Origin of the sequence: Enterococcus sp. C57 (assembly GCF_040887305.1) — a bacterium.
Classification (GTDB): domain Bacteria; phylum Bacillota; class Bacilli; order Lactobacillales; family Enterococcaceae; genus Enterococcus_B; species Enterococcus_B hirae.
In genome coordinates, this window is record NZ_JBFOFP010000004.1 from 288358 (window position 1) to 346028 (window position 57671).

51 protein-coding genes and 1 other annotated feature (2 of these 52 only partly in view) are annotated in these 57671 nt (G+C 36.5%); of the genes, 34 read left to right on the forward strand and 17 right to left on the reverse strand.

Annotation, left to right across the window (positions count from 1 at the left end):
• Positions 1-756, reverse strand: partial view of an NAD(P)H-hydrate dehydratase gene (locus AB5M32_RS06965; protein WP_063626472.1) — the 5' portion only. It extends 93 nt beyond the left edge of the window; 756 of the gene's 849 nt are visible here — the first part of the coding sequence; the start codon lies at positions 754-756; its stop codon lies off the left edge, out of view.
• Between the two features lie 147 nt (positions 757-903).
• Between AB5M32_RS06965 and pepV the strand changes: the two genes are divergently transcribed.
• The gene (pepV, locus tag AB5M32_RS06970) at positions 904-2322 is read left to right on the forward strand and encodes a dipeptidase PepV (RefSeq protein WP_063626473.1); all 1419 of its coding nucleotides are present in this window, start codon (positions 904-906) and stop codon (positions 2320-2322) included.
• A gap of 1251 nt (positions 2323-3573) precedes the next feature.
• Here the strand turns inward: pepV and AB5M32_RS06975 are convergent.
• A complete protein-coding gene (locus AB5M32_RS06975; protein WP_368015525.1) occupies positions 3574-3738 on the reverse strand; it encodes a YqaE/Pmp3 family membrane protein in 165 nt (54 codons plus the stop codon).
• Between the two features lie 1626 nt (positions 3739-5364).
• On the opposite strand from AB5M32_RS06975, the gene AB5M32_RS06980 reads away from it, so the two are divergent.
• From AB5M32_RS06980 to AB5M32_RS07000, 5 genes are all read left to right on the forward strand, one after another.
• Positions 5365-6333, forward strand: a complete 969-nt coding sequence (locus AB5M32_RS06980) for a hypothetical protein (RefSeq protein ID WP_368024375.1) — start codon at positions 5365-5367, stop codon at positions 6331-6333.
• A gap of 6 nt (positions 6334-6339) precedes the next feature.
• Positions 6340-6636 (forward strand): hypothetical protein, encoded by a 297-nt coding sequence (locus AB5M32_RS06985; protein ID WP_368024376.1) that lies wholly within the window; start codon positions 6340-6342, stop codon positions 6634-6636.
• A 388-nt stretch (positions 6637-7024) separates the two neighbouring features.
• Positions 7025-7249: a hypothetical protein gene (locus AB5M32_RS06990; protein ID WP_178286910.1), complete on the forward strand. Its 225-nt coding sequence runs from the start codon at positions 7025-7027 to the stop codon at positions 7247-7249.
• Positions 7197-7613 (forward strand): hypothetical protein, encoded by a 417-nt coding sequence (locus AB5M32_RS06995; protein ID WP_256736195.1) that lies wholly within the window; start codon positions 7197-7199, stop codon positions 7611-7613. Before AB5M32_RS06990 ends, AB5M32_RS06995 begins: the two co-directional genes overlap by 53 nt.
• Complete coding sequence (locus AB5M32_RS07000) at positions 7597-7806, forward strand: hypothetical protein (RefSeq protein ID WP_256736194.1); 210 nt, start codon at positions 7597-7599, stop codon at positions 7804-7806. The genes AB5M32_RS06995 and AB5M32_RS07000 overlap by 17 nt, the downstream gene beginning before the upstream one ends.
• Positions 7807-8511: 705 nt before the next feature.
• Here the strand turns inward: AB5M32_RS07000 and AB5M32_RS07005 are convergent.
• Positions 8512-8832 (reverse strand): putative heavy metal-binding protein, encoded by a 321-nt coding sequence (locus AB5M32_RS07005; RefSeq protein ID WP_010720273.1) that lies wholly within the window; start codon positions 8830-8832, stop codon positions 8512-8514.
• Between the two features lie 203 nt (positions 8833-9035).
• Here AB5M32_RS07005 and dhaM point away from each other — a divergent pair, with 203 nt between their 5' ends.
• The 10 genes from dhaM (at position 9036) to nhaC (ending at position 21792) form a co-directional block, all read left to right on the forward strand.
• Entirely contained in the window at positions 9036-9431 is a 396-nt protein-coding gene (dhaM, locus tag AB5M32_RS07010; RefSeq protein WP_178286909.1) for a dihydroxyacetone kinase phosphoryl donor subunit DhaM, read from the forward strand.
• A gap of 1 nt (position 9432) precedes the next feature.
• Positions 9433-10416 carry a dihydroxyacetone kinase subunit DhaK gene (gene dhaK, locus AB5M32_RS07015; RefSeq protein ID WP_010720271.1) on the forward strand — a complete coding sequence of 328 codons (984 nt, stop codon included), beginning with the start codon at positions 9433-9435 and terminating at the stop codon, positions 10414-10416.
• 14 nt (positions 10417-10430) lie between these two features.
• The gene (dhaL, locus tag AB5M32_RS07020) at positions 10431-11033 is read left to right on the forward strand and encodes a dihydroxyacetone kinase subunit DhaL (protein ID WP_010720270.1); all 603 of its coding nucleotides are present in this window, start codon (positions 10431-10433) and stop codon (positions 11031-11033) included.
• 224 nt (positions 11034-11257) lie between these two features.
• Positions 11258-12349 (forward strand): hypothetical protein, encoded by a 1092-nt coding sequence (locus AB5M32_RS07025; RefSeq protein WP_178286907.1) that lies wholly within the window; start codon positions 11258-11260, stop codon positions 12347-12349.
• Between the two features lie 107 nt (positions 12350-12456).
• Positions 12457-13287: a hypothetical protein gene (locus tag AB5M32_RS07030; protein ID WP_256736192.1), complete on the forward strand. Its 831-nt coding sequence runs from the start codon at positions 12457-12459 to the stop codon at positions 13285-13287.
• Between the two features lie 121 nt (positions 13288-13408).
• Positions 13409-14065 (forward strand): HI_0552 family protein, encoded by a 657-nt coding sequence (locus AB5M32_RS07035; RefSeq protein ID WP_063626479.1) that lies wholly within the window; start codon positions 13409-13411, stop codon positions 14063-14065.
• 375 nt (positions 14066-14440) lie between these two features.
• Positions 14441-14646 (forward strand) — a binding site (T-box leader).
• Between the two features lie 94 nt (positions 14647-14740).
• On the forward strand, positions 14741-15997 hold the full coding sequence (gene tyrS, locus AB5M32_RS07040) for a tyrosine--tRNA ligase (protein WP_010736915.1): 1257 nt from the start codon (positions 14741-14743) through the stop codon (positions 15995-15997).
• A 289-nt stretch (positions 15998-16286) separates the two neighbouring features.
• Entirely contained in the window at positions 16287-18161 is a 1875-nt protein-coding gene (tdc, locus tag AB5M32_RS07045; protein ID WP_010736916.1) for a tyrosine decarboxylase, read from the forward strand.
• Positions 18162-18674: 513 nt separating this feature from the next.
• Positions 18675-20093, forward strand: coding sequence for a tyrosine-tyramine antiporter (gene tyrP / locus AB5M32_RS07050; protein ID WP_178286906.1), 1419 nt, complete (start codon positions 18675-18677; stop codon positions 20091-20093).
• A 322-nt stretch (positions 20094-20415) separates the two neighbouring features.
• Positions 20416-21792, forward strand: a complete 1377-nt coding sequence (nhaC, locus tag AB5M32_RS07055; RefSeq protein ID WP_010720262.1) for a Na+/H+ antiporter NhaC — start codon at positions 20416-20418, stop codon at positions 21790-21792.
• 182 nt (positions 21793-21974) lie between these two features.
• On the opposite strand, the gene AB5M32_RS07060 is transcribed toward nhaC, so the two are convergent.
• The 4 genes from AB5M32_RS07060 to AB5M32_RS07075 are packed head-to-tail and all read right to left on the reverse strand — an operon-like array spanning position 21975 to position 26971.
• Positions 21975-22985, reverse strand: coding sequence for a LacI family DNA-binding transcriptional regulator (locus AB5M32_RS07060; protein ID WP_178286905.1), 1011 nt, complete (start codon positions 22983-22985; stop codon positions 21975-21977).
• A gap of 18 nt (positions 22986-23003) precedes the next feature.
• On the reverse strand, positions 23004-24026 hold the full coding sequence (locus AB5M32_RS07065; protein ID WP_161645472.1) for an aldose epimerase family protein: 1023 nt from the start codon (positions 24024-24026) through the stop codon (positions 23004-23006).
• Positions 24019-24684: a beta-phosphoglucomutase gene (pgmB, locus tag AB5M32_RS07070; protein WP_034699286.1), complete on the reverse strand. Its 666-nt coding sequence runs from the start codon at positions 24682-24684 to the stop codon at positions 24019-24021. The genes AB5M32_RS07065 and pgmB overlap by 8 nt, the downstream gene beginning before the upstream one ends.
• Entirely contained in the window at positions 24677-26971 is a 2295-nt protein-coding gene (locus tag AB5M32_RS07075) for a glycoside hydrolase family 65 protein (RefSeq protein ID WP_178286904.1), read from the reverse strand. Before AB5M32_RS07075 ends, pgmB begins: the two co-directional genes overlap by 8 nt.
• Positions 26972-27277: 306 nt before the next feature.
• Between AB5M32_RS07075 and AB5M32_RS07080 the strand changes: the two genes are divergently transcribed.
• A complete protein-coding gene (locus AB5M32_RS07080) occupies positions 27278-29455 on the forward strand; it encodes a PTS transporter subunit IIBC (protein WP_178286903.1) in 2178 nt (725 codons plus the stop codon).
• A 254-nt stretch (positions 29456-29709) separates the two neighbouring features.
• Entirely contained in the window at positions 29710-30543 is an 834-nt protein-coding gene (locus AB5M32_RS07085; RefSeq protein WP_063626486.1) for an endonuclease/exonuclease/phosphatase family protein, read from the forward strand.
• Between the two features lie 117 nt (positions 30544-30660).
• On the opposite strand, the gene AB5M32_RS07090 is transcribed toward AB5M32_RS07085, so the two are convergent.
• From AB5M32_RS07090 to AB5M32_RS07100, 3 genes are all read right to left on the reverse strand, one after another.
• A complete protein-coding gene (locus AB5M32_RS07090; protein ID WP_178286902.1) occupies positions 30661-31395 on the reverse strand; it encodes a hypothetical protein in 735 nt (244 codons plus the stop codon).
• A gap of 219 nt (positions 31396-31614) precedes the next feature.
• Positions 31615-33285 carry a hypothetical protein gene (locus AB5M32_RS07095; protein ID WP_178286901.1) on the reverse strand — a complete coding sequence of 557 codons (1671 nt, stop codon included), beginning with the start codon at positions 33283-33285 and terminating at the stop codon, positions 31615-31617.
• A gap of 241 nt (positions 33286-33526) precedes the next feature.
• Positions 33527-34057: a phenolic acid decarboxylase gene (locus AB5M32_RS07100; RefSeq protein ID WP_368024377.1), complete on the reverse strand. Its 531-nt coding sequence runs from the start codon at positions 34055-34057 to the stop codon at positions 33527-33529.
• A 103-nt stretch (positions 34058-34160) separates the two neighbouring features.
• Here AB5M32_RS07100 and AB5M32_RS07105 point away from each other — a divergent pair, with 103 nt between their 5' ends.
• Positions 34161-34706, forward strand: a complete 546-nt coding sequence (locus AB5M32_RS07105; protein ID WP_063626489.1) for a PadR family transcriptional regulator — start codon at positions 34161-34163, stop codon at positions 34704-34706.
• Between the two features lie 184 nt (positions 34707-34890).
• On the opposite strand, the gene AB5M32_RS07110 is transcribed toward AB5M32_RS07105, so the two are convergent.
• Positions 34891-35370: a MerR family transcriptional regulator gene (locus AB5M32_RS07110; protein WP_010720251.1), complete on the reverse strand. Its 480-nt coding sequence runs from the start codon at positions 35368-35370 to the stop codon at positions 34891-34893.
• A 137-nt stretch (positions 35371-35507) separates the two neighbouring features.
• Here AB5M32_RS07110 and AB5M32_RS07115 point away from each other — a divergent pair, with 137 nt between their 5' ends.
• The 3 genes from AB5M32_RS07115 (at position 35508) to AB5M32_RS07125 (ending at position 38098) form a co-directional block, all read left to right on the forward strand.
• Positions 35508-36980, forward strand: a complete 1473-nt coding sequence (locus AB5M32_RS07115; protein ID WP_010736928.1) for an MDR family MFS transporter — start codon at positions 35508-35510, stop codon at positions 36978-36980.
• On the forward strand, positions 36977-37690 hold the full coding sequence (locus tag AB5M32_RS07120) for a DUF4811 domain-containing protein (protein WP_178286900.1): 714 nt from the start codon (positions 36977-36979) through the stop codon (positions 37688-37690). The genes AB5M32_RS07115 and AB5M32_RS07120 overlap by 4 nt, the downstream gene beginning before the upstream one ends.
• A 120-nt stretch (positions 37691-37810) precedes the next feature.
• Positions 37811-38098, forward strand: coding sequence for a DUF1905 domain-containing protein (locus tag AB5M32_RS07125; RefSeq protein ID WP_034699260.1), 288 nt, complete (start codon positions 37811-37813; stop codon positions 38096-38098).
• A gap of 73 nt (positions 38099-38171) precedes the next feature.
• Here AB5M32_RS07125 and AB5M32_RS07130 read toward each other — a convergent pair whose 3' ends face one another.
• From AB5M32_RS07130 to AB5M32_RS07140, 3 genes are all read right to left on the reverse strand, one after another.
• Positions 38172-39233: a hypothetical protein gene (locus tag AB5M32_RS07130; protein ID WP_178286899.1), complete on the reverse strand. Its 1062-nt coding sequence runs from the start codon at positions 39231-39233 to the stop codon at positions 38172-38174.
• A gap of 11 nt (positions 39234-39244) precedes the next feature.
• On the reverse strand, positions 39245-39820 hold the full coding sequence (locus AB5M32_RS07135) for an RNA polymerase sigma factor (protein WP_237558507.1): 576 nt from the start codon (positions 39818-39820) through the stop codon (positions 39245-39247).
• Between the two features lie 471 nt (positions 39821-40291).
• On the reverse strand, positions 40292-42628 hold the full coding sequence (locus tag AB5M32_RS07140) for an ATP-binding cassette domain-containing protein (RefSeq protein WP_368024378.1): 2337 nt from the start codon (positions 42626-42628) through the stop codon (positions 40292-40294).
• A gap of 141 nt (positions 42629-42769) precedes the next feature.
• Between AB5M32_RS07140 and AB5M32_RS07145 the strand changes: the two genes are divergently transcribed.
• The 10 genes from AB5M32_RS07145 to AB5M32_RS07190 all read left to right on the forward strand — a co-directional run bounded on the left by AB5M32_RS07145 (position 42770) and on the right by AB5M32_RS07190 (position 52028).
• Complete coding sequence (locus AB5M32_RS07145; protein WP_010720244.1) at positions 42770-43444, forward strand: response regulator transcription factor; 675 nt, start codon at positions 42770-42772, stop codon at positions 43442-43444.
• Positions 43441-44466: a HAMP domain-containing sensor histidine kinase gene (locus AB5M32_RS07150; RefSeq protein ID WP_010736934.1), complete on the forward strand. Its 1026-nt coding sequence runs from the start codon at positions 43441-43443 to the stop codon at positions 44464-44466. Before AB5M32_RS07145 ends, AB5M32_RS07150 begins: the two co-directional genes overlap by 4 nt.
• Positions 44467-44804: 338 nt before the next feature.
• Positions 44805-45122, forward strand: a complete 318-nt coding sequence (locus AB5M32_RS07155) for a PadR family transcriptional regulator (protein WP_010736935.1) — start codon at positions 44805-44807, stop codon at positions 45120-45122.
• Entirely contained in the window at positions 45115-45729 is a 615-nt protein-coding gene (locus AB5M32_RS07160; protein WP_010720241.1) for a DUF1700 domain-containing protein, read from the forward strand. The genes AB5M32_RS07155 and AB5M32_RS07160 overlap by 8 nt, the downstream gene beginning before the upstream one ends.
• Positions 45730-45746: 17 nt before the next feature.
• Positions 45747-46580, forward strand: a complete 834-nt coding sequence (locus AB5M32_RS07165; protein WP_010736937.1) for a DUF4097 family beta strand repeat-containing protein — start codon at positions 45747-45749, stop codon at positions 46578-46580.
• Between the two features lie 407 nt (positions 46581-46987).
• A complete protein-coding gene (locus tag AB5M32_RS07170) occupies positions 46988-47482 on the forward strand; it encodes a DUF5348 domain-containing protein (protein ID WP_010720238.1) in 495 nt (164 codons plus the stop codon).
• 26 nt (positions 47483-47508) lie between these two features.
• Positions 47509-48378, forward strand: a complete 870-nt coding sequence (locus tag AB5M32_RS07175) for an SPFH domain-containing protein (RefSeq protein WP_178286897.1) — start codon at positions 47509-47511, stop codon at positions 48376-48378.
• Between the two features lie 681 nt (positions 48379-49059).
• Complete coding sequence (locus AB5M32_RS07180) at positions 49060-49446, forward strand: YxeA family protein (RefSeq protein ID WP_178286896.1); 387 nt, start codon at positions 49060-49062, stop codon at positions 49444-49446.
• A 6-nt stretch (positions 49447-49452) separates the two neighbouring features.
• Entirely contained in the window at positions 49453-50205 is a 753-nt protein-coding gene (locus AB5M32_RS07185; RefSeq protein ID WP_010720235.1) for an ABC transporter ATP-binding protein, read from the forward strand.
• Between the two features lie 14 nt (positions 50206-50219).
• Positions 50220-52028 (forward strand): FtsX-like permease family protein, encoded by a 1809-nt coding sequence (locus tag AB5M32_RS07190; protein WP_178286895.1) that lies wholly within the window; start codon positions 50220-50222, stop codon positions 52026-52028.
• Positions 52029-52402: 374 nt separating this feature from the next.
• Here the strand turns inward: AB5M32_RS07190 and AB5M32_RS07195 are convergent, their stop codons facing one another.
• The 3 genes from AB5M32_RS07195 to AB5M32_RS07205 all read right to left on the reverse strand — a co-directional run bounded on the left by AB5M32_RS07195 (position 52403) and on the right by AB5M32_RS07205 (position 56546).
• Entirely contained in the window at positions 52403-54508 is a 2106-nt protein-coding gene (locus AB5M32_RS07195; protein ID WP_178286894.1) for a glucosaminidase domain-containing protein, read from the reverse strand.
• Between the two features lie 322 nt (positions 54509-54830).
• Positions 54831-55856, reverse strand: a complete 1026-nt coding sequence (locus AB5M32_RS07200; protein WP_178286893.1) for a ribose utilization transcriptional repressor RbsR — start codon at positions 55854-55856, stop codon at positions 54831-54833.
• Positions 55857-55940: 84 nt separating this feature from the next.
• Positions 55941-56546: a cysteine hydrolase gene (locus tag AB5M32_RS07205; RefSeq protein ID WP_207431859.1), complete on the reverse strand. Its 606-nt coding sequence runs from the start codon at positions 56544-56546 to the stop codon at positions 55941-55943.
• 163 nt (positions 56547-56709) lie between these two features.
• Between AB5M32_RS07205 and AB5M32_RS07210 the strand changes: the two genes are divergently transcribed.
• Complete coding sequence (locus AB5M32_RS07210; protein ID WP_010720230.1) at positions 56710-57411, forward strand: ABC transporter ATP-binding protein; 702 nt, start codon at positions 56710-56712, stop codon at positions 57409-57411.
• Between the two features lie 9 nt (positions 57412-57420).
• A protein-coding gene (locus AB5M32_RS07215; RefSeq protein ID WP_207431860.1) for an ABC transporter permease crosses the window boundary here: on the forward strand, positions 57421-57671 show its 5' end (the start). Its footprint extends 2461 nt past the window's final position; the window shows 251 of its 2712 coding nt (coding positions 1-251); the start codon lies at positions 57421-57423; its stop codon lies beyond the right edge, outside the window.

Sequence of the window (57671 nt, forward strand, 5' to 3'; positions counted from 1 at the left end):
TTTTTTTGCCAGTTGATCTCCAATAAAACTATGCAGGTAGACAGCTGCTGCGATCGTTTCATCGTTTTTAGGAAATTGTGCCAAGAATCCAGTGATCATACCAGCTAATGTATCACCAGTACCTCCAGTGGCCATTGCGGCAGAGCCCGTGGTATTTTGATAACATTCTTGTTGCCCGTAGATCGTGGTTCGATGACTTTTTAAAACAATCGTTGCGCCTAATTTGGCTTGCTGCTTGCGGTTGTTCTCAGGTGTTTGTTCCTCGATCTTAAGTGAGCTTACTCTTTGCCATTCCATTTGATGAGGAGTCATAACAGTTTGCTCGGGAAAATGGAGGGTTAGATTTTCTTTAGCGAATAATGTTAATGCTGAACCGTCCATCACTAACCACTGATGGCTTTTTTGATGTGCTAAAGTGAATGCTAATAATTCTAAACTCAATGAGGAGTCCCCTAATCCTGGACCAATCAATAGAACGTCTGCCGTGTCCATCACTGCTAACAGTTGTTCTTTTTCTTGCCAGTCGATGCACATGGCTTCAGGTAAATGCGTGTGAAGTGGTGCTTGATTCCACTGGTCCGTAGCAACAGTCGTTAATCCTGCGCCACTGTGTACAGCCGCTAGTGCACTCATGATGATCGCACCACCAAATTGATGGTTACCGCCAATCAAGACAGTACGACCGAATGTTCCTTTATGTGACTTTTCTGGGCGTGGTTGAATTACTTTTTGTAATAAATCGCTATCTATTAACAATTTTTCCGCCTCCTTTCTTGTATTATAACTGAGTATTTTTAAATAAAATACCGTTTGGATAAGGAACCACAAATTTTTTTGCACGTTTTTTTGGCAGGATTTATGGTATGATGGACAGGTAGACTTAATGAGTGGAGGATTGATTTTATGACAATCGATTGGCAAAAAGAAGTAGAAGCACGTAAAGAAGAACTACTTGAAGATTTAAAAAATCTTTTACGTGTGAACAGTGAACGGGATGATTTAAAAGTAACTCCTGATGCACCTTTTGGACCTGGACCTCGAGATGCGCTAAAACATATGTTGGCTTATGGCGAACGTGATGGGTTTGTCGTAAAAAATGTTGACAACTATGCAGGACATATTGATCTTGGTGAAGGCGATGAAACTTTAGGGATTTTTGGTCATATGGACGTAGTACCAGCAGGGGATGGTTGGGATACAGATCCTTATGAACCAGTAATCAAAGATGGGAAAATCTTTGCTCGTGGTTCTAGTGATGATAAAGGACCGAGCATGGCTGCTTACTATGCCATGAAGATCATCAAAGATCTTGACTTGGAATTATCCAAAAAAGTTCGTTTTGTAGTTGGTAGCGATGAAGAAAGTGGTTGGGCAGACATGGCTTACTACTTTGAACATGAAGAAGAACCTGACTTTGGATTTTCTCCAGATGCAGAATTTCCAATCATCAATGGTGAAAAAGGAAATGTTTCTTTCGCACTACGTTTCCAAGGAGATAACGCAGGAGATTATGTCTTGAAGACATTTACTTCAGGTTTACGTGAAAACATGGTGCCTGGAACAGCAACAGCGACTCTTGAAGTACCAAATGTAGAAGCTGCGATCCAAATGGAAGAAGCTTTTTATCGTTTTGTTGAAGCAAACCCAGTAAGTGGTTCGATCGAAGCGGATAATACCTATGTGAAAATCGAATTGATCGGAAAGGGCGCACATGGTGCAAGTCCTCAATCAGGGATCAATGCCGGTTCATTCTTAGCATTATTCTTAGACGATTATGAATTTATCGGTTCTGCTAAACAATTCATCCATGTAGCAGCAGCCTATGTCCATGAAGATTTTTATGGAGAAAAATTAGGGGTTGCCCATGAAGACGAAAAAATGGGTAAATTAACCATGAACGCTGGATTGTTTGCCTTTAAAGAAAATGGGTCAGAAGAAGATAACTATATCAACATGAACTTCCGTTTTCCAAAAGGGGTTACCGTTGACGGCTTAGAAAATGACATTGCAACAACGATGAAAGCAGAAGGAGCAACAGTTACTCGTGGCGCACGCGTCATGGAACCTCACTATGTACCAATGGAAGATCCATTGGTAGCAACTTTATTGCAAGTTTATGAAGACCATACAGGCGAAAAAGGCTATGAACAAATCATTGGTGGCGGAACCTATGGCCGACTATTGAAACGTGGTGTAGCTTACGGCGCAATGTTCCCAGGCTATACAGATACAATGCACCAAGCCAACGAATTTATGAGTCTGGATGACCTTTTCAGAGCAACTGCCATTTATGCAGATGCTATCTACCGTTTGGCGAAGTAATAGTGAACGAAACTCATGCTGATTCAGCGACTATCCTTGTTCTAAAAGATAATTTTTGAAAAGGATCGTTGGAAAAGTGAATGAAAAAGATGTTCTAACATGATATGGATGTGATTTTTTGCTTGATGAGGCGAAAAATCACATCCTTTTTACTTGCTAAATAATATTCTAAATATTCAACATCGAAGATTGTTCCAAAAAACAAACGAGTGATATTTTTTATGAAGGAAAAAATAATATTTGTAGTTAATGATGAGGAGATAAAGACAAAAAACAGTTATTGGTTCAGCGATTCTCATCAATAAAGAAAGTCGCTAGGAATAAATATCATTAGCATAGAACAAAAAATCTGTTATTTAGAAATTTTTGGCTAAAAAAACTCTACATTTGTGTTACATTCAGATTATTAATCAAATAAGAGAAGGGGATCTAATGACAGAAATAGCAGAAGGTAGAGGATTTACAAAAGCAGTGATTGATAAGCAAAAAAAAATAGTAGAGAACGCCTATAAAACAATGGATAGTCACGCTACCTATCCTCACGGAGAAAATTATAAAAACGCAACTCGTATTCATGAGAAAGAAGAGGAAAAGTTAGCAACGATGCTAAGACGCCCAATTAAAGCAACAGATATGGAATATAGTCGTGAAGAATTGAAGGCGCAAAAAAAATTGGTAGCACAGCTCTTCTCAACTTATGATGCTTATTCCATCCATCCTCATAATGATAAAGCAAGAAAAGCAGAGAATGACTACTTAAAAGCAAAGTGGGATTTACATATTATGAAAGAAACAAATAGAGAAATTCAAGATAAAAGAGAACGTGCAAAAATAAAACATTCTCCTAATCATGCAGAAGCGAGGATACCAGAAAGTAAGCAAGAAACTCAATCAATAGTCCAAGAAGGTAGATTATCAGTAGATGAAGAACGAGAATTTTTTAAACAAAAAGATTCTTCTCTTTATGAGACAGTAGAAACTGAAGTTATCGACAAATTAAGCCCGTTAGAAAGTAAAAAGGAAGAAGTACATACAAAGTTATCTAAACTAGACGAAGAAATTAAAAATATCTTAAATAGTATAAGAGAACGTGATGAAGCCAAAGAAAATTTTTTGGATAGCTATTTTGAAAAGTTATCTCTACAATCAGATGCTAAAAAAATAGACTCGAAAATTAAAGCGATTGATCAGTCGTTCTTTAGAAAAATCATTAATTTTTTTACTAAGGAACAGGCTGAATTGCGAACAGAGTTAGATACAAAAAAAGCTACAATTAATACTATGATTTCTAAAATAGAAGAAGCACAAACAGGTTACACAAGAAATGAGAATATCCTTAATGAAGTTTTCTCTAGTAATGAAATATTTGAGGGGTGGAAAGAAAAGTGTGCAAATATAGGATCCACTTTGAATGATTTAAATCAGAATTATGAAATAGTAAAGGAAAATATACCAAAAAAGGTAAATAGGGAAGCTTTAACGAAAAAAATAGAAAATTTACAGAAGAATTTAGAAGAAGTTAAAGGTACCGTGGGAGGTATAACACAAAATCTGCAAAAAATAGACGAATACCGTAAGCAAGAACAAAGTAAAGATCAACAAGGATTTATTCGTCTGATAAGCAAAGCGATAGATCAAACAGTAATCGAAACAGTAAATCAAACAAATGAAAGAAGGGAACAAAATGCTAAAAGCAAACATTTGAATGAAAGAGAAAATATTTTTACCAATCAACTTTCGGCTGAATTGGGAAATAAAAATGTACGTATTGAAGAATTAAATGCACCTGGTTTGTATCAATATTTAGTCCATAAAAGCACCGAATTAGATATGAAAGTTCAAAATATCTTTTCCAGTGACTTTAAACAATTATATGACTTAACGATACAAGAGCGTGATAAGGCAAGTCATTCTGTGAAAAAAATTATCCAAGAAATTGCGAAGATACATAAGGATTGGGAAAAATCAACGAAAAAAATGACTAATAGCGATCAGCCGAGAGTAAAACGATTTCTTAGTCGATTTACTAAAAAACATATAAAAGCTAGAGAAAAGTACACTGCCAAAAAAAGCGGGTTATCGACAACTTTTGAGAATAAAATAAAGGAACTCATTGAGCGAAAAAGGATTGAAACAGAAAAGAATGAGCAGGCTGAGAGAATTTTTATCAAGGCAAGAAAGGAAGTTGATCATGTTAACAATGGATTGGCAGATTTAAAAAGCCAGTTGAAACAGCTGAAAAATAAGTATCCAACAGGAGAAGAACAACCAAAGATTAATGATGAACTAGCTGCTCAAATAAAGAAAAGTTTAAAATTTATTAAGGAGCAACAACCAAAGATAAAAGAACAATTGGGTTTTTGGGTGATGCTGGAACTTAAAGATAAGGAACCTTCAGAAAAAGTGGATCAGTCACCGAAAAAATCTGTTGATTATCAAAAGTATAGAATATTGGTAACGAATGCTTGGAATAAGGAGTTGTTAAAAAATAACAAAAATCGCAACCAGCAATCTCAACAAGTACATAACCAAACGAATCAATCAATTGGCAGAGAAGTACATACATTATAGAGAATAAAATTTTGTACTCTCTAATATGTGGCGGTATCTTGCTTGATGTTTTACTAAGATATGATATACGTATCAAGTGATACAAGAGATTACTGAAGAAAAAAGTGGTCTGTTATTGAAGGAGCATCTTTTGAATCTGTAAATAAGAAAAATATAGGATTGGCATTAAAATCAAGAATGGAAAAGCAAAAATTGCTTTTGATCTTCTTGATTTTTTTGTTTGCTTTCGGAGGTGAAGTCAACGATTGGTAAATGCTGACGAGTAAGTACAGATAGAGGATCCTAAATGCTACTTGTTTCAAAAAACGTTAGTTTGATCTCTCAGAATTTTTAATGGTGCGATGAAGTGTCTTTTTATTCTAGAAGAATGAAACTATTTTAAAAATTTCCAAACAAAGAAATTATTAAAAAATAAAGTTTTTATTGTCATGTTACGCTTAATTTATCAATATACGAAGGAGTGAAATAAGAATGGGAAGGCCAGTTTTTCAGGAAGGAATAACTCAGCAATCAGCTGCAGAAGTAGCCGCAGAAGCTGAAAAGAAAAAAGCGATGGATAAAGCTATAAAAGAAATTGACCGACAACAAAATAAAGTTAATGGTGCATGGCAGGTATTGGATTATATGGAAACATATCAACCTTTTTCAGATAAGACTGTTGTTGCAAAGGCTGAACATGTAGCCGCAGAAAATAAACACGCTGAAATGGTGGATGAATTTTTAAAAGAATATAAAGTGATGCCTTCCAAACCAAAGAAACAGGAAATAAAACAGGAAATAAAACCAAAAAGTGAAATTGACGATAGTAAGCGAGATCCAGAAGTCGAGGAGTTCGGTCCTAACGCACGGAAGCAAAAGGAGGAAATAGATCAACAAATCAAGGAATCAGAGACTAGAGTAAAAAATATTATAAAAGACTTGTTTCCAAATAGGGATGTTATTAAGGAACTAAAAGAAATAAAAAAAGAAACAGAAGAAGACATAAAAGAAGAAATCGAAGAAGAAGTAGAAGAAGAAATCGAAGAAATAAAAGAAATAAAAGAAGGAATAAAAAAAGAAATAAAAAAAGAAAGAAAGAATCAGCTTAGTAAATTGAAGACATCTTCCTTAGAACCCGTAAATAACAATCTAGTAGATAGCTTAAGTAGTAAAGTTGGTGAGAAACCGTCATTCTTTAAACGCTTGCTTAATTTTTTTACTGGAAAAAAAGAGCAACCAAGGAACCCCATACAGCAAACAACCTTGAAAACTAAGGATTGGGAAGCAGAATTTGAGAAACGCTTTGAGGCAAAACTTGAGGAACGCTTTCAGGAAAAACTTGGGGAACGTTTTCCAGAAGAACTTAAGGCACGCTTTCCGAAAGATCTTAAGGAACGTTTTAAGACAATAGAATCTACAGATGAAATTGCAAAACAAGTAAAAAAAGGCTTAGAAAAATAAATAAAAATGTTCAAAAAAGAGTTAGATAAAGTAGAAAGGGAAAAAGTAAAAGCAGTTAAACCTTATGCAATGAAAGTATATGCTGAAATCATTAGTAAGGTGACAACGCTAAAGGATGGAATAGAACCTCTACAACTTGAAGCCCGAAAACTAATTAACGACAACTCGAAGAAACCTCAAAAAATCCGTAAAAAGATTAATCAAGCACAACAAAAGACAGCTACTATATACTTGGATCAATCGGACTCACTAAACACGCAAAATGGTCAGAAGCGTAATAGTAAAAAACATTCAAGGGCATAGTAACTTAGCAAGGCATCGTCAAAAATTCTCAAACAAAAAAATTATTAGTAAATAACTTGAATAAACTCATAATACGCTTGTATTACATATGTTAGTACGAAAAACAGAGGAGTGGAATGAAATATAGAAAGTCACGATAAAAAAGTTACTCAAGTACCATCAACCGCACGGTACAGCGATCAGGAGTTAGAAACTCTAAAGGGAAATTTTGAAGAGGCAAAACAAGTTTACAGATGAGAAAACTATACCGTATTAAAAAGCTTTTGAAGGTTCACAAAAACAATACAATAATGCATTAGAGAACAATAAAAGAATTAAAGAAAAAGTTTCTAAAGACATAAAAAAAGTAAACAATATAAAATCAGCATAGCAAAAAACTCTGGAGAGAATGGCTGCAGCATCAGAACAACTCGATAGTCCTCTAATTGATGATTTAGAGAAAAAGGTAAATAATTTTGAATCCCAATTTAAAGATAAGATTAGCCAAATAGAGCAAAAGCTATCGCCTGTTCAAAAAGGCGATCAACAAATAGCTGAAATAGGTGAGGTAGATACATATATTGGGAAAGGCAAATACGAGATTAAAAAAACTCGATACGGATCTCGTTACTAAGAACCAAGCCGTCACTTATTTCAACAATTCTTTTGTACGGAAGTTGTTTAACGTATTTACAGGAGAAAAAACTAAATTAACACAGGATGTAAAAACAGTTACTGAGGATATTAAAAATACGAATAATCAACTGATTAAAGATATTAATCAGAAGGGTAACTTAGAAAAAATGGTCACTGGGAATTTAGATAAGAATATAGCTGTCTGTGATCAGGTGAAAAGTGAAATTAACGTTCCTAAAGCGAAACTTAGTGAACTGTCAGCAGAGTATGACGTTGTTGAAGATAAGACAAAGGGACTACGAGATGTTAGTAAACACAGAGAGAACAACTTGAAAATTAAACGTCATGGAGCAAAAGGTTGAGGACTTAGAAAGAAATGTACAAGATTGGAAAGGAAAATATGAAAAATTTAAAGAAGAGCTTCCAGTGAGAAAGCAAGAGATACAGCAACTTAAAGAGAATGCTCAACAGCAAGCAGAAAAGCTCAGCAACCGAGGTGATAAACAAGATAAAATGCAAAATAGCAATAAAACGAATCGAACTTCAAGAGGATAATCGGATGGTGAAATGCCAGCAATCATAGATAGTAGAATAGAAAATAATCCATTGATGAAAAGAGCAACGTACATAAATAATTAGATAGCAGTATCTTACTTGGATAATCAATTAAATTTAGGGAAGAATAGCATAGGTGTTTCCTAAAAATTAACGTTTTTACGTATATTTTTTAGGAAACACCTTATTTTATATCAATCTTTTTTTTTAATCGGCGTATTGGTAGAACAGGTTCGGAATATTTTTTAAGTGAGAGTTCTATCTTAGTCTCTTCTAGTATCTCTAAAAACGAATAAACGGCGTTCAAGAAGCAACTCCTCAACAATAAGCGATGATTTTCTAAAATATGAGGAGCTATTTTAAAAAATCCTCTCTTATTTGCTCGGAGCTAAACGCTTCTTTCACAGCCTCTTGCTAAACGGTGTTCAAACATCAGCTCCTTGAAATAAGCCTGAATTTTTCAAAACATGAGGAGCTGTTTCAAAAAATTCTTTCTTATTGTCATCAGAGCTACCCGATGTTTTGACGACCTCTGATTCACGGTGAGACAAAAGCAGCATCTTCGGAAAATTTACCAAAAATTTAAAGAGCACCAAGTAGGTAACAATCAACATCAAAAACGAGTTTTTGTGTTTCTTGTCAATTTTCGGAAATTCCTTCTTATTTCTTGATGCTAAACACTTTTGTCTCAACCTCATGTCTGAACTAGTTTATTGTCACCGCTGTCCCACTACAGGTGACCATTAGCATTCCGTTATCGCTCCCCAATACTTCATAATCCATTTTCATCCCAATGACTGCATCTGCACCTAATGATCGAGCACGCTCTTGCATTTCTGCTAAGGCCTCTTCACGTGCAGCAAGCAATTCATCCTCGTAGCTTTTTGAACGTCCGCCAAAAACATTGCGAAATCCTGCCCCGATATCTTTTAATACATTGATTCCAGTAATGACTTCACCAAAAACAATGCCTTTATATGCTGTTACTTCTTTATTTTCCACGTTGTTTGTTGTTGTAATGATCATTTGATCACTCCTTTCTTTAAAAATAGTATATCAAAATTTATTTCTTAAGTCGCAATTGGAATTAGCTAGTCAATTACAGCGCATCATTTCCAAAAAATGGACATTCTATTATATACTGGAACTATGCAAAAGAATGTAGTTGATGATCAAAAGAATGAAAGCGCAAACTTGGTGTGACCACAAAAGGAAGAAGGAGAAATGGCATGAAAAAAAGTATCTTACTTGTTTCCCATAGTCAACAGTTAACGGATGGACTCAAAGAAATGATTGAACAGATGCAACAATCAGAAGATGTGTTACTTTTTTCCTTAGGAGGGGTAGAGGGAAGAATTGGTTCTGATCCGATGAAAATCATCGATGCAATCAACCAATCAGCTGATTCCGATATGTATTTTGTGTTTGCGGATATCGGGAGTGCGGTTTTGAACGCTGAAATGGCGAAGGAAATGTTGGATGAAGACCAACAAAAGAAATACTACCTTGTGGATGCGCCACTTGTTGAAGGGGCTTTTGCTGGAGCGATCACAGCAGGTATCACGGATGATCCTCAACAAATACTAACGGAAGCACAGAATGCGGGAAAGAAAGGGTGGACGTGAAATGAAAAAAATCATGAATAATCCTAGTACGATCGTAGAAGAAATGTTGTCTGGTTTAGTGATAAGTTATCCAGAAATGATTCACCAAGTAGCTGATTCTCGAGTAGTAGCAAAAAATGATCAAGTAGAACAAGTTGGCTTGGTTTCTGGGGGAGGAAGTGGTCATGAACCAGCGCATGCAGGTTTTGTTGGTGCTGGGATGTTGAGTGCTGCAGTTTTAGGAGATGTTTTTACTTCGCCGACACCTGATCAGATTCAGATAGCTATCAAAGAAGCGGATCAAGGAAAAGGCGTTTTATTGATCATCAAGAATTATACAGGAGATGTACTCAATTTTGACATGGCTAAAGAAATGGCGGCTATGGAAGGGATTGAAGTAGAAAGTGTTGTAGTGGATGATGACATTGCGGTGGAAAATAGCACATATACTGCTGGCAAACGTGGAGTAGCTGGAACAGTTCTTGTGCATAAAATCTTAGGGGATGCCGCTAGGAAAGGTGCATCCTTGCAAGAATTGAAGGAACTAGGAGATAGACTAGTTCCAGCGATCAAGACGATTGGTGTGGCATTGCGTGCGGCCACGGTTCCTGAAGTAGGAAAGCCAGGATTTGAATTAGCCGAAGATGAGATCGAATACGGAGTAGGGATCCATGGCGAGCCTGGTTATCGTAGAGAAAAGTTGCAACCTGCTAAAGTATTAGCTGAAGAATTAGTAACAAAAATTTTAGCTGACTACCCAGAGAAACCAAAAGAAGTTGGAGTGCTAGTTAATGGGATGGGTGGCACGCCATTGATGGAACTCTTTGTTTTTATGAATGATGTCCAATCATTACTCGATCAAGAAGCAGTCAAAGTGACATTTCATAAAGTCGGTGATTTTATGACTTCTTTAGACATGCAAGGATTATCTCTGACGATGATTGACCTAACAACTAAGAAATGGCAGGAAGCATTGGAAAGTGAAGTTCACACAATTTCGTGGTAGAAGGTGGGAGAATGATGGAACTAACGGTTAAAGAAATTCAAGCGTGGTTAACGGATTTTACAGAGAAAATCGATGAAAATAAAAGTTATCTGAGTGAGCTCGACACGCCGATCGGTGATGGCGATCATGGCAATAATATGGGGCGAGGGATGACGGCTTATCAAGAAGCGTTTCAAAAAGAACAACCGAAAACGATCAGTGACACGTTCAAGGTTCTTTCGATGGCAATGATCTCAAAAGTTGGAGGTGCTTCTGGACCATTATATGGTTCTGCCTTTATGAATATGATGAAGGCTACAAAAGACATTGATGTGATTACATCACAAGAACAATTAGGGAAAATCATTGAAGAAGGAAAAAATGGGATTCAAGCTAGGGGGAAAGCAGAAGCAGAAGAGAAAACGATGCTAGATGTCTGGTTACCTGTTACTGAAGCCTTGAAGAATAATCGATTAACAGAAGAAGTGATTGAAGAAGCGAAGGAACATACAAAAGATTTAGTAGCCAAAAAAGGACGTGCCTCTTATCTAGGGGAAAGAGCCATTGGTCATATTGATCCAGGTGCAGCTTCTAGTGCTATTTTCTTTGAAACTTTATTAACAAATATTGAATCATAAATAACGAAATATTTATATAGCTGACTTTTTAACCAGTAAAAATGGGAACAAAAGTCAGTTTTTTTCTATTCCAGAACACTTATGAGAATCTGCTTTCAAATCAAAAAAACAAAGGATAAACAATTTTAAAACAAAAATTTCCAAACTGAGAAAATGTCGGAGAAATAACAGTTGTCGCGCGTGTTATCCTTAACACACTAAAGTAATGAAGGAGATAAGCAGATATGGGGGATTTAAATAACAAAAATAAAAATGCGACAGTATCTAGTTTAGAAATGGAACAGGAAGAGAAATTTAAGAAATATAAAAAGGAAAGTATAGCAGCGTATGTCACTAACGACAAAGCTAAAATTGCGTCAATTGAACAAAACAAACAAAACCTGTTGAAAAAACACGGAAAATCAGATCTACGTCTAATGAGCGAATATTCTTTTGGTTCATATAAGGAATCATTAGTTGTTCCTAAAAAAGAAGTACAAAAGTGTTTTGAACTAAATAAAGACATGAGTTCAGTAATTAGTATGCAAAACAAGTTAGAACGTGATGAAGACAAAATGAAAATAAAAATTCAGTCGTTGGAAGAAGAGATAGGCGTAGAATTGACTAGCTACACTAGTGAAAAAAACAACATTGATAACAAATTGAATCGGTTAAATGCAATACCAGTACTAATCAAGGAGAAGACTGATGAAATCGATAAGATCAAAGCTTCACCGTTTAGAAGATTTTTAAGTTATTTTACAGGTGAAATAGGAGCATTGGAAAAAGAGAAGCGTTCATTGGAAGATGAACAAAAGCTTATAAAAGGTAAACTGGAGTCTGATCTAACATCACTTTATGGGAAAGGCTATAATTTGAGTGGAGAGGTTGATAGTGAAAAGATAAAGAAGAAATGGATAAATAAAATAACGAAAGAATATTCTGATTTGAATATGAATGAACAATTTAGTATGGTGAAGAAAGGTTTTATAGATTTAAATAATAGAGTATCAGCCAGTCTATTTCCGTACGTGGCACCGCTATTAGGCGAACTTGCTCGCTCAATTTATACGACCGAAAAAAATTTCTTAGAGACACAGCAGAGATTTGAAAATATCAAGAATTATCGCCCACAAGTACTAAATGCGGAGTTACATGAATATCAGAATAAAGTACAAGCCGAAATGAAAAGAAATGATGAACAAAAAACAAATGGTCCACGTGAATTATATACTCTGATAGAAGGGGTTACGCAGCCACAAAGCCAACCAGGGAAACAGCAAAGCCAACCAGGGAAACAACAAAGATCAACGCCTGAACACGATTCACGTAATTAGTAATATGTTTGGAAAGTTTCGTTTGTCCAAATGCGTTTCGTCTAAGTTTAGGCACAACGCATTCGTTTTCGAAATATCTCGATTATTAAATGGTAAGGAGTAAAAAAATGCCAAGACTACCAAAAGCAGAAGAGCTCAAAACAAAAAAGCAACTTTTTAAGCTTGTTGAAAAAAATGTATTATCAAAAAAAAACATCAAGATTTACCAATTAACTGTGGTAAATGGAAATAAAAAAAAGAGAATAGAGCTGAAAATTCCCATGCTATTGGATAAGGAATTTTTACATACATATAAAACGATCCTAGAGTTAGATAAGCAAAGACAAAAGCAGTATGCTCGAGTTTCTTATTTGAAAAAAGAACGGATGAATCGATTAAATTATTTAAATCATGCAAAAAAATTAGACGTAGAACCACGAGATCAGGAAAATATGAAGGTTCATTTGACTCAACGAATCGATAAATTGCAGGATAGTATGAACAAAAACGAAGAAAAATTAGCAAAAGGTGTGAATTGGTTACAAAAATATATGTTGAAAAAAGAAATTGACGCTCAAAAAGCTGAGTTAGCATTAGGGAAAAAACTTCTAGGAACAAAAAGTCTTGAAAAGTTAAAGAAAGATGCGAGCAAGGAAAGAAAGCAGTTTGGAAAGTTGAATGTTCAACTGGAAAACACTACTCAGAGTCAATCACCACTTCTGGTTGCCAAAATGATGCCTTTGATTAATAGTTTTAAAGGATTGGTAAAACAAGATATAGAATATACAGATAAGCTGATCGCCTCTCTGGAAAAGCATATGGAATTAGAACAAGGGAATGGACAGCGACAAAAAGCTCAATTAAAAGACAAAGTACAGGAAACTACAACAAAGCAGAATCCAGTTAATAGACAACCAATTACACAAGCAAAACAAGATCTAACTGATAAAGGAAGATGATTATCGAGTATTTTCACCGAAATAATTCCATGCTCACTCTTTTCTTGCTATTTTTATTGTTTCTCTCATTGATAGTCTTTACAATGTAGGATAGGGAAATCGTTAAGAAAGAAGTGGCGGAATGGATTTATTAACTAGTGATTATGAATTATTTGATCGTTCGATGTATACCTTTAAGCAGCTAAAAGAAAGTTATACTACTGAAGAATTAGTACAGCTTAAGGTGAGGTATCAAACACACTGGCAAAAGTGGAAAAAAATGAATGAACAAGTGGCAAAAGCAACCCCCTTGCAATGGCAGATGAGAAAACCAAAAATCGAAAGTTGGACGAATGGTTGGAATCTCAGAAGCCATTTTTGGTGTGCGTACCGTAGTGAAGGACGCCAACAGGAAAATGCTTGTTTAGCTACTTTGCTAAATAAAAAACAATTCCAAATCTATTTGATGTTTCAACACTATAAAAGTGAAGAACGCCAAGGAAGTATTTCGTCCTTCAATCATCTACTAACGGTTTTAGAGGAATGGAGTAAGCACATTCCAGTTGAAGAGTATTATATTTGGCCACAACCAGAACATGAACTGGTGGATCACCTGCCGTTAGCCACCTATTTGACGGATAAGCAAAAACAAATCGAATTAAAAAAAGCAATGGAGGATAAAACCTTCCAACTTGGTAAGCTTTATTTTTATCCGAATGAATTAAAAGATGCTGAAAAGTTGATTCTAGATGGTATGCAGGAATTGATGCCTTTATACCTTCGATTGAATGGGAAATAATAACATTCAGTAGGGTGAGAGAAAGGGGTATCTGATCGCTTAGATGATCGAAAACGTTAAAATAATAAAGTAAAAGAAGTAAATTTGTCGTTGATAAATACTAGTTTATAAAATTTTCTTAAGCTTCAAAAAGTTTTAAAATTTTCATTTGATGGTCAAATGAGCGCCATTGAATGGATCATTCATCTTAGAAAAAACGGATGAAATAAAGGGATCAATGAGTTATTTTAGGTAATTGGATGCAAATAATTTAAAAAAAAGAATGTTCGGATTTTACTGTTTTATTCCATTGTTGAAGAAGTATAGAAAGAAATTTTTATCTTTTTTATTGACAAAGAAAAAATAGCGTTCTATGATAGACACATATTAACTTGATAACAGGCAATGATCAAAACGCAGTAGTTATTAAAGCCAATGTTTCAGAGAGCTAGTGGTTGCTGAGAACTAGTACAAGCTTTAAGACGAATTACATTTTAGGAGCCTTTGGCATTGATTTGTCACGTGACAGCGTTAAATGTTTGAGTGATATGTTTTGAATGAAACATATAAAATGGGTGGTACCGCGAGATTTCGTCCCTTGGTTAGTTAACCAAGGGATTTTTTTTATTGATTTTAATTAGTATGAATGATAGCAGGTTCCTGCTTTCACAATAAAATGATACGGAGGGATTTAACATGAATATTATCGACGAATTAACTTGGCGTGATGCCATTAACCAACAAACGAATGAAGAAAGACTTCGTGAACTTGTTGACGAAAAGAGTATTTCACTATATTGCGGAGTTGACCCAACTGGGGATTCTATGCACATCGGACATTTGATTCCATTTATGATGATGAAAAGATTTCAATTGGCAGGACATCATCCATACATTCTGATTGGTGGCGGAACAGGTACAATTGGAGACCCAAGTGGTCGTAAGACAGAACGTGTCTTACAAACAATGGAACAAGTCCAACATAATGTTGATGCTTTATCTAACCAAATGAGAAAATTATTTGGGAAAGATGCAAACATCACGTTTGTGAATAACTATGATTGGTTATCAAAAATCTCATTACTTGAATTTTTACGTGATTACGGTAAAAACTTCAATATTAACACGATGTTAGCGAAAGATATCGTAGCAAGTCGTTTGGAAGTCGGTATCTCATTTACAGAATTTACTTACCAAATCTTGCAATCAATTGACTTTTTACACTTACACAAAACATATGATGTTCAACTACAAATCGGTGGTGCTGATCAATGGGGGAACATCACAGCTGGATTAGACTTAATCCGTAAATTAGAAGGACCAGAAGCAGAAGCATTCGGTTTAACGATCCCATTGATGTTAAAAGCGGATGGGACAAAATTTGGTAAAACTGCCGGTGGCGCTATCTGGTTAGATCCTGAGAAAACATCACCATTTGAGTTCTACCAATTCTGGTTGAACCAAGATGACCGAGATGTTGTGAAATACTTGAAATTCTTTACTTTCTTATCACAAGAAGAAATTGAAGATTTGGCGAAAAAAGTTGAAACTGAACCTGAAAAACGTGAAGCACAACGACGTTTAGCAGAAGAAGTGACGAGATTCGTTCATAGTGAAGAAGACTTGAAAGAAGCACAAAAAATAACAGAAGCATTGTTCTCTGGAAACATCAAAGAATTAAATGCAGCTGAGATCGCTCAAGGATTTGGTAAAATGCCAAACGTTGAAATTTCAAGTAAACCTGAAAATATCGTGGAATTATTGGTTTCCACAAAAATTGAACCATCAAAACGTCAAGCGCGTGAAGATGTTTCAAACGGAGCTATAAGTATTAACGGTGACCGTGTTACCGATTTAAATTTTGTCATAGATCCATCGAAGGAATTTGATGGTAAGTTTGTGGTTATTCGAAAGGGTAAGAAAAATTACTTTTTGGCCAAAGTAGTTGATTAGAATTTAGTAATTTTTTGGCTTGAAAATGGTCAACTCTATTACAAGATTCCAATTTTGAAACCCAACCTAAAAGGGTGACGTGGGATCTCGTTAATACAATCTTTACGAGGGAATTTACTTTTGTAAATTCCCTCGTTTTTTTTAATTTTTTTAAATGTGTAAACAATTTACACAATTGACAATTATTATAAAATGATTAAAAAACCACTTGTGATTTAGTTTACAGAAATAAAAAACAGGTGTAATGTAGGGCTCGACAAAATTTAAATATTTTTTAGGAGGGTTTCACATGGAATCATTGTCAAATGAATTAAACCTAAATGCACTATTTATCGGAGACAAAGCGGAGAACGGCCAACTCTATAAAGATTTGTTGAACGATTTAGTAGATGAACATTTAGGCTGGCGACAAAACTACATGCCACAAGACATGCCAGTTATTACACCAGAAGAACAAAGTAGTGCAAGTTTTGAGCACACAGTCAATAAAACAAAAGATGTTTTATCTGAAATCTCAGCTCGTATGCGTACTCACTCAGTACCATGGCATACAGCTGGACGTTATTGGGGTCATATGAACTCTGAAACATTAATGCCATCTTTACTAGCATATAATTTCGCAATGCTATGGAATGGTAACAACGTTGCTTACGAATCTTCTCCAGCAACAAGTCAAATGGAAGAAGAAGTAGGACTAGAGTTTGCGAAATTAATGGGCTATAAAGATGGCTGGGGACACATCGTTGCTGATGGTTCTTTAGCTAACTTAGAAGGTCTTTGGTATGCACGTAACATCAAATCACTTCCACTTGCAATGAAAGAAGTTGCACCTGAATTAGTCTCAGGAAAAAGTGACTGGGAATTGATGAACATGTCTACAAAAGAAATCATGGACTTGTTAGATAGTGTTCCAGAAAAAATTGATGACATCAAAGCACATTCTGCACGTAGCGGAAAACATTTACAACAATTAGGAAAATGGTTAGTACCACAAACGAAACATTACTCATGGCTAAAAGCAGCTGATATCATCGGTATCGGGTTAGATCAAGTAATCCCTGTACCAGTTGATCACAACTATCGAATGGATATCAACGAACTTGAAAAAATCGTTCGTCAACTAGCAGCTGAAAAAACACCAATCTTGGGTGTAGTCGGTGTTGTTGGTTCGACAGAAGAAGGAGCCATTGACGGTATCGATAAAATCGTTGCATTACGTCGAGTATTAGAAAAAGATGGTATTTACTTCTACTTGCATGTTGATGCTGCTTACGGCGGTTATGGTCGTTCCATTTTCTTAGACGAAGAAAATAACTTTATTCCATTTGAAGAATTAAAAGATGTGCATGCAAAACATCATGTATTTACAGAAAACAAAGATTATATCTTAGAAGATGTACACCGTGCCTTCAAAGCAATTGAAGAAGCAGAATCTGTAACAATTGATCCACATAAAATGGGTTATGTTCCTTACTCAGCTGGTGGGATCGTCATCAAAGACGTACGTATGCGCGACGTTATTTCTTACTTTGCTACTTACGTGTTTGAAAAAGGCGCAGATATCCCAGCATTACTTGGTGCATACATTTTAGAAGGTTCAAAAGCAGGGGCAACTGCTGCTAGTGTTTGGGCTGCACATCATGTCTTACCACTTAATGTAACTGGTTATGGTAAATTGATGGGAGCTTCAATCGAAGGAGCACATCGTTTCTATAACTTCTTACAAGATTTATCATTTAAAGTTGGCGATAAAGAAATCGAAGTACATCCATTAACTTACCCAGATTTCAATATGGTTGACTATGTATTTAAAGAAAAAGGCAACGACGATCTAGTTGCAATGAACAAATTGAATCATGACGTTTATGACTACTCTTCATACGTTAAAGGTAGCATCTATGGTAATGAATTCTTGACATCACACACTGACTTTGCTATTCCAGATTATGGCAACAGCCCATTACAATTTGTGAACCAATTAGGTTTCTCAGATGAAGAATGGAACCGTGCAGGAAAAGTAACTGTTTTACGTGCAAGTGTAATGACACCATACATGAATAAAGCAGAAAACTTCGAAGAATATGCTGGAAAAATCAAAGCAGCTCTTCAAGAAAAATTAGAAAAAATCTACGCAAATCAATTACTAGCAAGCGAAGAAAAATAATAAAATAAAAAACATTCTGAGTATAAGAAGTAGAAGTCACTTTTATTGTATGCTATAAAACCGAATAAACGGTGGTAGCTCAATCGAAAAATACAGTTGAAGGATCTTTAAAATACAAAAAGTTATTTTTTAGATTCTTCTGCTGGTTTTTCTGAGCTCAGCACTTCTGTTATCTGCTCAGGTGTTTTTTGTTTTACAGGTTGTCTTTGAAGCGATACAAGTAATCCGTTCAAAACAGCCGAGGTTGTAATGAAATAGCTTGCGCTCTTTTAGGTATTTGATATGAATGAAGAGAAAGATCGAAAAGCTTCAATACAAATACAGCGAATGGAACACAAGACTATTTCAGATTTTTCTTTTTTAGCAAATAATAACTAATAAAATCCAGTCACTAAGCATCGTTTTTATACTAAAAAAGTTGTGGGGAACAACCTCTTGGCTTTTGTCTTGCGACTTGGGATTACTTTGAAGACAACGTTTTTTTATTCAAAAAAAACAAGGAGCGTGTCAACAGTGAGTAAATCACAAGTAAGTAAAATGGGTCTTGGGACCTTTGTCGGTCTGACGATGGCTTTGTGTGCGACAGTTCGGAGTATTCCGACTTTAGCAGCCGTTGGTTGGACATTGATTTTTTATTCAATTTTTGCCGTACTGTTTTTTGCCGGTCCTATTTCGATGGTTTCTGGTGAGCTTTCTACGATGCTTCCACAAGAAGGTGGACCACAATTATGGGTCAAAACTGCCTTAGGAAGTAAATGGGGATTTGTTGTTGCCTGGTTGCTTTGGGTTCAAATGTTCCCAGGGATGGTTATGGTTGCATCAACATTAGGTCCATTATTAGGAAATACATTCGGGAACGTAGAATTAGGCAATAATCATTTATTTGTATTAGGTTGTATTTTAGTTATTTATTGGATCATTACAATTTTGAACTTGAAATTTGATATGGCCAAAGTTGGTGGGAACATCGGCGTTTGGTTAGGTGTGTATATCCCAGTGGTTATCATGTTTGTCCTTGGTTTATTCGCCGCATTCAAAGTGGGTCTAGTATCTAATGGTTACTTAGGAGATTTTTCTTGGTCAAAAGCTTTCCCAGATTTACAACATAGTGAATCATTGAAATATCTTGCAGGTATCACATTTATTTTTGTTGGTATCGAAATGAGTTCTGTTTACATGCCTCGTTTAAAAGATGCAACGAAAAACTACACTAAAGGGGTCTTTATTGCGTTGATTGGTCTTGTTTTATTGAACGTGATCAATGCAATGTTAGTTGCCAATGTTGTACCAAATGGAAAAATGGAATTAGCAAACATTACGCAACCAATCTTGATTTATTGCCAAATCCTTGGCTTACCAACAATTATTGGGAACATCTTCAGCTTTATGGTGTTTATCGGTGTGTTACTTCAATTATCTGCATGGGTAACTGGACCATCTAAAACGATTATCCAAGTAGCACGTGAAGGTTTCTTACCACCTAAATTTGGATTCCATAAAGAAAATGAATATGGTGTTTCTCGTAATGTCGTATTAACTCAATCAATCGTTATTTCATTATTCGCTTTACTTTATGGCGTAATGGATGACGTCAGTGCTGTATTCTTAACATTAACAAATGCTACAACTGTTATTTATTGTATCGTCTATATTTTGATTGCTGTTTCATTGATCAAAATGAGAAAAAGCCATCCAGATTTAGAACGTCCTTATCGAATTGGTAAAAAAGGAAATGGAATGGCTTGGGTAGTTAGCTGCATGTTGATTTTCTCTATCATTGCAGTAGTTGTATCCACTTTAGGAACATCTACCTTGACGGATGCATTATTGGTAGCAATTATTGCAATTGTTATGTTTGTCATTCCTTTGATCATCAATCGTTTTAAAAATGATTCTTGGGGAAGCGAAGTAGAAAAGAGTTTAAAAGAATAGAATAAATAAGAAGCAAGTAAAAAATGTAAATAGGGAAGGGGGCTATGACAAAAAACTTGTCACAGTCCCTTATTCCTAACAAACGGTGTTCCAGAAGTAGCTCATGTCTGTTACAGCATGGTTTGCCAAATGTATGCTTTTTAATCAGGGAACCTTTGCGAAAATAACGCTAATCATAAGGTTCAGCGGATTTGAGAAAATAATCGTCATTAGCATCGTCTATCCGCTAAAACAAAAAAATGATGCTATGACCAGTTGTCCTACCAAAAGAACGCTTTTTTTAGGTAGGGCTTTTTTTGTAAAAAAAATAGGAGAAGATACGATGAATAAAAAAATATCTGTGAAAGAAAGTATGGCAGTTTTATTCATATTGTTGGCGATATTAGGAATACTGATTATTGGATTTCAATTGTCTCCGCATATTCCTATACTAATCGCTTTCATGTGTTTGTTATTTTACGGACGATTTAGAGGTTTCTCATGGGATGAGATTCATGATGGGATTGTCAAAGGAATTACTCCAGGGATCATCCCAATTTTGATTTTTCTGTTGATTGGTGTTTTGGTAGCTTCGTGGATTTTATCTGGAACAATTCCAACGATCATGGTTTATGGTTTCCAATTGATCTCGGTTCGCTTTTTCTTACCGACTGCTTTTCTTGTTTGTGCAATCGTCGGGATTACGGTGGGAAGCTCATTTACAACGATTTCGACGATCGGTATTGCTTTTTTAGGAATCGGTCATATTTTAGGTTTTAGTGATGCGATGACGACAGGAGCAGTTGTTTCGGGGGCTTTTTTAGGAAATAATTGTTCGCCGTTATCTGATACTACGAACCTGGCGGCAGGGATCGGAGAAGTAAATTTATTTGAGCATATCGCTCAAATGCGTTACACTGATTTGCCGGCATTTTTAATTGCTATGTTATTTTATGTTTTTCTTGGGAATGGAAGTCACACAGCGGATCTACATGCGATCACGGATATGATCCAAAACATGAAAGCAGGTTTCTGGATCTCTCCATGGACGTTGATCCCATTAGTGATCTTGTTTGGTGGAGCGATTAAAAAAATTCCAGCGATTCCAACACTACTAGTTGGTTCAACTGCTGCGATTGTTCTTTCCTTCATCAATCAACCACATTTAACGATGTCAAAAGTAGCTAATATTTTAATGAACGGCTATGTTGCCCATACAGCAGACCCTAAAATCAATGAATTGCTTTCAAGAGGGGGAATTGTTAGTATGCTTGGTTCAGCAAGCTTGATTCTTCTAGCTTTAGCTTTGGGTGGCTTGTTGATCAAATATACGATTGTGGAAACGATTGTTCAGGAATTGCGAGAAAAAATGGATCGGCCTTCTCGCTTGGTTGGCTTTACAGCATTAAGCTGTATCGGGATCAATTTGATCGTAGGCGAACAGTACTTGTCGATCATTTTACCAGGCGAAACCTTTAAGCGATCGTTTGATCGTGCGGGCGTTAATAAAAAGTATCTTACCAGAACTTTGGCAGATGCTGGAGCAACCGTTAATTCACTCGTTCCGTGGGGAGTTAGTGGTACCTTTATTATGGGCACGATGAAAGTCAGTGCATTACAATATCTACCATTTACTTTCTTCTCGATCTTAGCACCGATTTTTACGATTTTGAGTGGTTTCTGGCTTAATCAAAAGATGAAAAAACGTACCAGTGAATAGTCTAGGCACCATCAAGGTTTGAGAACGAGAATCGAAATAGCTTTTTATACTCAGTTTCTTTTTCATGAAAAAGTTATTTGAAGAGTGTAGATTCTTAAAAAATGAACCTGTATAGTAAAAAAACAACTGAAGACACTACAAATAGTTTATTTGTGTGTTCAACAGTTGTTTTATTTTTTTTCTTATAAACGAGGAACGACGGTTTCTCGTTTGACGAGTTGATGAGGAATGACTAAACGAACACCGCTGCTGATTTCATCGTGGATCAATTCGTATAATTTTTGCATCGCAACCCTTCCTAATTCAGAAATATCGATATCGATACTGGTTAAATAAGGGTGAGTCAATGTAGCGAAAATAGAGTTATTGAAGCTGATGATCGATAGGGTATCAGGAATTCGATAGCCATACATCTGTGCTAGTTGCATCGTTCGTAAGGCAAAAATATCGTCAATGACTACAAGCGCTGTTGCTTGGGACTTTTTCAAAATGGCATCAAAAGCTAAATAATCTTCGGGTTGTTCGATCACTACACTAGGATGAACTGTAAGTCCAGCTAGCATCAAGGCTTTTTGGTAGCCAAAATAACGTTCGAAGTAAAGGCTCTCGTGGGTTGTATTGGTTACGAAAAGAATGTTTTCATGACCGTTTTGAATCAAGAAATCCGTGGCTTGTTTACCTAATAATTGGTTATCATTATCGACATAAATGATTTCATTCTCATGTCGGTAAGGCTGACCAATTAAAGTGAAAGGAATCTCATTCGTATAGAGATAATCTATGACAGGATCTTCACTGTCGGAATAAACTAAAATAAACCCATCGACTTGTTTTTGCAGATGCATCCGTTGCACGTTTTCTAATAAAGTATCAAAATTTTTGGCTGTTGCTATAGCAGTTGTCAGATCATAACGGCGTGCTTCTTCATTGATCGCTTCCATGATCTCAAGATAAAAAGGATTCCCAATCCGTTCTTTTGAATCAAGGGGTGGGAGAATGACGCCAATTGCGCTAGAAATTCTTTTCCCTAGATTTCTAGCAGTGATATTTGGTACATAGCCTAGTTCATCCATGACTTTTCGTACTTTCTTTTTGGTTGCCTCTGAGATGCTTGGATGGTCATTGATGACCCGTGAAACAGTCGAGGTCGCAACACCAGCTTTTTTGGCTACATCCTTCACTGTGATCGCCATAAACGATACACCTCTTTTCTAGACTTGCTTTTCATTTAAACGATGAAATTGATAAGTGGTAGAGCAAATTTTTTCTTGTCCCGGATATAATGCGATTGACCCAAATTCAGGGAAATGAACGGCATCAGGAAGTTCTTGTGGTTCAATTGCCAACCCATAATTTGAGTGCATTTTTTGGCCATTGATTAAAAAATCTGCTTCAAATCCAGTCGTAGAAAATAATACCATACTTTTGCTCGTCGTTGCTATAGACAACTGGCGACCAGCTTGCTTTTCGGTCAAGGTAAGTATTTTCTTCGTTCGTTTAGGCGTACTTAAAACAAAAGCATCATCTAGTCCGTTTGGATCATTCGTTAAAATTTCCATTAGCGAATGTGAGTGTTTAAAATTAAGCGGTAAGTCGCTGAGAGCGATCACTTCACCAGTTGGTATTTTTTCGTGATCTAAGGCTAATATTCCATCTGTTTGGATCGTTAGTTCATGATCGTAGATATCTCGTTTGCCATTGCCAGAAAGATTGAAATACGCATGATTCGTTGGGTTGCAGATAGTTTCAGTCGAGCTGCTTGTCTTGGTGATCATTTCTAATTTATTTTGGGTTATCTGATACGTAACGGTTGCGGTGATCGGACCGGGATAACCGGAAAAAGTATCCTGCAAATAAAAAACAACACCGATCGCTGTAGGAGTCTCAAAAACTTCTACCTCCCAATACTGAAATGCCCAACCGTTTGAACCACCATGGATATGGTGATTTCCTTCGTTTTTTTCTAGCTGATGATCAGCCCAAGAGCCATTTTTAATTCTGCCAGCAACTGGTCCAATCGTTGCCCCAAAATAGCTTTGATCTTTTAAAACGTCTTCTAAGGAATCATAAGATAATAAGACATTTTCTAAGTGACCATTTTTATCTGGAGCTAGAATTTGATGAAGCCTTGCCCCGTAGTTGAGAAGAACGACTGTGAGTTCGTCGTTCTTCAATGTGATTTGCTTCAAGTTGGTGTTGGGAATGGGGATCACAGTGATGGAAGGTTTAGACATACTGTGTCCACTCATTTTTTAAATAGTCTAGTGTAAGGCAAGTCGTATCAGGTACGACTGGGATATCTTTTCCAAGGTCTTCTATTCGTCCAACACCAATTGGAAATGCCCCGCTAGCACGGATTGCTTTGATCCCAGATTGTGCATCTTCGATCCCGATGCATTCTTGTGGGGATAAGCCAATTTCTTTTGCGGCCAATAAGAAAATATCGGGAGCCGGCTTACCCAGTTTGATCGTTGCAGGATCGGCAATTGCATCGAAAAATGGCGTTAATGCCATTTTAGCAAGGAGAAAAGGTCCGTTTTTACTGGCTGAAGCAAGAGCAATCTTGATCTTGTTTGCTCTCAATTCTTCAAGTAATGGCAATATCCCTGGAAAAACATCTGCAGGTGTGATTGCTTGAATCATTTCAAGATAGTACTCATTTTTTCTGTGCGCTAATTCTTGGAATTCTTGTGGGGAAAACTCACTTTCTTTTTGTCCGTAGGAAAGCAATAAGCGAAGTGAATCTTCTCGACTAACCCCTTTCAATTGTTCGTTGAATGTTCGATCAATGGGAACACCGATTTCCTGACCTAATTTTTTCCAAGCGCGATAATGGAACTCCGCAGTATCTGTAATCACCCCATCTAAGTCAAACAAAACTCCTTTAAACATCTAATTCCTCCTTACGCAAAGGTACTTTTAACTGGTCTTCTAAAAGATAGGCTTTTTCGTACACCTTTAATGGGCAACTTTCGCCTGATACTAAGGTCAATTGCACCTGTTCACTAGACACCGAAACAAATAATAAACGACCACGATAATTCACATGGAAGGAGTAGGCTGTCCACGTGTTTGGTAAGAAAGGAGCAAAACGTAACTGTTCATGATCTGTTTTCATTTGAGCGAATCCTTGGACGATTGCGAGCCAACTACCAGTCATCGATGTGATGTGTAATCCGTCTTCGGTATCGTTATTATAATTATCTAAATCAAGGCGGGCTGTCCGTTGATACATTTCCACTGCCTTATCCTCCATACCTAATTCAGCAGCTAAAATGGCATGGATGCTTGGTGAAAGGGAAGACTCATGAACGGTCATTGGTTCGTAAAAATCAAAGTTTCGTTGTTTTTCTTCTTTGCTAAACGAGTCGTTGAAGAAATAGATTCCTTGTAGCACATCCGCCTGCTTAATGAAACAAGAACGCAAAATTTTGTCCCAAGACCAATGTTGGTTTAATGGAAGCTCGCTAGGAGATAGCTCTGATACCGGCAATAATTCTTTATCTAAAAATGTATCATGTTGGACAAAAATACCTAATTCTTCATCTTTAGGAAAATACATATTTTCTGCAATGGTTTGCCAATTCGTTAGTTCTTCGTCAGTGACCGTTACAGCAGTTTCTGTTTGGAATTTTAAATAGTTTTCCCGGGTATACGTTAATACCCAGCAAGCTATCGTATTGGTATACCAGTTGTTATTGATGTTGTTTTCATATTCATTCGGACCAGTCACGCCATGGATCATATATTTGTTATGACGTTTTGAAAAATGAACCCGATCTGCCCAAAAACGAGCAATCTCAACTAATACTTCTAACCCTTCTTTTTTCAAATAAGCGGTGTCACCTGTATAGTTCGTATAGTTGTAAATCGCATAAGCGATCGCACCGTTACGATGGATTTCTTCAAAGGTGATTTCCCATTCGTTGTGGCATTCGACTCCTGTAAAAGTAACCATTGGGTACAAGGCGCCTTTTAACCCTTGTTGTTGGGCATTATGAATAGCTTGAGGCAATTGATTATGGCGATATTTAAGGAGATTTTTTGTCACTTCAGGTTTTGCCAAAGCAAGATATAAGGGGACAGCGTAAGCTTCCGTATCCCAATAAGTAGCACCACCGTATTTTTCTCCTGTAAAGCCTTTGGGTCCAATATTCAAACGTTCATCTTCGCCGTAATAAGTAGAAAATAGTTGGAAAAGATTGAAACGAATCCCTTGCTGTGCTTCCTCGTCACCTTCGATCACCACATCAGCCAGTGCCCAGCGTTTGCTCCAAGCAGTGGTTTGTTCTGCTTTTGCTTGCAGATAATGACTTTGTAAGTCACTAAATTCTTGGAGAATCTGTTGGACTTGCTGTGCTTCGGGGATGTCACGGCTCGTCAACACAAGTACTTCTTTATCAAGTGTCACGGATTGATTCGTTGTTAAGTCGAAAGAAAATTCCCCAAGGACGGCTAATGTATCTTCGTGGTAAATTGGTTGCGCTAATTCTTCATTCACGAAATGTCTCATGGCAGCTGTTACGGTAAATTGTTCGATCGCAAAATTATTTGGAATCGTTTTGGTCATTAAGTAGGCTGTTTCATCAGAAGTACCTCGACCGATTTCATTCCAAAAATGTTCATCATAGTTACTATCTTCATTTTGAACGTTACTATCCAATTTAGAGATGACTTTGACCGTGCCATTTCCTTCGAGCATCGTAACTGTTAAACGAATATAAGCAGCTTCGTTTTTGACGATACTTAAAAAACGTTCAAAGGTGATCTTTAGTTTGTTAGTTGCAGTCGTTACTGTATAACTACGTGATAACACACCGTTTTTCATATTCAATTCCCAATAAAAGTCTTCTGGTTCGATTGTAGCAAGGTCTAATAATTGCTCATCGATATAGACATCCATGGCAATAAAATTGATTGCATTAATCACCTTGCCAAAATATTCGGGATAGCCATTTTTCCACCAACCAACACGAGTCTTATCGGGGTACCAAACCCCAGCTAAATAAGTTCCTTGATGATGATCACCTGAATAGGCTTCTTCAAAATTCCCTCGCATGCCCATGTATCCGTTACCAATACTAGTTAAAGATTCCTGTAAACGGAGATTTTCCCGATCTAATGTGTTGGTGCTGATCTTCCAAGGATCAATTTGAAATAGGCGCTTGATTTGTTTCATTGTACTCCTCCTAGATAATTTCATTGATACGTTTATAATAAACGCAACCGATTGCGTAAGTCAATATAAATAAAGCAGAATTTTTTAGCGGGGATTTAAAACAAAGAAATGAAAAGATAATTTTCCTGGAAAACATTCACTGTTTTGATAATAAGTTACTATTAAATGCGAAAAGAAAATGATTCTTCTGATAGCGACTGTTTGGGTAGAAAGTGAATAAAATCAAAAATAAAGCATTTACAAAAAAAGAAACAAAGGCTATAATAACTAACAACGAAACCGATTGCATAAAGGAGAGCAGGAGTTATGAAGAAATTATTTAATTTTGAGTTTTGGCAAAAATTTGGGAAAGCTTTAATGGTTGTTGTGGCAGTGATGCCAGCTGCGGGTTTGATGATCAGCATCGGGAAATCTATCCCGTTGATTGACCCTAACTTAGCTTTTTTAGTAACAACGGGTGGTGTCATTGAAAATATTGGTTGGGCGATCATCGGGAATTTACATCTGTTGTTTGCTTTAGCAATAGGTGGAAGTTGGGCAAAAGAGCGTGCGGGTGGTGCTTTTGCAGCAGGGATCTCATTTGTTTTGATCAACCGGATCACGGGAGCGATTTTCGGAGTGACGAGTGAGATGCTAGCAAATGAAGATGCCTTTACCCATACATTATTTGGCACGAAGATCATGGTCAAAGGATTTTTTACTAGTGTATTAGAGGCACCTGCGTTGAATATGGGCGTGTTTGTAGGGATTATTGCTGGTTTTGTTGGTGCAATGGCCTATAATAAATATTACAATTATCGTAAATTGCCTGATGCGTTATCTTTCTTTAATGGAAAACGATTTGTTCCTTTTGTAGTGATTCTTTGGTCAACGATTGTAGCTTTAGTATTGGCTGTTGTCTGGCCAAATGTCCAAGCAGGTATTAATAATTTTGGTCTTTGGATTGCTCAGTCACAAGAAAGTGCACCGGTTTTAGCGCCATTTCTTTATGGTACCTTAGAAAGATTATTGTTACCTTTTGGTTTGCATCATATGTTGACGATTCCGATCAATTATACGCAATTAGGGGGCACGTATGAAATCTTATCTGGTGCACAAGCAGGAACGCAAGTCTTTGGGCAAGATCCTTTATGGTTAGCTTGGGCTACTGATTTGGTGAATTTAAAAGGTGCGGGGGATTTATCACAGTATGAATTTGTGTTGAACAACTGGACACCAGCTCGTTTTAAAGTGGGGCAAATGATTGGTTCTTCTGGTATTTTGATGGGGTTAGCTTTAGCTATGTATCGAAATGTTGATCTTGATAAAAAAGCACGCTATCGTTCCATGTATTTCTCAGCTGCATTAGCTGTTTTTCTAACAGGGGTTACTGAACCATTAGAATTTATGTTTATGTTTGCTGCAGTTCCACTTTATATTGTTTATTCTGTGATCCAAGGGGCAGCATTTGCAATGGCAGATTTATTACCGTTACGTGTTCATTCCTTTGGAAATATCGAATTGTTAACTAGAACTCCTCTAGCGATGAAAGCGGGACTTGGTGGCGATTTGCTTAACTTCGTCATTTGCGTCATTTTGTTTGGAGTCGTTACGTACTTTGTGGCAAACTTCATGATTAAAAAATTCAATTTTGCTACACCAGGGCGTAATGGTAATTATGATAGTGACAGTAACGATAGCAATGGGAATGGAGAACAAACGACAGTCCAAGCTGGCACGTCAGATCCACAAATCATCAAAATCATTCATTTATTAGGCGGGAAAGATAATATCAAAGATGTAGATGCGTGTATGACACGTTTACGTGTGAGTGTAGCTGATCGTGAGAAAGTAGGTTCAGAAGAAGAATGGAAACGTGCAGGCGCTATGGGGCTAATCGTCAAAGATAATGGTGTACAAGCTGTCTATGGTCCAAAAGCCGATGTATTAAAATCAGATATCGAAGATTTGCTTCAATCGGGGGCGCCTATTCCTGCTCCAGTAGAAGAAGTGGTCGTTGAAAAAGACACAGTTAATAACCAAACGTTAGGTATACGAAAAGAGTTGCAGACTGTAGCAGCTGGTGAAGTGATAGACTTGGCAACAGTCAACGATCCTGTTTTTTCAAAGAAAATGATGGGGGATGGCTTTGCTGTTATTCCGACGACTGGTGAAGTTGTGGCACCTATTACTGGGAAAGTAGTTAGTATTTTTCCAACCAAACATGCTATTGGAATGGAAACAGAAGAAGGTGCAGAAGTACTAATCCATATGGGAATCGACACAGTCCAAATGGATCAACCAGCTTTTGAAATCCTGGTAACAGAAGGTCAAACCGTTGAAGCAGGAGCAAAACTGGCACAAATGAATCTAACCGAAATCAAAAATGAAGGAAAAGATATAACGATTATGGTGGTATTTACGGATGGGAAAGTCAATGAAATGATTCTCAAACATTTAGGACCAACGGAATTAGGAACAGTAATTGGCGAAATAAAACTGTGATCATTATAAAAGACACCCAACAATAATGAGTAAGATGACCAGTACCAAATTTAATTCCTTATTTGGTTTCCGATAGTCAGTTTTTCTGTTTCTCAAATAAGTCTGAAAACACGAAAACGCTATACTTCGTTTTTGAGTTCTCAGACTTATTTTTTTGAATATCTGCGAGCGGGTAAACAATCACGGCTAATAATCCATGGCTGTCCTATCATAAAAGAAATGAAGTAAGTTTTAATCAATAAGGAGAATTGAAGATGAAGATGATGACTTTGAATACACATAGCTGGTTAGAAGAATCACCAGAAGAAAAGATGCGCCAGATCGTAGATAAAATCTGTCAAGCAGATTATGATGTGATTGCTTTACAAGAAGTCAATCAACTAATCACTTCCGAAAGTATCGTGAATGAAGAATTAAACAAATTTTGTCCAGTTATAGAACAATCGCCCGTCCATGTCGATAATTTTGCTTATTGTTTGGTGCGCTACTTAGCCAAACAAGGGAAAGACTATTATTGGAGTTGGGAAATGAGTCATGTCGGTTATGGGATTTATGAAGAGGGGAATGCGCTGCTTTCTAAGACACCACTAACCAGTGAAGCAATCTATGTTTCTGAAACAAAGCAAAAAGAGGATTACCACACTCGGAAAATTTTGATCAGTCAGACGATGATCGATGACCAAACAATCACTCTAGCAAGCTGTCATTTTTCTTGGTGGATAGATGAAACGAAGGGCTTTGCTTTTGAATGGCATCGCTTGATGGAACACTTAGCTAATCTCTCAAATCCGCTGTTTTTAATGGGGGATTTTAACAATCCAGCAGGAGAGGCAGGCTATCGCTTGGTTGAAAAAAGCCCTCTTGCGATTGTCGATTCCTATACTGTTGCCCAAGAAGTTCATGGTCAGGCAACCATTGAACAGAAAATCGATGGATGGGAAACGAATACAGAGCAGTTACGAATCGATTATATCTATGTACCACAGGAATTCTCAGTTCCTTCTTATCGTAGTATTTTTGATGGAAAACAAGAAATCATTGTAAGTGACCATTATGGAGTAGAGATAACGGTCAGCCCCATTCAATAAAAATGATCAAAAAGACCCGTGGAAAGAAAAATGGATAAATCCTTTCTTTCCATGGGTCTTTTTGATTGCAACAGCTTCAGCTACGTGCAGAAATTTGATTAGATAATGAAATGACTGTTAGTGCGATGGGAAGCACCAAGGAGGAAGGCAATAAAATTCTCTGTTTCTTTGGCCTCTGCATTGTTTTTTTAACTCGGCTGGACTTTTTTTCCGCGGGGCAGAAATGAGGTCTCGAACTTTTTTCAAGGAGTTGGACTCTTTAGTTACCGGTGTATTTTTTTGTAAATTGGTACTATGTAGTACTTCCTCATGTAAAATATCAAAATGGTCTATAAATCGATCTTTATCGGAATCGGTTAGAATTGGCAAGTTATCTAAAAGATTCAAAAGTACAACGAGGGACTCTTTGATTTTAGGCTCATGAGGTTGCAGCTCTTCACCGCTAGGCTCACGATGTGGCAGTTCATTAATTAACTGCTCTATGATGCTTGTCAGCTCTTTTACCTCTTCAGGAGAGTTTGCAGTTTTTTTTAAAATGTCTAAAATGGTATTTCTTTTAGAATAATCTTGGTCATTAATACAAGTTGATTTACTCGTTGACTGAACATTTGAAATGGGCGTAGGGGATCGATCACCGATTACAGTTACATATAGCGGCTCAGTCTTACTATTTGGCAGCTCATACAGCCGTTCATCAGTTGATTCTTTAATTGATAGCGAATCCTCAGGTAGATCTTTAAGTATCATTTTAAGGTGAGACTCAGTATTAAGGGTAGTATTCGTAGATTGATGAACAAAAGCATGTCCGATTTTTTTTTTCAAAGTCAATTGTCGATTCGTTGTTTGAGGCATATGTATCACTCCTTCTTTTCTGTATTCTAGTATAGTTTATAAAAGAAGAGAGTAAATAAATATTTTTTCTTATGTTTAGAAAAAAAAGTAGCTACTAACACGATTCGTTTATTAGGACTACTATATTTGACGATTTGTTTGCTATTTTATAAAAAGGTATAAAAAAGAGACAGCTTCCGTGTTGAGATATTCTCTTTTTGATCCACAGAAGCCAGTCCCTTATTTTTTAGTTATCCTCCCAACCTGGTAACGATTTTTGACAAAGAGTCCGATCAAAACGAACCAACCAATCAGGAAGAATGCCATCACAAAGTAAAAGAAAATTGGTAAATCATAATAGAGAGTGATCTCATTGATTCCATTGTGCTGTTTGACGATAGGAGTACCGATATCTGTTAATTGATAATCTGTCAATTTTTTGCCGTGTTGCAGTAACACTGTGCGGTCATAGACAATGACTGGTAAATGGACAGTTTCTTCCCCAGTGTTTTTCCATTTGATCGTTAAACGTCCTCCAGGATGAGATTTAATGAACGTGGTTTCTCCCTCCAAGATTTCTTCATTATAGCGATCATATTTATTTGCTTTAGTTTCATGATAGATTGGTAGATAATCGGGTGTTGTCTTTTGAAAAACGAATAAACTAGTCGACATATCATGGTCATAAAATGTTTTTCTTGCCTCTGCTGGTGTATCAAAGAGATACGTGTGACGGCTGACAAATGTTTCGTCTTGCCATTTATCCAGATGCTGATAGAGGTTTTGGATCGTTTGTGCAGAAGCGACAAAGAGAAATAGGACACTCAACGCACGATACCAATTTTTCTTTTCCCATTGATTTAGCGCAAGCGCTAAAAAGAGTAGAAAGAGCAAGGTAAATGGGACAAAGAAACGAAAAGGAAACTGGATCAAGCTTACGAAAGGTACCTCTTTTTCCACTAGTGTTGTCCAAGGGATCAAACTGGTTGAAAGTAGGAAGAATCCAAGACTTGTGCGTAAAAGTAACTTTGTAAAAATGTCGTAGTGACGGCGGAAAAGAAGATACAGTATTAGTCCGATCAATAAAAAAATTGGGAAAATCTTGGGATACGCTAGCCAATAGCTGCCATCCAGATTGATTGCTTTTTGGCTCATCTCTCGGTTGACAAAAGGTGGCAAAATCTTATTTCCACCATAGACGATAGCTAATCCTGCCCAAATATTTGCTGTTAGTACAAAATAAAAGAGGACAGATTTGATCAGTTGCCCGATTGCTTTGCCTTTTTCTGTCTGAGTAAAGAAATAATAAAGATAAAAAGGGATATACATCAGTACCAACATAACGGTGGACAGTAAGTGGATCTGAGTCATCAGTGCAATTGAAAAGGTAACTTTCAAGACAGGAAATCTTTTATGAACAACAAAGTCCACTAATGGAATCATGCATAAGGGATAAAAACAGGTGCCCCAACTGGTAAAGCCCTGATTGATTGCCCAATATTGAATGGAATAAGTCGTCATAAATAATACCGAGATTGGTATGCTGACCCATTTTTTCACCTGTACATAATTCAATAGTGTCAACATCGACCAACCAGAAATCACAAAGAGAATAAAGTTTGATAAGATTTGATAGTGGAACCAACTGCCTGAAACTAAAACGATTAAGCCTTGAAAATAAGCAAACAACGGACCATAGATCGCATTGACGATACGCCCGCTTTGCTGAAATCCATACATGGAAGGGAAATAATGGAAATCCCAATTAGCGAATTGTTCAGCGGCATCGTAAAAACGGTTATAATGAAATGGTGCATCTGCTCCAATGATAAGGTCATGTGTTAGGATATTTGGCATAACAAATAAGAATGCAAATAGTAAAATTGTCAAATACGGAACATATTTTTTCAATTGTCATACTCCTTTTTTGATAGTGTAACTTATTTAATCATAAAGCTTACCTAAAAGAGTGGCAAGAAATTCGAAAAAATATGAAAAAAATTATCATTATTACAGGAAATTTTCAAAATACATCCTTTGTTGCTCGCTTTATTTAGATCAATAGTTAATTAAAAAAACAGCCATAGTATGAGATGCTATGGTTGTTTTTCCCTATTCGTATAAGACTAATAGTCAAATCTACGAATGATTCTTATTTTATCCGTTTATAGTTTTTATCAAAATAACGACCTTCTCGGATATCACTAGGCATTCCTTCATAAGGAGCTTCACTAATGACATCTTCATTATTGAGACCAGCATCGCCCATATAAGTAATGTTAGCGAACTCTGGTACTAACAATTTTGGATAAGTTTCATATTTTTCACGTGCTGCTTCCATCTCAGCTATATGTTCATTTTGGAAAGTAACTGTGATCTCAGGATGTTCTTCAACCCATTTAGGAAAGAAAATCGTTCCATGTAATTTTTTTTCATTGGGCATGAAATCCAAGGCCACGTCAGTACCAGTTGGTTCAGTCCAAGTAATTTTGAAGACGCCATCTGTTAACTTAACGATATCTGCTTCTTGATCTTTGACCCAACGGCCTTTGACCATTCCGCCGTGAATTCTATAGTCGATAGTATGGTCATTTTTAGCATACCATTCATATTCCCAACCATTATCGTACGTATAAATAAAGTGTGTACCGATAAAATCTTCTAGTTCTTTAAATTCTTTCATGAAACAACAGCTCCTTTTAAATTAAAACATGTAATAAAGTACATGTTTTTGATTACGTGATTATGATAGAATGAATAAAAGGATTTGTCAAGGAGGAGAGAGCATGGCGAGAAAAAATACGCTACGCTATATTTTGTTAGGATTGTTGAGTAAAAAAAAGATGACAGGCTATGAATTAAACCAATCGTTCAAAAATGAAATCGGTGAGTTTTGGCAAGCGAAGCATAGTCAAATTTATCCTGAATTAGCAAGAATGGAAGAACGAGGGATCATCAAACATGAAGTTGAAATTACAGGGATGAAATTGGAGAAGAAAGTCTATCAATTAACGGATGAAGGAAAGGCATTGTTAAACGAATGGATTCGGACGCCAACGAATGAATTACCAGTCAATCGAGACGAGTTTGTGTTGAAATTATATTTTGTGAAAGATGTGAATGATCCGATGTTGAGAGAGATCATTGAGCAGCAACGGGATCTCCATGAAGAAAAGCGAGCACATCTATTGGCACGTCAAGAGAGGATATTTCCAACAAGAAAAGAACAAGAAGAAAATTATGGACACTATTTGATTTTATCCCATGCGATCAATCGAGAAACAGAATATGCGAATTGGTTGACGGGCGTATTAGAAGAGCAAAAAAGATAGAAATAATAAATGGAATAGAGAATATAAGATAAACTTAATTGAATAACTTCATTTAATGATAGTAGTGAATTGAAAAAGATAGAAAAGAAGCAAAAAATGTAGTCGATTATCGTCAATTTCTTAAACTGTTTTGGTAAAACACATGAGAAATTGGGAGAATTGACTACATTTTATTTTCCATTGCTTAAAGATTTTTCAATAATTGTTCGAAATCAATTTTTTCGCTTACGGGGACAATTTTATATGTGAGTTCATCTGTTGCTTCATCGTGGATGATATAAAGTTTTGAGTCTTCAGTTGTCTCTTTGAAATCACCGATCAATAAAACAGTATATCTTTCATCAATCAATTCGATTTCTTTGATTGCTTTGGAAAAAACTTTGCGGACATGCTTCATTTTTTTTAGACGTTCTTCGGCTTTTTCAGCTGATTTGTTCAACGTATAGCCTTCATCTAAATATTTTTTGATAATCTCAACCTTGATAACAGTAGGTAATTGATATTTTCGAGGACAATTCACACCAGTAGAAACGGAACGAATGAATTCTTTTTGTTCCCAATATCGTAACTGACGTGGAGACACACCGACAATTTCACTTAGTTCACTGATTCCTACCAGTAAATGATCATTTTCTAATAAACGTTTCAGGGATGCTCCTACCATTTTTGTCCCTCCTTTTGTTGTCTAACTTTCCTTAATTATACTTGGGATAACTTATGTGTCAAGTAGGTTGACAAATGAACGAAATAGGACTAAAGTATTCAAGTGGTTTCAGAAAGAATTCAGAAAGAAGGAGAAATATGAATAAAAATCAACCCGTAGATATTTACGGCAAACCATATAATCGGACACTATTAGTTGTCGTTTTATTGATTGGTACCTTTTGTACGGTATTAAATCAAACCTTATTAACTACAGCTTTTCCTACGCTGATGAAAGATTTTGATATCTCTGCATCAAGTGTTCAATGGCTAACAACAGGGTTCTTATTGGTTAACGGAATCATGATCCCGATTACTGCTTGGCTGATCAATAAATTTAGTTCAAGAAGTTTATATTTATCAGCAATGTCAGTCTTTTTAATCGGAACAATTACCTGTTTTGTTGCCCCTAACTTTAGTACTTTATTGATTGGACGTTTGATCCAAGCCTGTGGTGTGGGTGTTTCAATGCCTTTATTACAAAATATTATGTTGTCGATTTTCCCACCAGAAAAAAGAGGATCTGCCATGGGGATGTCAGGGATCGTTATTGGATTGGCTCCAGCTTTAGGACCAACATTATCAGGTTATATTATTGATAACTATCATTGGCGTGATCTATTTGGTATGGTCTTACCAATTGTCGTCTTAGTTTTGGTCTTAGCCTTTTTCTTGATGCGAAGCGTTATTCCGTTATCAAATCCAAGTATCGATATTCTATCTGCGATCCTTTCAACAATTGGATTTGGTAGTTTGCTTTATGGCTTTTCAAGTGTCGGTGATGCTGGATGGGGCAGTGCGAAAGTGATCGGCTTCTTGATCGTAGGGGTAATATTTATTGCCTTATTTGCATGGCGCCAACTTCGTTTGGAAAATCCATTCTTGGAACTGCGTGTATTTAAATCATCAACCTTTACGATTGCAGCAGTTTTAGCTGGTGTAACGAATATGGCGATGGTCGGTGCTGAAATGGTTGTTCCTCTATATATCCAAAATATCCGTGGCGAATCAGCTTTTCATTCTGGCTTGATGTTACTACCCGGTGCCTTGATTATGGGGGCGATGATGCCGATTACAGGTGCGATCTTTGATAAACACGGTGCAAAACGTTTAGCGATTGTCGGGATGTTCGTGCTAACCGCTGCAACAGCACCATTTGCTTTCTTAACAAAAACAACGCCTGTTTTATATATTGTTGTTCTCTATGCGATTCGGATGTTTGGGATCTCTATGGTTATGATGCCAGTAACAACATCTGGTATGAATGCTTTACCAAACAAACTGATCAGTCATGGGACTGCAGTAAACAATACCTTCCGACAAATTGCTAGTTCGATTGGGACAGCTATTTTGATCAGTGTATTGACCAATGTAACAAAAGATAATCTACCTGCAAAATCAGTCTTAGAAAGCACGCCTTTAACTTATAAAGACCAAGCGATCAATGCGACATTATCTGGTTACCACGCAGCATTCTTTGTGGCGATCGTCTTTGGTGTGATTGGTTTTGTGATTGCCTTCTTATTGAAGAGAAAAGAACCTGTTCTAGCGAAAGCGGGGGATAAAGCATGATTATTTTCGTATTGATCATTAGTTTAGTGGCTTTTGCCCTAATGAATATCTTTGCAAAAAAAGCTTGGCAAACAATTGTATCATTACTTTTTGGGTTAGTCTTTGTGGCATCCTTAGGGTTGATCGTGGCTAATTTATCCAACCATTTTGGTATGGAAAAAGTAACTGAAACGAAAACCACTAACATCGTATCAAGTGCTGATTCAGATAGTGCAAATATGCTTTTATATCAAGCGTTAGGTGACGGGACTGAAAAAGTCTACCTTTATCGTACGAATGAAGACCAAAAGAAACCAAAAGCTACCGGTACTGATAATGAAACCAATAAAGTAGAACGTACGACTAGTCAAGCGCAAAAAGTAGCAAAAACAACTTATTGGGTCTATAAAAATGATATGTATAAATTCTGGTTCAATCTAGCGGATAATAACCACGAATATGCCAGTCGTGTGAATACCTTTAAAATTCCAGCTGATTGGATTGAATTAAGTACGGATCAAGCAAAAACATTAGCGCAACGAGTAAAAGAACAACAAAGTACGATGAAAAGCGACGCAAAGGCTTTTGTACAAGAAGGTCTGATGAAAGCTATGACTGAAAATCCAGCCATGACGCCAGAAGAACAAGCAACATTGTCAAAAGAATTAGCAACGCAATTCCAACAACAAGCATTAACGAAATTAGTTGAAGAAGTCAAAGCAAATAAATAGTCAGCTAATCAAGTAAGTGCAAGAATCAGTTAATTTCAAAAAGGGCTCCTCCCTACAGTTGAACGATCAGCTGTGGAGGGTCTTTTTTTTTGTTATACTGAACAAAAAAGGGGTGGGGAAATGCAAAAAAAATATTCTTTCCAGTCAAAAATTTATGCTTCTGAAATAGGTAAGGGTGGCGCATATATCATTTTTCCTTATGATCTCAGAGAAGAGTTTGGTGTAGGCCGAGTCAAAGTTCAAGCGACATTTGATGGAGTAGCATATGAGGGAAGTATTGTGAATATGGGAGTGAAAAACGAAGATGGAACAATTTGCTACATCTTAGGGATACGTAAAGATATTCGTAAAAAAATTGAGAAAGACATCGGTGATATCGTTTCTGTAGAAGTGATTCCAAAAAATTAAAGCAGAAGGCAGAAGATAGTTGTCTTCTGCTCATTTTTTATTAACTACCATGATGGATTTGCCACAATCCGATCTATTTTTCTAACTCAATTTCTCCGATTCCTTTCAATTCGAGATAAATCGAGGCTTGTTGATCATATCCAGAATAGTCAAAAGTCATATCCCAATAGTTATTTGACCCTTCAGTAACAGAAGTAAATTTAGAATATGGGTAATAGGTTGTCGTCTTTTCAGTTACTATTTTTAATTGAATATTGTTGTCGGCATTACTTTTTGGTTTTGGCAACTTTTTCAAAAAGTCTTGTTCATCTTTAAAACGAATGACAAAATTAGTAGGATATGCCATTGCTCGCTCAATCGGTAAAAGGTGATTATTTTTTGGAGTAAAATTTATTTCGTCAAAATAGTTGATCTTACTTGTATCAATAGGTAGTTCCCATTTGCCTTTAAAAATAGAATATACTTTTGGGTCACTTGCTTTATAGGCTGTGATGCCATTGATTTGTATGGTTGTCTCTTCAAGAGAGGGAACCGAGCCCGTTTTTGTAGGATGTAGATTGTAAATAAATTCCAATGTGTTTGTTTCTCGATCAATGCTCTGTTCCTCATTGATCGAACGGAATAGCGACAAGTCTTCTTTTTCTTCTGCTAGTCCTGAACGAAAATCAATCAAATACTGATCTTGCCCATTTTTGATCCCAAAATTTAATCCATATTTCTCCCATTTTTTGTTTAAAAGCTCCGAGTTTTTTGGAAGATGAACAGTAAAATGTAACCCTAGTTCATTTTTGTCTACATAGAGTTCTGTTAACTGTATATCTGCTTTTTTATCATAAGCTGTAAGTTGTTGGCTGGAAATAAACCCTTCATGATTCAATGTTTCAGAAGTAAATTTCCCAAACCGTAAAAAATTAGCAGTTGCAGTGCCTAAGGGTGAGTAAGCATACAAACAGATACTTATGAGAAATACGGCAACAGCTATCAAATAAACCCGTTTTTTTATGTAGTTTTTAAGTGGAACCTGTTTCTCCTTTCGTATAGAGTCATAGGTGGCTTCTAATTTGGTTCGTACTTCTGAGGGTAAGCGTTCCTCTTTTTTGAGTTCTTCCATAAATTTCTTTTCAGAAATAGTCATTTTTTCTCCTCCTAGCTCTCCTCTATTTTTAGTAGTTTTTTCCCTCGAGCAAGGTGTGTCTTCACTGTATTGACTGGTTCAGATAATATCGTGCTGATTTCTTTGATGGAAAACCCATTATAGTAATAGAGCACCAACGGAATTCGATATTTCAAATCTAATTTTTGTAGCATGTGTTTTAATTCCATTGAATGTATCGTTGTATTTTTTTCTTCCTCGTATTCTACATAAAAAGTTTCTTTCTTTGATTTTTTGAGAATTTTTTTGCAATTATTAATGAGAATTTTGCATAACCAGGTGTTAAAATATTCTGGTTTTTGCACGCTTTGGATATTTTTGTAGGCCGTCAATGCTGTTTCTTGTAAACAATCTGCAATATCTTCTGAATTGTTCAAAAACTTACGCGCTGTATTATAGAGAACAGCTTCATAACTTTTAAACAATTGGACAAATGCCTCTTTATCTCCCTCCTTTGCTTTTTTTACTAAAAATAAATCACTGGGCACACGATTTTCCTCCCACTTCATAAAGATTTTTTCTCTTACATCTATTAGAGTCAAATAAATAGGAAAAAGTTTCAAATACATAAAAATAATTTTGGCTATTTAAGCGTTCTCTAAAAGATGCATATTCTATCATTTAACTGTAAAAAACATAGGTACAGAAATAGGGAATACCTACAGCTCTAAAGTTGCAATTGGAGAAGCAATATGTGCTGGGGGGGCTACACGCAAGAGTGGTACATCTGCTATTCTTACAATCCAGTCAACAGTGCATGCTATGTTGTTTCTAACACATAATATTACTGACTAAAAAATAAAGAAGAAACTGAGCTAAAACTTGTCTCAGTTTCTTCTAGTATCTCTAAAAAAGAATAAATAGTGTTCAAAGTCTGACCTTCGGCAATAAGCCGAAATTGTCCAAAAATTTGAGAAGAACCAAGTAGACGACAATCAACAGGGAAAACAAGTATTTGTGTTTCTTGTCAATTGACGGAAATTCCTTCTTATTTCTTGCTGCTAAGGACTTCTCAATCTCTTTCAAACAATATCAATCGTTTATTCTGCACGCAGAGCAATCGCCGCATCTTTTTTAGCAGCCATTCTTGCTGGGATGTGCCCACCTAACATCGTTAAGATCGTAGAGACGATCACGAGGATCAGTGCATGGAGTGGGTTCAATTGAGCCACATTTTTTAGATCAGTCATTTGATAGAGTAAATGATTGATTGGGAACGTTGCTAACCAAGCAATCAAAACACCTAATAAGCCCGAAGAGATTCCTAAGATACAAGTTTCTGCATCAAAGACACGAGTGATATCTTTTTTACGAGCCCCTAATGCTTTTAATACCCCGATTTCTTTGGTACGTTCGATGACTGAAGTATACGTGATAATACTGATCATGATCATACTTGTCACTAGTGAGATACCAGCAAAAGCAACCAATACATAAGTGATGGCATCCATCAATCCACCAGTCAATTCAGTCATTGTTCCTGCTAAGTCAGAGTAAATGATTTTATCTTCTTCTGCTTTTCCTTTGTTGTAAGCATCTAAGTAATCAAGGATTTTTTCTTTGTCACCAAAGTTATTTGGATAGATCATGATGCTAGTTGGAATGCTATCACCGCCTAAATAGCTGATCAGTGATTGTTTAGCTGTTTCATCCACTTTTTCGTTGGACATCACATTCGTATCACTATCTTTTTGCGCTTTTACAATCTCAGAATCTTTATTTTCGTTAACGATTTGTGTCGTTAATTGATCACTATATGCGATTCCAGGGGAAAGAAGATTCATTGTTGAAGAAGATTTTACTCGTAAAATCCCTGCAATCTTTACTTCACTCGTTGAATTAGCATACATCGTATCGTAATCAGTATTTGGAATAAAGTTGCCAGTAGGTAATTTCGTGTAGTAATCATTGTTGTTGATCACTTTGAAAGTTGTCCCAACAATGCGATCAAAGTCTAATTTTTGACCGTCTTTTACATCAAAGCCCAGGTTTTTCAAGGCATTGATATTTGTATTGTTGTTACCATCTACGATCAAGACCACGTCATTCGCAGAAGCAGGATAACTGCCTGAAAGCAGTGAATAGTTCGCTTTTAAAAAGTTTTCTTTTTGATTGTCTAACTGTGTTGGAAAACTGGAAACACCGACACCCGTCATAGCAGACATCGTGCTTGATAATGATAATGATTCGTTTTCAGGGTTTTGGTTAGAGAAACTTACTGGTTGCACTTTACCATCAACTTGGCGAAGCATATTGATACCAGTAGCACGAGTAAAGCCAATATTATTACTTAAATTAGGATCGATATCTTTGACATAATCTACATAAGATTGGTCGATTTTATTGGTGTGCTGTGCTTTATCTTCATCACTGATTTTAGCAGTTACCTGTTTTGTATTTGGATAATCCGCTTTACTAGTACCCAATGAAGCAGAATCTGTTGAACGATTGGTTGTCACTTTGGAGATAGTGATCGGGAATTTTGCCATCGTTTCAGACTGTGTTTTATCAATTTGTTTTTGGAAGCCTGAAGATAATGCCAAGACGATCGCAATCCCGATGATCCCAATACTTGAAGCAAAGGACGTCAAAAATGTTCGCCCCTTTTTCGTGCGGATATTATTAAATGAAAGTTTCAAGGCTGTCCAGAAACTCATTTTTGTCCGACGTAAATTGAATTGATCATCTTTTGGTCGTTCGATATGAGGATGTGAATCTGCCAAGATTTTACCATCTGAAAATTCAATGATTCGATCTGCATATTGATGAGCAAGATCAGGGTTATGGGTAACCATGATTACTAGCTTCTCATTAGATAGTTCTTGGATCAATTCCATGATTTGGATACTTGTTTCGGTATCTAGAGCTCCAGTTGGTTCATCGCATAAGAGGATATCTGGATCGTTGGCTAAAGCACGGGCAATTGCGACCCGTTGCATTTGTCCGCCAGATAATTGGTTTGGTTTTTTGTGCATATGATCCGTTAAACCGACACGGCGTAAGGCTTCCTCAGCCTTTTTGCGTTTTTCTTCTTTGGCCACACCGCTAAGTGTCATCCCTAATTCAACATTTTCGATGATTCCTAAATGTCCAATCAAGTTATAACTTTGAAAAATAAAACCAATCGAATTGTTTCGGTAAGCATCCCAATCGCTATCTTTAAAGTCTTTTGTGGACTTTCCGTTGATCACCATATCTCCGGAATCATAGTTGTCTAAGCCACCGATGACATTCAACATCGTTGTTTTTCCTGAACCACTTGGACCAAGAATGGCAACAAATTCTTTTTTTCTAAAGGCAACAGATACGCCATCTAATGCTTTAGTCGTTGTTTCGCCAACTTTATAATATTTCTTTATATCTTTAAGTTGTAGCATATTCGTCCTTCTTTCTTATTAGAATATTCGGTATACTTAAAAGTATATCAGAACAATAAACGCAGTATAATCAATGAATGTTAACTCAATATGAACAATCAGAAAGAAACAAGAAATTTTTCAAAAAATCGAGGGAATAAAATGAACCGTATATTAGTAGTAGAAGATGATGAAAATTTACAATTGCTTTATCGTTCAGTATTAGAACATGCTGGTTTTTCGGTAGTCACAGCTAGTAGTGGAACAGAAGCACTAGCACGATTGGAAAATTTTCATGTAGAATTGATTATTACCGATATCATGATGCCTGAGATGGATGGTTATGAATTGTTGGAAAGTTTACGAGATGGAAAAATAGAGCTTCCTGTGCTGATGATCACGGCTAAAGCCGATTTTGAAGATAAAAAACGTGGTTTCCAGTTAGGAACGGATGATTACATGACGAAACCCGTAGATGTCAATGAAATGGTTTTACGTGTGGAAGCGTTATTAAGGCGAGCAAAAATCAATCATAGCAATCAATTGAATATTGGAAATACTACCTTAGATCAGGAAACGTATGAAGTGAGACAAAATGAAAAGGTCAGTGTGCTGCCTCAGAAAGAATTTCTTTTGCTTTACAAACTGTTAGCTTATCCGAATAAGATTTTTACGAGACAACAATTGATGGACGATATTTGGGGGCTGGATACAAATACAGAAGAACGAACGATCGATGTACATATCAAACGATTAAGGACACGTTTTGAAGCAAGTGAAGATTTCCAGCTCATCACCGTTAGAGGACTCGGGTATAAAGCGGAGGTCAAAAGATGAAAAAGAAATTATACTCTCAACTGTGGATCTACTTTGCTAGCATTGTGTTTGTTTCAATATTAGTGACTCTACTGTGCTTCTTAGGCTTTATTTTTTTGCTTTCTCATCAAAACGTTACGCCATCTGAACGACCAACACTCTATCCGTTATTCGTTTTTGCTTTTTTTAGCATGATCGTCGGCACGGTAATTTCTGGCTTTGTCGGTCATAGGATCTTGAAGCCAATCAGTGAACTACGTAAAAATATGAGTAAAGTAGCTACAGGTGATTTTTCTATTCGAATGGAGGAACCTCCCAAAGTCGCAGAAGTCCAACAGTTATATAAAGATTTCAACGTGATGGTCCAAGAACTCAATAGCATCGAAACGCTAAGAAATGATTTTGTTTCGAGTGTTTCACATGAGTTTAAAACACCACTAGCGACGATCCAAGGCTATGTCCAATTGTTACAAGCACCAGATATTCCAGAAGAAGAGAAGCAAGTGTTTTTGCAACGATTGATTGAAAATATTACTCAGCTCTCACAGTTGACTGAAAATATCTTGAAACTAAATAAGTTAGAAAACCAAAGTGTCAAAATCGAAAAGCATAAATTTCGTTTAGATGAACAAATACGAGAAGTCATCGTGTTTTTGCAACCTAAATGGGAAGGGTTGAAGTTGCATATCGATTTGGATACGGTCTTTTATGAGGGAAACGAAGAATTTTTATACCAGGTGTGGTTGAATATCATGGATAATGCGATCAAGTATAATCAACCTGATGGTAAGATCGAAATTCGTTTGACTCAAAATGCTACAGATATTTTATTGGAAGTAACGGATTCAGGTGTAGGAATGAACGAAGAAACTCAAAATCGCATTTTTGAAAAATTTTATCAAGGAGACACAAGCCGTCAGATGGCTGGCAATGGCTTGGGATTGTCTTTGGTAAAAAAAATCCTTGAATTGCATGAGGGTACGATACGCTATAACAGCATTCCTGAGGTAGGAACCACAGCTGTGATCAGCTTGAAAAAATAAAAAGCTAAACTTTAATAATGAAGTAGTTGTTCTGTTCAATTGTTTTATTATGAACTAAAACCAGATCAATTACGTGATAAAAGAAACATACTAAGATGAGTGGGTAAGGTATTCCGTCGAATATCTTGCTCACTCATCTTAGTATGTTTTTGTCTTTCTCAAATGGCTCAACTCTAATAATCTGAAGCAGCAATTGATTTCGGAGCGTTATTTATAGATTTTAGATCTAAGTATTATGCTGTTTTATTTAAAAATAATCAACATTTATATTTTAAAACAATATTATATGTAGTATAATATGTTGTGAAAGAAGATATTGTATAAAAGAAGGTGAAGGAATGCACATCCAAGTTCCAACGATATTACTTGATGGCACGGTATTAGCTGCATTGAGTAAAGAAGATATGTATGGCTATGCGTTGACTAAAATCGTACAGGAAAGCCTGTCGGTAAGTGAGTCAACGATGTATCCCGTCTTAAGAAGGTTAAAAAAAGAAGGATTTTTAGATACTTATGATGAACCCTTTGAAGGAAGAAATCGTCGATATTATCAATTAACACCAGCGGGGTATAATCGGTTAGAAGATATTATTGATGAGTGGATCGTCTTTCGAGATTCCTTAAATCGATTATTGGAGGATAATAAACATGAATGAATATTTAGATGAGGTAATAGAGGAAATCCAAGAGATTCCTGAAGATGACCGATTCGATTTGATTCAATATTATGAAGAATATTTTTTAGATTCTGGCAAAACAATTGATCAAATCATTGAAGAATATGGTACGCCTAAACAGTTTGCGCTTAAATTGAAAATCAATTATTTCTCTGAACAAGATGATTCAGCAACAGATGAAGTCAACCCAAGAAGTTCTAAACGACAAATTCGTTTGATTTGGATGATCGTGATTGGCTTATGTGCCTCCCCTCTGTTGATTCCTTTGGCGATTGGTTTTGTTGCAGTGATCGTGGGGTTATTATGTCTATTAGTCGCTTTGCTGGTAGGTGGTTATGTCGGTTGTATTACTGTTTTAGGACTTGGATTATTTTCAGTTGTTTCGGGTATTGGTGTGTTGGGGCAGTCGATAGAAAGTGGATTATTTTACGTTGGATTAGGGCTATTCGCTACTGGAACCGTCGTCTTCTGTGCGCCGCTCCTTCTGAAAATGACAAAATGGATATTTAAAATGATGATGAATTTTGTGAAGTGGGTTGGACGTCGTTTTGTAACGAGACGTGCGATTCATTCGTCGAAGTTATAAGAAAAAGAGGTGTGAAGATGAAATTAAAATATTTTTTAATGGCTGGTCTAGGCTTGATGGTTAGTGGTGGCTTACTTGCTGGGACAACCTATGCGTTTGGGACGCACCGAAGCCTTGCTTGGGAAAATGGCCCTCAATTGGTCGAAATGAACCATGACTCACAAGTGATATCGACAAAAGAAAAAATCAACAAAATAGTGGTCAATGCACAATACCAACAAGTTGAGATCAAACGTGGCAAAAATTTTGAAGTTAACTCTACGTATGAAAAAGCAAGTAAACCTCAAGTCACTACTAAAGGAGATACTTTGACGATTAACGGAAATGGTCGTGAACAAAACGTCTTGTTTCATGTAATGAATAACACATCCAAAATCACCCTGACAGTTCCTAGCGAACTTCCTTTAGATCAACTTGTGTTAGAAGGAGAGCAAGGACAACTTTTATTAAATGACGTAGTGAGTGAGAATGTTTCCGTTACAAATAATGGTGGATACATTACATTTAATAAAGTTGATGGAAAAAAAGTTAAAGTAAATTCTGTGCAAAGTTATGTAAATATTGATAATTCAGATATTTCAAACATCGAATTGAATGCCAAGTATGGGAATCTATTCTTAAATGGATTCAAAAATACTCAAGGAACAGTTATGTTAGAAAATTGCTATGTAGACTTTCTTGATAATGGAGAGATTGGATTAGATATTGATCTATTAGGGATGTCAACTGTCACAAAAAATAATGAAGAATTACCAATCAAAACAGTGATCAAAGGAGAAAACAATATAAAAATCACTGGTTATGATAGCAGTGTGGTGATAGCTGACGAAAACCATCAATATGATGTTTAAAAAGGATAAAGTCTGTCATTAAGAGGAAGTAAAGAGAAATAAATCGAAGAGGTTCAAAGATAGGTGCAACTATTTTTGGAACTTTTCGATTTTTTGATTAAGCGATTTTTTTCAAAAGATTTTGAATGACGGTCGTTGATTATGGATGATGATCCACGTAAAAGTTTTTTCGAATAACGGTTTATTCACATTTAGATAACGATTTTACATCTTTTATCTCGGATAGGTGTTTGATAGATAGTTTCTCAGATAGGTTAGCTAATATAACAGACATGACTGTTAGGATGCTAAGACATCGGGCAGTATCATGGGGAAGAACGATTTTTTTCATCGCTTAACTTACAAATCTGTAGTAAAATAAGAGAAAATAGAGAAAACACAGCTGAGATAATAAGGTGGAAAAATAGATGAGAATAGATGAAGCGAAACGAGAAGAGCTACAGTTAGAAATAACAAAATTACATAATTATCTCACGGAACTTAATCATAAATATTATGATACAAAAAAAGAACGTGTGATGATCGATTACCCGAATAACTCAGAAGGTCGGCAATTAGAACAAGTTTACAATGAAGTATTCCATCATTTATTGAAAGTAAAGAGGGAATTAGACTATTACTCTTTGCCGATTTTAGATACAGGGATCTTAAAGTACGACGAAGAAAAAGAGCGTTTTGTGTTCAAATCAGTTCGAGAGAATTTGATTCTTTCTGCAGGAATTGATTTAGAGATTTTAGTGGAAGATTATTTTACTGAAGAAAAACATTGGGTACGCACAAGGTTAGAATATCTACCCCAAACTTCCGGAGGACCACAAGTGAGTGGTTGGTATATCACAGAAGATAAGGAATTAGAATTAGAGGGAGTGATGGCACGGATTAGAAAGAAACCAATCATGTAGGAATGGTCTAAGAAAGGAACTAAGTGATGAGTGAAAAGAAAGCGGTTTATGTAAATGGGTATATTGGATTGAGCGGTTTGGTGTTATTAGTTGGTATCGGCGGCTTCTTATTCTATTTTGGCATGACAAGTGGAGCGATCTTCCAGACGGTCATGGGTTTTGTTTGTTGGTTGATTGCTATTGCACTACTAAGCTCCGCAACGGTTGTTAGTCCCAACCAGGCAAAAGTTATTTTGTTTTTTGGACAGTACATTGGGACGATACGAGAAAGTGGGTTTTTCTTAACGGTTCCGTTTGCACAAAAAATCAACTTATCTTTAAAAGTACGAAATTTTAACAGTTCGGTTTTAAAGGTGAACGATTTAGATGGCAATCCCATCGAAATATCTGCCGTCGTAGTTTTTAAAGTTGTTGACACGGCTAAGGCGTTGTTCGATGTGGCGTATTACCAAGATTTTGTTGAGATTCAAAGTGAGACAGCGATTCGTCATATTGCTAGCCAATACCCTTATGATACTTTCAATGAAGAAGATTTGACTTTGCGAGGCAATACGACTGCCATTTCTGATGAATTAGCCAACGAGCTACAAGAGCGGTTATCTGTTGCTGGGGTCGAGGTGATTGAAACGAGATTGAATCATCTAGCGTATGCGACTGAAATTGCTAGTGCAATGTTACAAAGACAACAAGCAAAAGCTATTTTATCTGCTCGGCAAACGATCGTTGAAGGAGCAGTTACGATGACACAAATGGCATTGGAACAAATTGAAACAGGACAAGAGATCAATTTCACAGATGATCGGAAAGTCCAATTGATCAATAACCTACTTGTTTCGATTATTACAGATAAAGGAACACAACCAGTCATTAATACAGGGACAGTGAAAGAAAAATAGCCATTATTGAGTAAATATCGTATGATTGTAACGAATTTTTCAACTGTATTTTTTCTATAATAGAACAGTAGAGTAGTCAGAGACTGAGCCAAAACTCAGTCTTTTTTAGTATCTCTAAAAACGAATAAACGGCGTTCAAGAAGCAACTCCTCAACAATAAGCGATGATTTTCTAAAATATGAGGAGCTATTTTAAAAAATCCTCTCTTATTCGCTCGGAGTTGAACGCTTCTTTCACAGCCTCTTGCTTTAAACGGTGTTCAAACATCAGCTCCTTGAAATAAGCCTGAATTTTTCAAAACATGAGAAGCTGTTTCAAAAAATTCTTTCTTATTGTCATCAGAGCTACCCGATGTTTTCACGACCTCTGATTCACGGCGTTCAAAGAGCTGACCTCTTGTTCACGGTAAGATCAAAGTAGCATCTTCAAAAAATTTGAGAAGCAGTTTTCGGAAATTCCTTCTTATTTCTTGATGCTAAACACTTTTATCTCAACTTCTTTTTATAAAATTTACCGAACCATCGTCTGAATAAAAAACGATTCGATTCAAGCTTGCGAATCACTCTTTTGCTTTGTGATAGATAAATGACAATATTGAAAGATATTTGACAGTTAAATCAAAGGTAAAATACGGTCTTTTTTTTTATAATTGCCCTATCATATGTGAAAGAAGGAGAGGAAATGAAGAAACTACTGGTCGGGATTGGCATTTCCATTGCAGCGTTGGTATTAGGTTCGGTAGTTTTTATCTTTGGGGGCCTAAAAATTGCGGATCGAATGATCATGGGTGGCGATAGCTACTATGTCAAAATTACGACAGATGGAGAAAAAGAGGAAATAAAAGATAATCGTGATGAAATAACCATCCAATATAAATATACTCTTCCCGGATATGATGAAAAGGGAAGTGAAAAAATATTAACATTTAATGGACAAAAACCGCGTCCTTTAAGAAAAGGAGCCTATTTAGAGATTACATGGAATGAAAACAAAGGTGTCACTTCTTATGAAGAAGTCAAACAAAACGATATACCTAAGTTAGCACAAGAAAAACTAAGTAAAGGATAGATGAAAATGGAAAAAATTGTTGAGGTTCAAAATGTAACAAAAATCTACGGTAAGAATAATGAGAAGAAGACACAAGCCTTAAGTGGGATTAGCTTTACAGTAGAAAAAGGAGAATTTATCGGAATCATGGGGGCATCTGGATCTGGTAAATCAACGTTACTAAATATTTTATCTACATTAGATAAACCCACAGACGGAAATATCCGAATCAATCAAAACGATGTAACGAAGTTAAAGGGAAACCAATTAGCAGACTTTCGTGCGAAAGAGATTGGCTTTATTTTCCAAGATTTTAATTTACTAGAAAACTTAACTGCACAAGAAAACATTGCAGTACCACTTTCCTTACAAGGTGTTAAACCTAAAGAAATCAAGCGACGGGTCAAAGCAGTAGCAGAACGTTTATCGATTTCTCATATCATGGGAAGTTATCCTTCTGAAATTTCAGGTGGTCAAAAACAACGGGTAGCAGCAGCTCGTGCCTTGGTTACACAACCAACGATCTTATTAGGTGATGAACCGACTGGAGCTTTAGATTCTAAGAGTGCGCGTGATTTGCTAGATACGATGAAAGAATTGAATCAAAAAGATGATGTTTCAATTCTATTAGTAACACATGATCCGTTTTCTGCCAGCTACTGTGAACGAATCTTATTTATCAAAGATGGCGGTATCCACGAAGAAGTCAAACGTGGCGAACAAAGCCGTGATGAGTTTTATCGTCATATTCTAACGATCTTAGGAAATCTAGAACAGTAAGGGGAGGAAAAAACATGCTTTGGAAATTATCGCTTACTGGGATTAAAGGGCGTTTAAGAGATTATATTGTTTTATTTTCAGGTTTGGTTATGACTTCAGCTATTTTTTATATGTTCGAGTCAATCGCAAGCAATGAAGCGTTTTTAGAAAATAATTCTACCGTTGGATCAACTGTTTTAATTTTTCATTTTGGCTCGGTATTATTAGCAATCATTACTTTTGTATACATCCTTTATGCTAATTCATTTTTAATGGCGATGCGTCAGAAAGATTATGCAATGTTTATGATGTTAGGGGCTAAGGGCAGAAAAATTGCACAAATGATTTTTACCGAAACATTTGTTGTGGGTGCTACAGCGACCGTCGTCGGCTCTGCGATTGGTGTAGGGCTAACAAGTATTGTGGAACGAATACTCGTTGAACAATTAAACATTTCAATTACACATTTTACACCATTTAGTGTAAAGGGTATTCTGATCACTCTTTTCTTTTTTGCTGTTTTGTTTTTATTAGCAGCAATCACCAATGCTTTTTCAATTGTGAAAAAGCCAATTCTTACATTGATTCGTGCGGAAGCTACACCAACACGAATGAAACAAAATAAATTTTTATTTTTACTTGAAGTTGTATTAGGGGTTGTTTTATTAGGCGTTGGTTATTACGTTCTATCAGAAATTGCACGTATTGGATTGTCTGGTTTAGGGATTTCTCTCGTAACGATTTGTCTGGGAACCTATTTCATTTTCCATTCAGTGATTATTTTCTTCTTGTCTTTACTGAAAAAATCAGAAGGTATCTCATTGAAAAAGTTGAACAACTTTACCTTATCACAATTAAGCTTTAGGATTCGGGACTATACGCAAATGCTTTCAATGGTAGCGATCTTATTTGCTTTAGCTTTAGGAGCGTTAACGGTTGGTTTAGGATTCAGAAATCAAATCTCCGCATTGACCAATTCATCAAACGCTTATGATTTAGTTCTAAACAATGCACAAAAGATTGACCAAGGAAAAGTCAGAGAACTAAATCCAACGTCAAATAACATCTATGCCCAAAAAGAAGATGAACAATACGTTTATTACAATTATGATGAATGGGAAAAAGAGCCGCTTAGATATATTGCATATAGTGGGAACACTTTTGCGGATAACAAAGTAAAGACAGCAACTGCTGAAGAAATCGCAAAATCAAGTGAGTTGCAAGAGACATTAAGACAAAACGAATTACCTACGCAACAAGCGAAGGGAATAAAATTAGTTCGTGCGAGTGAATTCGATCAATTAGCGTTGCCAGAAACAACGTTACAATTAATTACAGTCAAAGATTTTGAAGCAAGTTTACCAGGTATCGAAACATTAGTAAAAGAAAATAATCAAGTCAATCCAGAGTTGAAAGATTACCAAGCCATGAGTGGACAAAAATATGAAATGTATCAACAAGTGAATGGTATTTTCTCAGGGATGGAATTTATGGGCTTCTTCCTAGGAATTGCGTTCTTAGCGATGTTAGCAAGTTGCTTGATGTTTAAGATTCTTTCAGGTAGTAAGAGCGATATTGGTCGATATACGATGTTAGAAAAAATCGGTGCGACTCGTGGCTTATTAAGACAATCGATTCGACGAGAAATTGGTGTTTTATTCTTAGCTCCTGGTATTTTAGGAGCTATCCATGTCTTATTTGGTTTAAGATTATTTGAATTTTTAATGAATGATCCATATCGAGATGTGTTGATACCATTCGGAATTTTCTTTGTCATGTACTTTATTTACTATGTAGTAACTGTTTGGTTGTATACAAGTATTGTTTTGAAAAGAGAAAGATAAAAATACTCTAATAGGTGATATTGTTGGTTTCATCGATAGAACTTGTTAAAGAGACGAAAAAGAAGCATTGGTTCATCTGAGGTATTGAACTAGGCAATATCAGCTTCTGGAGGAATAAATTGTTCCATATGGATTACTGAAGTGGTTTGATGGACGATCCAATAGTTAAACAAAAGGCACACTCCTTTGATTTTTGTTCGTTACTTGAATCTTACAAGGTTGTGTGCTTTTTGTGTACGCTAAAACAAGAAACATCTGAGACATCACACGTTCACTCTAAACATGAATAAGCCGGAGAAGAGACTGAGACAAAACTTGTCTCAACCTCATCTCCGGCTTGTTTTCAGAGCTAGACACTTCTGTCATAGCTTTTTTTAAGTTAATCTACTCCATGATGGATGGATGATCGCTAAGTTTTTCAATAAAGGAATGGTGTCGGCTTTGACTTTAATGACAGTCGTTTTTGGAATTTCTCTGGCAGATAGTTGCAAGTACAATTCCCAGTAATTTGGTGTTTTCATTGTAGAAAGATATTCTGGTTTTTTCTTAATTGTTTTTAAAGACCAAGTGTCTACATCAACTAGCGACATCTCATTCTTATCCCAAGACACAGGTACTACCAAAGGTTTTGAAACATTTTTAACTTTGGTTTCTTTATTATCTTCTTTTTTCGGTTCATCGTATTTAGTTAAATCATACGATTCAATGATCGCATTCAATTTTTTGGCGTATTGTTTATCTGTAGCATAGCGGCCTTCCAGATACTTCGTTGCCTCTTTATAACTTTTGGCTTCAGATTTCCAAGTTGGTTTGTAGAAATCTTTGTTATTGGACAACCCGCCTTTGATCAATTTCGCATAGTCTTCTAAGCTTTCTTTATAAGAAGGGTATTTACGGAAGGTTGCATGGATTTGGTAATTTGCACCGTTGCTGTCTTGTTCCAAAGTATTGAACAAAACACTTTTTCCTTCATAAGTTCCTTTGATGCCAAACAGATTGTAGTTTGGTTCACTTGCCAACAAACTATTGCCAGAACCACTTTCTAAAATCGCTTGAGCCATCATAACAGAAGCGTAGATGCCTTCTTTTTGACCAATTTCTTGTGCGCTTGTAGCAATTTTTTTCAAAAACTGATCCGTTGTTTGATTTTTTGTAAAGTTGAATGAATCATTTAAACCATCTAAAATCGACTGGTTTTTCAGTTGGTCAGTCACGCTTGGTAGACCTGCGATATTGACACGTACTGCAAAATCTGGTCCGAAATCAGCAATTGAAGTAATCCGAACTTTGTCACCTGGTTGAGGGGCATGAATAAATTGTCCATTACCAATATAAATCCCAACGTGGTGAGTGACACCTGAGGAAGGTCCCCAGAATACTAAGTCACCTGGTTGTGCTTGATCTACTGGAATCTGTGTTCCAGCGTATTGTTGTTCGCCTGTCCATCCACCGATATAATGACCAGTGGCTTTCATGTAAACATAATAAGCTAAACCCGAACAGTCAAATGTACTTGGTCCTTTTGCTCCCCAAACGTAGGGTCTGCCTAAATATTTATAGGCTTCTTTCACGATTTCTTTTTGAACTGCTGTCGTGTTTGTTGGTAAAGTTGTTTCAATCGGTGTTTTGCTGACAAAATCGGAGGACCCGTCTACAGGATTTTCAATTCCTGCCTGTTGACCTTTATTTTTGTCATTTGTTTGGTGATTGGAAGAATTATTGGTATTCGCTGAAACAACTGAATCGTTACTGGTTGACGTTGACGGTTTCGATTGTTCTTTTGAACTATCAGTTGGTTTATTTTTGTCTGTGCTAGGTTTCGTTGTATCATTAGGTTTTGTCGTTTGAGAAGAATCTTGAGTATTTCCAGCTGAATTAGTCGTATCCTGAGTAGAAGAGTCTTCAGATGGAACAGTTGGTGTGTTGAATGAAGCAGTCAATGATAGATCCATTACACCAACGACAAAGAATCTTTTTTGATAATTCACTTCTTGGGCACCATTTACTTGGAAAGAAAGTAATTTTTCACCTTTAGGAGGGGTGATTTCATAGAACACTTTCGTTCCTTCTTTCAACCCACTGACCGTGCCATTAGGTTGGATGGTCAACTCTTTTTCTTCTCGAGGGGCGTTACTGATAACAGACAGCTTAATTTTCCCCAGTAATTCGGGATTAACTGTCAGTGTATGTGTCGCAACTTCTTCCGCAGGTTTCTCCGTTGATTCGCCTGTTTCAGTCGTTGATGAATCAGAGGTTGATGATTCACCCGTTGAGCCAGTTGTGGCTGATGAATCTGTGGTGGACGATTCAGTTGTGTCTGTACTTGATGCTGTTGAAGTTACAGAATCACTTCCCGAAACAAGTGAGCTACTTGTAGTTGTTGGTTGGTTTTCTGTTGCAAAAACAGCTTGAGTCGATAAAATCGTTGGAGCAATCAGCCAAGATGCAGCAAGTAGGCGTATTGCTTTATTTTTGTTCATATGCGGTACTCCTTTTCTTTTTGCTTGTGACGAGTCTCTATGCTCATGCAACTGTTGTTAATACATAACAAAGATCTGATTTTTTTGATTAATAAGCTACGATTCTTTTTTCTAATAAGTCGCTTCGCTTTAACATTTTAATTATTCTGCATGCCATTAATTTGTTGGGGGAGAACAAATTTGGGGGAAATGGTCATACTACTTAAATTGTACCAAAGGAGATAGATTTCTACAAAATATTTGTAAAAATAACGACCGTAAAAAACAAAAAAAAAATAAAACACAAAAATACTTCATCATGTTTTATTTTTTTCTTCATAATTTATTCACAAATGCTACTTACACGCTTAGTTGAAGCTCTTTTTTTCAATTCTACTGGTAATAATTTTTCGCTCCATTCTTTTTCAGGCGACTGGATACGGGCTAATAATAATTGAGCAGCAGATTGACCTAATTCAAAAATTGGTTGAGCGATCGTCGTTAATTTTGGTTTGACATATTCACACATATCCACATTATCGTATCCAATCACACTATAATCTTCGGGGATTTTCTTTCCATGTTCTTCCAACCCACGATAAATACCAAAAGCGAGCTCGTCGTTTAAGGCAAAGATTGCGGTCGCAGAGGAATTAAGAATCGTTGGAACGACCTGGTACCCACCATTTTTAGAAAAATGAGTAGGTAGTAACAATAAATTGTCGTGCGAGAGCTGATAAAAATCTAGTGCATGTTTAAAACCCTCGATCCTACGATAGACGTTTTCAGGGGGATTTTGTGGATAAACGAGCGCAATGGATTGGTGACCTAAATAAAGTAAGTGTGTACCAGCCAAGTATCCTCCACGAAAATCATCTGTGCTGATCGCATCACTAAATCCTTCAGCCTTTTTTTGATCCAACACAATAAAAGGTCGATTTTGTTTCTTGAGATTTTCATTGATTGCTGTAGTCGAAACAGCGGAAGTAGCTATGATAAACCCATCGACGCCTCGTCGTGCTAATTCGGCTAAATACTCAATTTCTTTTTGATGGTCAGAATCAGCGTTACATAAAATCGTCACGAAGTTTTGTTTGTATAACACATCTTCAATTCCACGCATTAGCGTATTAAAAAAAGGGTTGGTGATATCCGGCACGAGGACACCAATCGTTTTTGTTTCTTTCGTAATCATTTGGCGAGCGACATAGTCAGGTTGATAGCCGAGAATGTCTTTTGAAGCAAGCACTTTTTCAACTGTTTTAGCGCTGAATTTTTCTTCATTACCATTTAAAATCAATGAAACAGTGGCAATGGAAACACCAGAATGTTTTGCCACGTCTTTAATCGTTATTTTCTTTTTCTTCATTCTGATACTCCTATCTAACGGTTACTTTTATTTTCCCATGGAAAACCAGCAATGTAAATGAAAAACAAGGCGTGTTTGGTTCCTTTATCTGGCTTCTTCGATTGCTTGAAGGATTTCTTTGGTTGTACGCACTCGTGCTGTTTTTGGAAACATTTTTTCAAAAAAGAGCGTATGAAGATCTAGATCTCGATCACTACAACCATCTTCGATAACAATAACATGGTAACCATGTTGAAAAGCATCTAAAGCGGTGGCATAGACACCGTTTGAAGTTGCTACACCTGAAAGAATGAGCGTATCGATCTTTCTTCGACGAAGTTGGGCATCTAAAGACGTTCCAAAAAAAGCACTTGGATTATGTTTAGTGATCGTGAGTGTGTTTTGTGTTCCTTTGGTGGTAGGTTCAAGTAATAAATCAGTAAATTCTTTAGGGGGGGTATAAAAAGCACCTGCTTGTGCTCGGTCATTTTTAGCACTCAAATACTGAAAGCTGGTAATATCGACATTGACTAGTATATTCCAAGCAGGTGTATGCTTTAACTGCTCAGCAATCAGTTGATTGTTTGAGAGGATGGTGGTTGCATCATAAGGGAATAATTGCCCAGAATTCACAATTCCTTTTTGGAGATCGATCGGTAAAAAAGCTGTTTTTGCTAATTCGAGTGGAATAGATGATTTTGTAGTAGTCATGGGTTTTCCTTCTTTCAATAAATAGATCGTTTTCCATGTAAGTAAAACATAATTTCTGTATTTGTCAATGAATCGTCTATCAAATCTTTAGTCTGATTCATTTCAATGGTAAAATAAAAAGTAGCGACTTTATTCGTAAAGAGATGGAGATGAGAGAAGAAGGATGAGCTATGTAGAAGTAATCAACGAATGTAAACGGTACAAAATGGGAGAAACAACGATTACCGCAAATGATAATATTTCATTTGCGATCAAAAAAGGAGAACTAGTCATTATACTTGGTCCAAGTGGTGCAGGGAAGTCAACTGTTCTTAATATATTAGGCGGGATGGATAAGCCAGATGAAGGGCAAATCATCATTGATCAGACAGACATCGCTCAGTTCAACGATAAACAATTGACCGCCTATCGTCGAACAGATGTCGGATTTGTATTTCAATTTTATAATTTGGTACCGAATTTAACAGCAAAAGAAAATGTCGAGTTGGCAACAGAAGTTTCACCAGATGCGTTAGATCCAGTGGAGGTATTGACACAAGTAGGTCTGGCACATCGGCTGGACAATTTTCCTTCACAGCTTTCAGGAGGAGAACAGCAGCGTGTTTCCATTGCTCGAGCATTAGCAAAAAATCCGAAATTACTTCTATGTGATGAACCAACAGGTGCGTTGGATTTTGAAACAGGGAAACAGGTGTTGAAGTTATTACAAAATGCGAGTAGAGAACATGGGAATACGGTGTTGATCATTACTCATAATTCTGCCTTAGCACCAATTGCTGATCGTGTCATCCATATCAACGATGCGAAAGTCCGTTCGATTGAAACAAACGATCATCCTTCAACCATTGATGAGATTGTGTGGTAAGGAGGGGCTATGAAAACAAAAACATATCTTAAAGCAAGTGCTAGAGAAATCAAACAATCGAAAGGCAGATTTATTGCCATTGTATTGATCATTTTGCTAGGGACCTTGTTATTCGTAGGCGTTAAAACGGCGGGGCCGGTTATGCAAAAAACGATGGATCACTATGTTGAAAAAGGCAATCTATCGGATTTACAAATCATTTCAACTGGTGGTTTAACGGAACAAGACGTAACTAGAGCCGAAAAAATCCCTGATGCACA

Bases quoted from the DNA above. Each gene is read 5' to 3' on its own strand.
- pgmB (WP_034699286.1), bottom strand. From the start codon at position 24,684: ATGTTTAAAGGAGTTTTGTTTGACTTAGATGGGGTGATTACAGATACT.
- AB5M32_RS06985 (WP_368024376.1), top strand. From the start codon at position 6,340: ATGTTCAAAAAAGAGTTAGATAAAGTAGAAAGGGAAAAAGTAAAAGCA.
- dhaM (WP_178286909.1), top strand. From the start codon at position 9,036: ATGAAAAAAAGTATCTTACTTGTTTCCCATAGTCAACAGTTAACGGAT.
- AB5M32_RS07155 (WP_010736935.1), top strand. From the start codon at position 44,805: ATGCACATCCAAGTTCCAACGATATTACTTGATGGCACGGTATTAGCT.
- AB5M32_RS07145 (WP_010720244.1), top strand. From the start codon at position 42,770: ATGAACCGTATATTAGTAGTAGAAGATGATGAAAATTTACAATTGCTT.
- nhaC (WP_010720262.1), top strand. From the start codon at position 20,416: ATGAATAAAAAAATATCTGTGAAAGAAAGTATGGCAGTTTTATTCATA.
- AB5M32_RS07185 (WP_010720235.1), top strand. From the start codon at position 49,453: ATGGAAAAAATTGTTGAGGTTCAAAATGTAACAAAAATCTACGGTAAG.
- AB5M32_RS07190 (WP_178286895.1), top strand. From the start codon at position 50,220: ATGCTTTGGAAATTATCGCTTACTGGGATTAAAGGGCGTTTAAGAGAT.
- AB5M32_RS07170 (WP_010720238.1), top strand. From the start codon at position 46,988: ATGAGAATAGATGAAGCGAAACGAGAAGAGCTACAGTTAGAAATAACA.
- AB5M32_RS07150 (WP_010736934.1), top strand. From the start codon at position 43,441: ATGAAAAAGAAATTATACTCTCAACTGTGGATCTACTTTGCTAGCATT.
- AB5M32_RS07120 (WP_178286900.1), top strand. From the start codon at position 36,977: ATGATTATTTTCGTATTGATCATTAGTTTAGTGGCTTTTGCCCTAATG.
- AB5M32_RS07130 (WP_178286899.1), bottom strand. From the start codon at position 39,233: ATGACTATTTCTGAAAAGAAATTTATGGAAGAACTCAAAAAAGAGGAA.
- AB5M32_RS07080 (WP_178286903.1), top strand. From the start codon at position 27,278: ATGAAGAAATTATTTAATTTTGAGTTTTGGCAAAAATTTGGGAAAGCT.
- AB5M32_RS07065 (WP_161645472.1), bottom strand. From the start codon at position 24,026: ATGTCTAAACCTTCCATCACTGTGATCCCCATTCCCAACACCAACTTG.
- AB5M32_RS07085 (WP_063626486.1), top strand. From the start codon at position 29,710: ATGAAGATGATGACTTTGAATACACATAGCTGGTTAGAAGAATCACCA.
- dhaL (WP_010720270.1), top strand. From the start codon at position 10,431: ATGGAACTAACGGTTAAAGAAATTCAAGCGTGGTTAACGGATTTTACA.
- AB5M32_RS07030 (WP_256736192.1), top strand. From the start codon at position 12,457: ATGCCAAGACTACCAAAAGCAGAAGAGCTCAAAACAAAAAAGCAACTT.
- AB5M32_RS07140 (WP_368024378.1), bottom strand. From the start codon at position 42,628: ATGCTACAACTTAAAGATATAAAGAAATATTATAAAGTTGGCGAAACA.
- AB5M32_RS07180 (WP_178286896.1), top strand. From the start codon at position 49,060: ATGAAGAAACTACTGGTCGGGATTGGCATTTCCATTGCAGCGTTGGTA.
- pepV (WP_063626473.1), top strand. From the start codon at position 904: ATGACAATCGATTGGCAAAAAGAAGTAGAAGCACGTAAAGAAGAACTA.
- AB5M32_RS07025 (WP_178286907.1), top strand. From the start codon at position 11,258: ATGGGGGATTTAAATAACAAAAATAAAAATGCGACAGTATCTAGTTTA.
- AB5M32_RS07035 (WP_063626479.1), top strand. From the start codon at position 13,409: ATGGATTTATTAACTAGTGATTATGAATTATTTGATCGTTCGATGTAT.
- AB5M32_RS07005 (WP_010720273.1), bottom strand. From the start codon at position 8,832: ATGATCATTACAACAACAAACAACGTGGAAAATAAAGAAGTAACAGCA.
- dhaK (WP_010720271.1), top strand. From the start codon at position 9,433: ATGAAAAAAATCATGAATAATCCTAGTACGATCGTAGAAGAAATGTTG.
- AB5M32_RS06980 (WP_368024375.1), top strand. From the start codon at position 5,365: ATGGGAAGGCCAGTTTTTCAGGAAGGAATAACTCAGCAATCAGCTGCA.
- AB5M32_RS07100 (WP_368024377.1), bottom strand. From the start codon at position 34,057: ATGAAAGAATTTAAAGAACTAGAAGATTTTATCGGTACACACTTTATT.
- AB5M32_RS07135 (WP_237558507.1), bottom strand. From the start codon at position 39,820: ATGTATTTGAAACTTTTTCCTATTTATTTGACTCTAATAGATGTAAGA.
- tdc (WP_010736916.1), top strand. From the start codon at position 16,287: ATGGAATCATTGTCAAATGAATTAAACCTAAATGCACTATTTATCGGA.
- AB5M32_RS07115 (WP_010736928.1), top strand. From the start codon at position 35,508: ATGAATAAAAATCAACCCGTAGATATTTACGGCAAACCATATAATCGG.
- AB5M32_RS07165 (WP_010736937.1), top strand. From the start codon at position 45,747: ATGAAATTAAAATATTTTTTAATGGCTGGTCTAGGCTTGATGGTTAGT.
- AB5M32_RS07200 (WP_178286893.1), bottom strand. From the start codon at position 55,856: ATGAAGAAAAAGAAAATAACGATTAAAGACGTGGCAAAACATTCTGGT.
- AB5M32_RS06990 (WP_178286910.1), top strand. From the start codon at position 7,025: ATGGCTGCAGCATCAGAACAACTCGATAGTCCTCTAATTGATGATTTA.
- AB5M32_RS07205 (WP_207431859.1), bottom strand. From the start codon at position 56,546: ATGACTACTACAAAATCATCTATTCCACTCGAATTAGCAAAAACAGCT.
- AB5M32_RS07060 (WP_178286905.1), bottom strand. From the start codon at position 22,985: ATGGCGATCACAGTGAAGGATGTAGCCAAAAAAGCTGGTGTTGCGACC.
- AB5M32_RS07105 (WP_063626489.1), top strand. From the start codon at position 34,161: ATGGCGAGAAAAAATACGCTACGCTATATTTTGTTAGGATTGTTGAGT.
- AB5M32_RS07110 (WP_010720251.1), bottom strand. From the start codon at position 35,370: ATGGTAGGAGCATCCCTGAAACGTTTATTAGAAAATGATCATTTACTG.
- AB5M32_RS07125 (WP_034699260.1), top strand. From the start codon at position 37,811: ATGCAAAAAAAATATTCTTTCCAGTCAAAAATTTATGCTTCTGAAATA.
- AB5M32_RS07210 (WP_010720230.1), top strand. From the start codon at position 56,710: ATGAGCTATGTAGAAGTAATCAACGAATGTAAACGGTACAAAATGGGA.
- tyrS (WP_010736915.1), top strand. From the start codon at position 14,741: ATGAATATTATCGACGAATTAACTTGGCGTGATGCCATTAACCAACAA.
- AB5M32_RS07000 (WP_256736194.1), top strand. From the start codon at position 7,597: ATGGAGCAAAAGGTTGAGGACTTAGAAAGAAATGTACAAGATTGGAAA.
- AB5M32_RS07175 (WP_178286897.1), top strand. From the start codon at position 47,509: ATGAGTGAAAAGAAAGCGGTTTATGTAAATGGGTATATTGGATTGAGC.
- AB5M32_RS07160 (WP_010720241.1), top strand. From the start codon at position 45,115: ATGAATGAATATTTAGATGAGGTAATAGAGGAAATCCAAGAGATTCCT.
- AB5M32_RS07075 (WP_178286904.1), bottom strand. From the start codon at position 26,971: ATGAAACAAATCAAGCGCCTATTTCAAATTGATCCTTGGAAGATCAGC.
- AB5M32_RS07090 (WP_178286902.1), bottom strand. From the start codon at position 31,395: ATGCCTCAAACAACGAATCGACAATTGACTTTGAAAAAAAAAATCGGA.
- AB5M32_RS07195 (WP_178286894.1), bottom strand. From the start codon at position 54,508: ATGAACAAAAATAAAGCAATACGCCTACTTGCTGCATCTTGGCTGATT.